The following is a 57,671-nucleotide window of genomic DNA, read 5'->3' on the forward strand; positions in this document are numbered from 1 at the left end:
CCCATCCGGCGCCATCGCGCGCACCGCGCCTTACAGGGCGGCATTGTCCAAGTTTGCCGAACCCTGCGTCCAACCCGTGACGACTGCCCAATTGGTATCTGCCGTCTTAAGCTGTTGCACAGGAGCGGCTATGCGCTGTTTCTACATGCCTATTTCAAACTGGAGAGGACAATGTCAATGCTCAAGGGATTTCATCACCTGACCGCCGGCGTGAGGCACGCGCAGGAGGATGTGGACTTCTACGTCAAGTTGCTCGGGCAGAGCCTCGTGAAGAAGACCGTGCTTCTCGACGGAGAGGATCCCATCTACCACCTTTACTACGGCAACGCGAATGGCGATCCGGGGACCCTGGTGACGTCGTTCCCGTTCCGCCAGCGGGGGGTCATGGCGCGTCAGGGATCGGGCCAGGTGCGGGTCATCAACTACTCGGTCCCCACGGGCTCGCTCGAGTTCTGGCGCAGCCGCTTCGATGCCATGGACGTGCCGTATGACAGCGAGATCGTCGAGCGCTTCGGAGAGCGCCGCCAGCGGTTCCAACATCCGTGCGGCATCGAGTTCGATCTCGTCGAAACGGATCTCGACCCGCGTCCGGCTTGCGTGGCCAGCGATATCCCCGAAGTCCATGCCATCCGTGGCGTGCACAGCATCACGCTGTCGCTGCGGGATGTCGCCGAATCGATCCGCTTCATGAGCGAAGCGATCGGTTTCCGGAACGTAGGCCAGGCGGGACCCTACTACCGCTTCGAGACGTACACCGGCGGCCCGGGCACAATCGTCGAGTTCCTGCATGAGCCGGACCGGCACCAGGGCTCGTCGATCTACGGCGAAGGCACGGTCCACCATGTGGCCTTCGCGGTGGACAACGTGGAACAGCAGGCGATCCTGAAGGAGAAGCTGTTTGCCCTGGGCTACATCGATACGTCCGAATCGGTGCACCGCAACTACTTCCGCTCGATGTACTTCAAGATGCCCGGCGGCGTCATGTTCGAGGCGACGACCACCGACATCGGCTTCGCGATCGATGAAGCGCCCGGCCATTTTGGCGAGGAGTTTCAGCTCCCGCCCTGGCTGGCAGATCGCAAAGACGAACTGCTGGGCCGGCTCGAGCCCATCTCTGCATGACGTTGCCGGGGATCGATATGCGGAAGCCGAAAGTACTGATCGTTTTCTATTCACGGAACAGCTCCACCGAGATGCTGGCCAAGGCGGTCGCCGAGGGGGCCCTCGAGGCTGGCGCCGAACTCCGCATGCGGCGTGTGCGGGAGGTCGTCGGCCCCGACGTCATGCGGCAGGCTCCAGGCTGGCTCGAAAGCGCCACGGAGATGAACGCGATATATGAAGCGCCGACGGAGGCCGATGCCGAGTGGGCCGATGCCATCGTGTTCGGGACGCCAACGCGCTTCGGATCGATCTCGACGGAGCTCAAGGCTTATATCGACGGGCTCGGCGGCCTCTGGTTCCAGGGAAAGCTCAACGGCAAGGTGGGCTCTGTATTTGGCTCCACGTCGTCGCGCCACGGAGGCAACGAAGCCACACTGCTGTCGATCTACACGCCGATGGCGCACCTGGGCCTGATCATCGTGCCGCTGGGCTATGCTGACGCCGTGATGTTCAAGGCCGGCACCCCGTATGGCGCGACCCATGTCTCGCACCGTGATACCGTGAAGCCCGACGACGACCACCTGGCGGTTGCCCGATTCCAGGGCCGCAGGGTGACGACCGTCGCCCGTGCCTTGCACGTCCAGTCGCAGCCCGTGGCAGCCTGAAAGTAAAAGCCTGATGGTAAAAAAGGGCGGAGACTCGCAGTCTCCGCCCGATTCCTGCATCGGCACAGGCCGATGACACGATGGCAACCAGCTCAGGCTGGCGCAGTCTCCACGCAGCTTGCCGTGGCATCGATCTGGCGCGATGGCGGTAGCGAGTCGATCGTGGCGCGGACCGCCTCCTTGCAGAGGGAATGGCGCTTGACCAGTGCATCGACATAGCGGGCAACGTTGGGCAGGTCGTCCCACATCGACGTGAGCCCCAGATACGCCAGCCGCACCAGCTTGACACCCCAAAGCACATCGCCAAGGGCGAACGCGCATCCCGCGAGATACGGGGCTGGTGCGGAACCCGGCGTGCGGTCCAGCGCCTTCAACACGCCTTCGACGTGATGGCGTGCGGTGCGCTGGAATGCGGCATCGCGGCGGACCGCAATGCCGCCTCGTTCCTTCGCGATCTTGGTGCGACAGGCGGCAACAAGTCCTGCGTCCGCGGCATGGTTGGCGATCATGGACTCGAGCGCCGCGATCTTGTGATCGTAGGCCGTTTCCATGACCGTCTTGAGCGCGTCACTCCGCAGCCCGGGCGTTTCCCTGTCCGCGGGCGTGCGGACACACCGCAGGCGGATCGCCGATGAAGCCGCGCGCAGACCAGAGTTCCGGGAACGGGATCTCGTTCATAGTCGGCATGAGCCAGGCAATGCCCTCGGTGCCGAAGTAGGCTGGCCGGGCGCCGAACGTCCGGCGCGTTGCCATCAGGTGCAGGTGCTTCCACGCGGAGAATCCCTCCGCGATATCGGCCAGCGTCTCGCCGAGCTGCTGCAGTTCCCGGTGCTCGTCCGGGTTGGCGTAGACGTCGCGCCAGACGTTCTCGACCGCCTTGTCCGGCGTGTAGGGCACACTGAAATCGCGGTCGAGTACCACCGCCGGCACGGCGAAGCCCTTGCGGCCCAGGTGGGCGAGCACGTCGTCATACAGGCTCGGCTCTGCCAGCGCCTTGCTGAGTTGTTCCCAGCGCCGGGGTTGCGGCAGGAAGTGCTGCAGGTGCTCCCCCTGCTTGATGCCGAGCAGGTAGACCATCTGCCGGTACGTCCAGCCCTGGAGGGCGGTGTCCTTGCCGTACTTCGGGCCAACGCAGGACAGGATGGCCAGCAGGTCGACAGGCGTCATCCACGCGATGGAGCGCCATGTGGCATTGAGCGGCTCGTGGTGGGCGACGACGCGCCGCAGCGTCCGGCAGGCCCCGGTCAGGTCATCGGCACGCAATTGCGCCTGCGCGGCCTGTATTTCCTTGATGATCAGCATCCAGTACAGCTCGGACACCTGCGCCGATACGATCCAGGCGTGCTCGCCGGGATGATCGCTGACCGGGTGCTGCAGCGAGTGGAGCACGTCTGTCTGTAACCAGTCACTGTATGGCGTATGCCCGGCTGGCGTTCCGGCCGGCGCCGGGGATGCGGGCTTGACGGTATCGTTCACTTTGGTCTCCTCGTGGTGGTGGGGTCAGGCAAGTTTTGTGGAACGGCGACGGTCCGCAGCATCGACTCCATCTGCGTCAGGCCTGTCGCGGTGATCTGCCGACTGGCCAGGGCATCGAGCGCGTGGCGCAGGCCGACGGGATGCGGGAAGCTGTCGGATGGCTGGCCGGTCATTACCACAGGCTCTCCAACAGCGCATCCAGCTTCGTGCCGGCATCCTCGCCAAGGTCGCCGACCTCGGAGGGATAGTTCTGCTTGAGCAGGGCCGCCATCTCGGGAAGCTTCGCCCGATCGAAATCGAGGTCGCCGAGCCGGCTCGGCAATTCCAGTGCGTCCACGGCTGCCTCAATGCGGTCAGCGAGGAATGCGGCGGGCGTGCGGCTGCCACGGTCCGTGGAGAAAATCTCAAGCTTTCGGCCATAGGCGTCGGCGCAGGCGCGGATGACGGGCGCCAGCGCAATGCATGATGTCACGCTGTGCGGGACCCCGAACGTCCCGCCGAGGATGTGCCCGATGCGATGGCTCAGGCCGTAGATGACCGAAGCAGGATAGAAGTAACACTGCCACGCGGCGAGCTGAAGCTGCAGCAGGTCGTCGGTCGACACGTGGCCGCCCGCGATGGCCTCGCGCGTTTCGAGCTTGCGCGGCCACTTCTCCAGCACGGCAAGGAAGCGCTCCACGCCCCTGGCGGCCAGGATGGCGTGAGGGTGATCCACGTCGACCCGGCGCATGCCTTCCACCGCATGGTCGATCCCCTTGATGGCCGAACTCAGCAGCAGCATACGTGGGGTGTCGACAATCATCCGGGGATCGATCACCACCAGCCTGGGTGTCGTTTCGCGCACGGCATAACTGCGCTTGAACTTCTGGGGACCGTCCGTTTCCGTCACCCCGAAGTAGTGGGAGAACTCCGAACCCGACAGGGTCGTCGGAATCGCGGCAATGGGCAGGTAGCGGCCTGTCTGCTGGAAATGCTGGTAGGAGACTGCCTTTGCGGCGTCGAGTACAGAGCCGCCGCCGAGGGCGATGATCGATCCCGCATTGGCCTCGATGCATGCACGCAGTCCGTCGCGTACGGCGAAATCGGGCACATGCGGCGGCAGGCCGGTGAAAGTGCCCACGCCGTCGCCGATGGCAGGCTGCAAGTGGTCGCGGTCCAATGCCTCAAGGAATTCCACCGTGAACGTCATCGGACGGCGGATACCGTAGTTCCCCATGGAGGGGGCGACGGTTTTCAGCACGTCGTGTCCCCACACAATCTCTTCCTGCGGCAAGCATTTCAACTGGTTCATTCCACGTCTCCACCATGTTCTCGTATGCGATCGGGGCTCCGATCCCGAGTAGGAAGATAGGCGAATCGGGTTCGCGCGTGCGCGCGGAATTGGAGAACGGAGCGTTCAGGATTTTGGACGCCGGACATGTGCGGATGGGCGACTGTCGTTCGTTGTTTCCGAACGAAGCTTTCAAGTTTCGCCATCTTCACAAGGCAGCGGACGTGTCTATGATCTTTCCACCATAGCGACCCCCACCACGAGAACGGAGACATGAAGATGGAGGCAATCCAGATTACAGAAACGCTGATTCGCGGACGCCACAGCAAGCGCGGCTTCCTTGACCAGTCGGTGCCGATCGAGACTGTCAGGGACATCCTGTCGGTCGCGAAATACGCGCCGAGTTCGAGCAACACGCAGCCCTGGCGCTGCTATGTGCTGACCGGAAAGGCTCGCGAGAAGATTGCGGGAGCCGCGGTCGAGGCGTATCGCGCCGATCCTGAGGGACTGGCGCCCGAATACCCGTTCTTTCCAAAGGAATTGCCGGCGCCATTCTCGTCGCGCTTCAATACATTTCGCGGGATGCTGGGCGATGCGCAGGGCGTGCACAGGAGCGATATCGTCGGGCGCCGGCGCGACGTCGAACGGCAGTTCCGGTTCTTCGATGCGCCAGTGGGACTGATCTTCACCATGGACCGGCGCCTGGAATGGGCCAGCTTCATCTGCTACGGCTGCTTTCTCCAGAACATCATGCTGGCCGCGCGCGCCCGGGGGCTGGACACCTGCCCGCAGCAGATCTGGTCGCTGCAATCGGCGGTCCTTCGTGAAGGCCTCGCCATTCCCGACGAGGAGATGATCGTGGCCGGAATGTCACTCGGCTATGCAGATAACAGTTTTCCGGAAAACAACATGGAGCTTCGCAAGCTGGAACTGGACGAGTTCGTCTCGTTCGTCAATCGCTGACACGGGGAACCGTCCAGGTCGCTCCTTGACCTGGAAAAGCGCGAAGAAGCGATAGCCATCGTTAGCCAGTCTCGGCAAGTTGCGGAGATGTCGAATAGTTATCGTAGGCGCGCTTGACCGGCTGATGCGGATGCCCGGAGCCCTCAGCCGAAAAAGAGAATAAAGAGACGGAGGAGACATGATTAAAGTGCCCGCGAGATTTTTGGCGGTGGTTGCGCTCGCATGCTTGCTCGCCTCGAAGGTCGAGGCAACCGAGAATGGACAGACCAGTTACCCTATGGGCGTCAATACCGTATTGAATGGAATATTGCCACCGCCTGGTGAAACCCAGTTTTACAATTACACGCTCCACTACGATGCCAGAAAGTTCGCTGGCCCGAATGGAGAAAGTCTCCTGCCCGGGTTCCAGTTGAACGCGTTTGTTGACGCCCCGCGTGTCATTCATACATGGGGCACCACACTCGGCCCCTTTACTGTGTCCAGTGGTGTAATCGTCCCAATCGTTCATCTCCGAGCGGACACGCCAGGCGGCAGCGGAAAGCGCAATGGAATTGGAGACATCATCCTTGAGCCGTGGCTGATTGGTTATTCAAATCCATCGCGATCATTCTTCGCCTTCCTGGCCACCGATATTGCAGTGCCGAGCGGGTCCTACTCCGCCAACCGAGTGGCGAACACTGGCCGGAATACATATGCACTGATGCCGCACCTCAGTACGACATGGTTCCCTACGCCCGCAGTTGAAGTCTCTACCACCACGCTCGTAGAGATCAGTTCACCGAATTCAGCGACTCGATATCACTCTGGCGCTGTTGCAGCACTTGAGTATCTTGTTGGCTATTCGCTTAACAGCAAGTTCCAGATCGGACTTCAGGGATATCTGCTGAAGCAGTTTACCGATGACAAAGTCAACGGCACGCCCGTACCAGGGGATGGGTTTCGCGGAAAAGCTGTCGCAGTCGGGCCGCAACTACGATACATGTGGTCGCCGGCGGCCGGCATTGTGTTCAAGTATCAGCGCGAGTTCGACGTGCAAGAATCGGCCGCAAGGCAACAAGTTTTGGGTTGAACTGTGCTTCCCTCTTTGATCGGAAAGCTGCGTCACAGCCTCGGTCCGCAATTGTTTGAGCAACTGTTGCTGGCGGGTGATATTAACCAGTGTAACCAGCAGCGTCCCCGATGTAGCTGTCTGCCCAGCTAAGGGCCACTAACAAAACTCCTCAACGAATCGGGAGGAGATGACAGCGCAGGCGAGCATGAGCAGAGCGAGATGGATATCGAGGCGACGTTCGAAGCGAATGCGCAGCTTGCCGAACCCGGCAAGCTGCGCGTGCGTGCGCAACCCAGCGGCACTAGGTCCGGCCGGAGGCGCCGCAGGTACTCCATCAGCACCAGCGAGTGCTTCTGCTCTTCGAAGAACCAGATCCTTAGGAAGGCCGAAAAGTCAGAATCGTGGCTGTCGCGCCGCTGGAGACGAAAGTCCGTAAGCATGGCTGAGGCCGACACTCGAATGACCGATTGAGCGCGAGTGCCATTGACGCTTCATGGCCGGCAAGCGACGTCCGCGAGCGAAGCACGGCCGCCTGTGCCGATGGCGGGTATGCGGTTTCCGCCAGGCAACGCTCAGTCCGGGTGCGCGCCGACTGGACTCAGTCAGTTCGGTCAGCCCGCCATGGCCGGCAGTTCCATCGGCGCGAAGGCGGGCTCCCTGGGGGGACGAACATAAGGTTCGATAACGTTGTGCTTATCGCGACCGCAGTCGGTCCGCCGTGAGTTTCTTCAGTTCGGCCGTCCTGCTGGTGAGCAGAGTCGCGGCGGAGGAGATGCCGGTGGCTGCTACAAGATGGCGGCGCTCGCTGGCGGGCTGCTTTGCCAGCCAAGCGTGGTCCGCGCAATCAACGAGCAAACGGCGAGCGTGCCTGAGACAACGCCCAGCGACGAAGACGTGTGGGCGTTTGCAGTGAAGCCGGTAACGAACGCAAATGCCGCCATTTCCCACTTCGTGGCAAGTTTCTGGTTGTGTGTCATTGCTCAATGAGTCGTGGCGGGCGTTGCAGCGGGCGTTTGTATGGTGCCGAAAGCTCCGCGAAGCCTTCGGCACGGACTGGAGGTAATTAGTGCTCGATCACCGGTGCATGCACGGGCGCGATGGAATCGTGCGTCGTTGCCGTACGTTGCGCAGCCTTGTGCACCATCGTGTAGGCATAGTCGATTCCCATGCCGTACGCGCCAGAATGTTCCTTGGCCAGGCCGGTCACGGCGTCATACGTGTCGCGGTTCTTCCAGTCGCGCTGCCATTCGAGCATGACCTGCTGCCAGGTCACCGGCACCACGCCGGCCTGGATCATGCGCTGCATGGCGTAGTCGTGAGCCTCCTTGGTCGTGCCGCCCGAGGCATCGGCCACCATGTAGATCTCGTAGTCGCCTTCGAGCATGGCGCTCAGTGCGAAGGTGGTGTTGCAGACTTCGGTCCATAGTCCAGCCACGACGATCTTCTTGCGGCCGTGGGCGGCCAGTGCGTCGCGCACCTTCTGGTCGTCCCACGAGTTCATCGAGGTCCGCTCCAGAGTTTCCTTTCCGGGAAACACGTCAAGCAGCTCGGGGTAGGTGTAGCCGGAGAACGAGTCGCTTTCGACGGTGGTGATCGTGGTCGGCACGTCGAAGGCTCACGGAGTTGCTCGGGCGTCATCTTCGCTAGAGCATCCTGCAGGATCTTCATAAGCAGGTTGCCTTCGATGGTCTCGACCGACGACTTCTTGCTGTAGTTCACGTCGAGCTTGTCGCACACATCGCACAGCACCTCCTTGTACGTTACTCCCTTCCCGCCTCGGAACATTGTGGCGAACGTGTTTCCCCCGAAACACTGCACCTCCGCAGCGATGATCTGCCAATACCGGTTGTGGTCGGGAGCGTATTTCTTGTAGAGATCCGACATCGTGAGCTCGTCCGTCAACCGCGCGCTCCCGTCCTTGTCGTGCGTCAGGCAGCGCACCAAGTCGTTCAGATCGCTAGATTTCAGCTTGCCCAAGAACTCGAGGTCCGGGTCATGTCGATAGGCCATTCGTATTCTCTGCTCCGCAATTTGAATGAAGGTACCGGGGGCGTCCGCCGTCGCCCTCCTGCGTGGGGCCCGCTCCTTCCTGGCAAGGGGCCCTTATATCGGGTTAACGGCCCGCCCTCGAAAACCCTTAAGCGCGCTCCATTCCGAGCTCGTGCCGTCTTCTCTCTCCGACCGCTGTCGGTGCAACGCTCGACAGATTGTGAAAGACCGTTCATGGCCGGCTACTGCCGTTGCGCTCTATCGCCGCGAAAAGCAGGGATGGGATGTTCCAGGAGCGGCCAACCGTGTTGGCTTCGATGGTCTCATCAGCGCCCTTCAGGAACACTGGAGCGTGATTTCCAAGCAGTATCCTGGGATCGACAACATAACGGTGATTGGCATCGATCTAACGAAGCGCCGCAACTAGCAGGCCGCTGAAATACCTCCGGCAGACGTCAGCGCGGCGACTGGCTGAAGCGTTGATCTGAGGACTCCATCCAACCCAACATTTCATGCGCGGCGCTGACACCTTCACCGAGAGTTTGTTCACCATGCGGCGGCTGGATGAATTCGTGCCGAAGGCCCATCCGCTGCGCTCGATCCGCACCATGGCCAATCAGGCGCTGGCAAAGATTGACCGGTTGTTCGCGCAGATGTATGAGGCCGATATCAAGGGCGGTCGGCCCAGCATCGCGCCGGAGAAGTTGCTGCGGGCCATGCTGCTGCAGGTGCTTCACAGCATTCGTTCGGAGCGTCAGCTCATGGAGCAGACGCAGTACAACCTGCTGTTTCGCTGGTTCATTGGCTTGGCCATGGATGATGTGGTCTGGGTGCCCACCGTGTTCAGCAAGAACCGCGAACGGCTTATCAAGCACGATGCGGTGATCGAGTTCTTCAACGAGGTGCTGGCCATCGCGCAGAAGAAGAACTGGCTGTCGGGCGAGCACTTCAGCGTCGACGGCACGCTGATTCAGGCGTGGGCAGGCCACAAGAGCTTCGTGCGCAAGGACGGCGACGACGAGGACGACAGCGGCGGCGCCAACTTCAAGGGCCGCAAGCGCAGCAACGAGACGCATGCGTCCAAGACCGATCCCGATGCCAAGCTGTACCGCAAGGGCAAAGCCGCCAGTGAGCTGCGCTACATGGGCCATACCCTGAGCGACAACCGACACGGACTGGTGGTGAGCGCCATGGTGACTAATGCGGACGGACACGCCGAGCGCGAAGCCGCGAAGGTCATGCTCAACGATGCCAGGCAGGTAACTGAAGACCTAAATGTGGAAGTCACCGTTGGTGCGGACAAAGGCTACGATGCGCAGGAATTCATTCAAGCCTGCCTGGAAATGAAGGTAACGCCCCACGTGGCACAGAACACCTCGGGGCGGCGCTCGGCCGTTCCTGATGCCATTGCTTGCAGCGCCGGTTATGCCGTCTCGCAGCAGAAGCGCAAGCTGATCGAACAAGGCTTTGGCTGGGCCAAGACTGTGGGGCGCATGCGCCAGGTAATGGTGCGCGGACTAAAGAAGGTTGACCAGATGTTTGTGCTGAGCATGGCCGCCTATAACCTCGTGCGCATGCGCTCGCTGGGACAAATCCGTCCGCAGTGGCAGTAATCGCATTAATGAGGCCGGCAATGGGCGCCAAATCGCCGAAAACGTCGATGCAGTGACGCCCAGCTCCCGGATTGTGAAAAAAGCGAACCCATCAGCGCCTCTTTGGGGAAGCTCTGGCTCTTGCGCGATGAGTACTTCAGCAGCCTGCTTCTATGATGAGTCGGAAGGCAAGAATTTTTACGCAAATTGATCCAACTTCTTCCTTAATCTAGCTCGCGCTTACCACAGGCGTCTGTCGCTGTTGTTCACCAGTTTCAAAGTTCCCGGTCATCTTTACGTGAGACTTCGACGTCCCACCAACTTCTATCCGCTGGTATTTGCCCAGCCCAATCCTGCATGCGCGTTGCGCTAAGGCGACCTTGATGCGAGAAGCCCCATCTAGTAGTGTCGGTTGCGTTTGCAACCAGCAGGCTGCACGGGCTTGTCTACTTCGAACTGACTTGCGATATGACGGACAGGAGCAGCTAATGCGAGCGTTGCCGCCATGCCTTCAAACTGCTGCCACCTCGCCGGCTGAACGTTTTAATCCTGTGGTCTTGCTGTTTTTCAGAAGCGCTCCCTCGGGTAGGATTCCATGCGTCAGATAGCGCCACAGAGCGATGACCAGCCGTCGCGCCACCGCGACTATAGCGATGCGCTTGCCCCGCTTGTTCTGGCTATTGCCTTGGGTGCGCTGCACGTACCACTGCGCCATCGCACTGCCGGGCTGATAGCGTAACCAGAGCCACGCCATTTCAATAAGCAGAGAACGCACGCGCCGGTTGCCCTGCTTACTGATCCCCTGGTCGACCCGGCTCTGGCCGCTGTCGTACGGCTGCGGCGCCAAGCCGACACAGGCGCCCACCTGCCGGCGGTTGTCAAAGCTGCGCCAGAACAGCTCGAGCACCAGTCGTGTCGCGCCGACCGGGCCAACCGCCTTGAGCCGTTGCAGGTCGGCAATACGCTTTTGTGCGGGTTCCGGCAATTGCCTGACCAGGTCTTTTTCCAGTGCAGCGAGTTGCTGCTGGGCTAAGGCCAAGCGCTGACACTCCCGGGTCAGCCGCGCATGCAACTGCGCAGGGATTGCCGCGCCGTCGTAGCAGGAGATTTCTCCCTTTGCTAGCCGCTTTGCGATATCGCCTTCGACGTCTTGCCAGCAACCCACTGTTCGCAGCAGCTTGCGTATCCGGTCGCGGTGCTGTAGCGTTTCTTTTTGAAGTTCACCCCGGTCGCGCACCAGGTGCCGCTGGGCTTCGGTTTCAACGGCCGGTACGCGAATCACGTGCATGCGGTCATGTTCGCCGCGCAGCCAGGCGCGCAGGCACAACACCAGCTTGATCGCATCGAGTCGGTCGGTCTTGGCCCGCCGCGCGTGCCGCTCCACCGGGATGCTGGCGGGGTCGCAGATCACTACTTCGTATCCGAGCTTCGATAGCGCCCGCTCGATCCAGAAGCCGTCCTGACCAGCCTCGTACAACACGACGGTGCGCACGCCAGGGCCAATTCCCCATTTCGTCTTGATCTTCTCGATCGCTTGCATCGCTTCGTCCAGGCGGCATGCCGGAACTTTTGCAGCTACAGTCTGGATCGCAGGCTTCTCCCGTTTGCCGTCGTGCAGGGCGATTTTCCAGGTGTTGTTGGACAGCTCCAGGGCCACTGCCAATACATCTTCTGCGGGTATAGAATGATTGATACGGGTCGGTTGCATGACGTGCTCCAAGGTGAATGGGTCGCACCTTTACTTTAGGATCGCTTTGCGTGCGTTACCGACCCGTCTTCATTCATAGGATCTAGGCCTGGGCAGTCCGAACAGCGACACGCCAACGTCCGTCCACCGCAGTCTTCAGGGGACGCCACGTCGGAGCAAAGTGAAACTTCCAGGCATGCCTGATCACGCTACACGCGCAATCGCCAGCGACGATTCGATGGTGATGGGCTACCGCGTGGACGTTGGAACTGCGCCCCAACGTGCCAACAACCTCTTCGCGCGTCGTCACGACTTGCTCGTGGCAGTGGGGACTCCTTGACGACAAATTGGTTCACGGTCCGATGCAGACCGTCGTTGACAAGAGCTATTGGCCGCCTGGCTGCAATGCTGACGAACGCAAGCGGAACTGGAGAGAGTCACTGCTTCGGTCAATGCGTTTCGTGCAGTTTTCGATAGTCAGCCCGAGCGATGGGTTGACGTGCTTTCCTACAACGACCGCCTCTTAGTCCTTCGTGTATACGATGGTGGATGGGACGTACTCTGGCGCAACTACCGCGAGAAGGAGCCACCGAAGCCAATTCTCGTCAGCACTGCGGTGCAACTTGACGTAGAGGATCTGCCCTCGCGCCTGATGACCGAGAGCGACCGTCGGCGCGCGATCCATTTCCGCCAAGATGTGTGGGGGGAAAGGGAAAACCACCAGCGCCATGGAACATGATAAACAGCGGCACGGATGAGCATTCGTCGAGGCCAGTCGGCACAATCAAGACCGCATCCCGCTCCTGGGCGATTCCCAACCGATGCCGGCCCGGCGGCAATGGCCCCCTGACAGGTTCGGCCAGTGAAGGACATACGACCGAACAGCGAGGGGTCGAGTATGGCAAACGTGCGACATAGTGGATTCAGTGATATATTGTATATCAAGGTGGGTTGTCATGACTAGCGAGAGGGACTTTCGGCAGATTGCCCCGCCCACAGCGGCCGCAGCCCAGGCACGCTGAAAGTTGCCTACGAAGTTGCTCCTTCTCGCGCCCTCAAGTGCCATGGAGCCAGCCATTGCCGACGCGGGACAATAAGGAGACGACGCGGGCCGTGCCGCGCTCAGCCGAAAATGACGACTACCATTGTTTATACCCATGCTGCGTGTCTCGATCATCGCCCCGGGCCCCACCATCCGGAGTCGCCTCAACGTCTGAACGTCGTGCTGGAGGCCCTGCGGTCGCCAGAGTTTTCTTCGTTGGAATGGCGCGATGCGCCAATGGGCACAGTCGAGCAGTTGCAATTGATCCATGACCGGGACTTCATCGATGAGGTCGCGCAGAGCGCCCCGCAGCATGGTTATATGCCACTCGATGCGGGCGACACGGTAATGTCGCCAGGCTCGTGGGAAGCCGTGATGCGCTGCGTCGGCGCAGCTTGTGCTGGCGTCGATGTGGTGATGAACGCGCAGGCGCGCAACGTGTTTTGCGCCACGCGCCCGTGTGGTCATCACGCCGAGCCAGCGAGGGCGATGGGTTTTTGCATTTTCAACCAGGCTGCAATCGCGGCGGCTTATGCTCATGATGTACACAAGCTGGAGCGCGTCGCGGTCGTCGATTTCGATGTCCATCATGGCAACGGCACCCAGGCAGCATTCTTCAACCGCCCGGAGTTGTTCTACGCCTCCAGCCACCAGTCGCCGTTCTATCCCGGTACGGGCGCCAGATCCGAGACCGGCGTGAACCACAACATTGTCAATGTCCCGTTGCCCCGTGGTTGTGACTCGGCACTGTTCCGTGCCGGGATCGAATCCGACATGCTGCCGGCAGTACGCCAATTCGACCCCCAACTCATCATCATTTCGGCAGGCTTCGACGCGCATCGCCTGGATCCGCTCGCAGGCATGAACCTCGAGGACAGCGATTTTCGTTGGATTACCAGTGAGCTGATGCATATTGCCGATGCGACGTGCGAAGGGCGCATCGTTTCGATTCTGGAAGGGGGCTATAGCCTGGACGCCTTGGCCACAGGTACGATGGCCCATGTCCGTGCCCTGATGAATATCGATGTCAACTGATCGGGCCCACAGGTTACCGGGACAAGAGCGTGTTATGCACTTTTGGTCACAGCTGATGTCATAGTGCGATGACGAAACGCGAACCGTACCCGACGGAAGTCTCGGACGAGGAATGAAGCTTTGCAGCGCCGTATTTCACTCGGTGATCAAAAAGGGGGATCGACCGGTTCAAACTGGCCCGCAAGCGAACATTTGCCGGGTCTCCGGTTGCCACCCCTAAGTTGACAATCGCCCCAGGACGCCGGCGCGCTGCGAAGGCCGACCGCACCCGCCGACAGAGGAGGCTCCCAGCCTCCTCAGGTTGTAGACCAGATCGGTCACGCGAGCGCGCTGGCCGGACTACACGCGCTGCGTGCAGGCGGTGGCCGATTGCATTCAATCGCCGGAATTCCTCGATCAGTGAGTGATCGGCGGCCAAATTCGGGTAGGCCAATTCGTATGCACGCTGGAGCTCTGGCGGGACCTCTCCCATGTGCATGTAGGTGGCCAGGGTCTCGCCGCCGACCAAGGTGGAATCGAGGAGAACGCGCTTCGACGGACGTGGGCCAATCTTGCGCTGGATTTTCACTTGAAGACTCTTGTAGCGCTGGCCTTGCTCTTTCAGGGCCGACGTCTGCGCTACGATCTCTTTGTCCTTCCCCACATGGCCGGAAAGGTCGCTGATGGCACCGACCGTCCCTTTGACCGCGCCGACCGTGGCGCCGGTGATAGCGTCCCGATTGGTGTACACCTGTCCCGCGACGTAAGCCGTGCCTTTCCCGGCCAGCCTAGCGACCTGCCAGGTCGCCTTCGCGGTGCCGCTGGCGACGTCAGCAATCGTCTCGCGATTCTAGTAGGCAACTTTTGCCGTAGCCACTGTGGCCTTCGCCGTTGCGACTGTTGTGACGGCCGCGGCCTTGCCGGCCAGCTTCGTCGCCCCCCAAAGCAGCCTCCCCGTCGTTCCCCAAAAGCCCATGACCACCCTTCTTATCGTTTTGTTTGTTCATCCGGCCGCCTGCGTGTAGGGACCCGCCATGGACGATAAAGGCTGCGTGCAAGATAGACAACGGGAAGATGTGGCTTTGATCACCCGTCGATGGTGGGGTGGACGCTTGAACGCAGCCTGGCAGCCAGGCGCTTCTTCCGAGCTTCGATGGGGCGAGTAGACGTGCACAACCGCCGTCGTCGAACAGAATCGCGACACGGCGCCGCGTTCGTGGCGGCACCAAACCGTCAAGCCTTCGTAAGTGCGAGCCCTTGAACGGTCATCGCAAGATCCACGACGACGCGAGAGCTCGGAGAGAGCTGCGGGCCAAATCGCGTCGCATCGCTGAGGCGCGCGGATGGATTGCGCTCCCATCGCGGTTACGGACGTCGACCTGGCCATCGTCGCGGCAACCGATCGGTACTCGCGCCCAACCATCTCAGTCGTTCCCGGAATCCTGGCTGACCGGGTCGGCCGATGAAGAGACGATCGCCGCCTCCGTCTTGGATGACCGCTCATGGGCTGCTCAACGGACCTTTGGCAGGCAGAGCCCGGATGCCAGTTCGTCGGCCGACACGGCCATAGGCAATCCGTGGCCGGCCGGCGCAATCTGGCCGCGAACTCGCAGATTAGCGTGGCAGACGTCACGCAAGCGGTCTGCTTGTTGAACCAGTTCGGATGTTACGGCCGTTGCTGCCGAGGTGCGCGGCTTCCTGCCAGTGGGATTCGTAGTTCCCGCCCACGCCGAGGTAATTGCCCGGGCGCGGCACCGGTGCCCGCAATCGGATTTCGCTCAGTGGTAGGCGCGGCGCATTCCCGCATCGGCTTGTGTGCCACACCGTCGCCGAGCCGGAGCACGTCGATCATCCGCAGTTTGCGACCGGGCACGACCTCGGTCATGTCGGCGACGGCATCACCGTGCAGGACGCCGATGCGCGGGGAACCGTCGTACTTGAACGACGCTGCCGCCGAGTTCGCCCGGCAGGTCGGCGTCTAACGCGACCGAGCGCTGACGGTTATCCGACGCCTATTGCGACAGTTCCCGAACCGTCCGCGCGGTCTCATGAATCATCCGCCGGAAGCCGTCCAGCACGGGATCCTCCTGCGCGATGCGGGAAAAGGCCAGCACCACCGGGTCAGCCGGTATGGGCTGGCGCGCCTTGACGATGCGCAGCAGCCCGAACGCGACGTGCCGCCGCGCCACCGCTTCCGGGGCGATCGAAATTAGGCTGGTGCCCGCCACCAGTGCCAGGTTCGACTCGAAGGAACGCGTCTCGATGACCGGGCGGATGCGTGGCAGGCCGTGCTCGTGCCAGAACTCGTCAAAGGCGATGCGCGAGCTGGTTTCCCCGTCGGGCAGCGCCCAGTTCTGGTCCCCGAGGCTCGACAGGGCGACGGTCCGATCGGGAATGCCCGGGTGCCCGGCGGCGCAGATGATCACCGTGCGCTCCTGGTACAGGCGCTCCAGCACGAGATCGTCGTGGTCGCCCGCCCTTTGCGCGGCGCTGCGGACGATGGCGAAATCCAGCTTGCCGGCGGCAAGCTGCTCGAACAGCGCCCGTGAACTGCCTTCGATGACCTGGAACTGGTGCGTCGAGGTCTCCGGGGGGCCGGCTGGGTAGAGCCGCGCGAACAGGCCGGGCAGCAGGGTGTGCATCACACGCGGGATGCAGCCCAGCCGGATCGGCTGGCGGGGAGACTCCGAGGCTGCATCGTGCAGCCGCTGCATCGCGCGCAGCACGAAACGGGCCTGCGACAGCACCGCGATCCCCTTCGGCGTGGGCGAGCTCCCATGGCTCGACCGCTCGAACAGCCGCGCCCCCAGCAACCCTTCCGCTTCCGCCAGCAGGCGTGACAGCACCGGTTGCGGCACGCCCATTTCCCGCGCGGCGCGGTGCACGGAGCGGTGGTCGCCCACGGCGACGAGGGCCTCGATATGGCGCCGCTGGAGGGGCTTGTCGGGGGCGGATGGCATGGCGCGGAGGGTCCGGAAGAGGTGATACCGGGCGAGTATAGCGGTATCCAGAATCTATATCATTTACGGTATCACTTCCGGTGTCTATATTGGCTTCCACCAATCCATGACGGGAGGACAGCCAATGACACGCATTTCCGTAACGCCGCTCGCGTCCAGTCTCGGCGCCGAGGTCAGTGGTATCGACCTGCGCCAGCCGCTCGACCACGACACCCTGGCGGAACTCCAGGAGGCATGGGGCAGGCACCTCGTGCTGCGCTTCCGGGGACAGGCGCTGACGGACCCGGAACTGCTGGCGTTCAGCCGCGTGTTTGGTGAACTCGATCCACCGGGGCCTAACCCGTATGGCAAGCCCTTCCTCAGCGAGTTTCCCGAGATCAACGTCATCTCCAACGTCAAGGTCGACGGTGTGCCCATCGGCAACCTGGGCGACGGCGAGGCGGTCTGGCACTGCGACATGACCTACATCGAGCGCCCCCCGCGTGCCGCGCTGCTGCACGCGCTGGAGGTGCCGCCCGGCGGCGGCGACACGTACTGGTCGAACATGTACCTCGCCTACGAGACCTTGCCCGACCGCGTGAAGGCGCTGATCGATGGCCGCAAGGCGATCCACGACGCGACCTATAACAGCGCCGGCATGATGCGCAAAGGCATGAAGGAAGTGACCGACCCGCGCGAGGCGCCCGGCGCGCACCATCCGCTAGTGATCGTGCATCCCGATACCGGCCGCCCCGCGCTATTCCTCGGCCGGCGCCGTAACAGCTACGTGCTCGGCATGGAACTCGCCGAAAGCAGCGCCCTGCTGGACGCGCTGTGGGAGCACGCCACCCGCCCCGAATTTGCTTTCCGCCAGGAATGGCGCCAGCACGACCTGATCCTCTGGGACAACCGCTGCACGCTGCACCGCCGCGACGCCTTCGATCCATCCGCCACGCGCGTCATGCACCGCACCCAGATCAAGGGCACGGCGGTCCAGGCATTCAATGCGGCCACCGCCGGCATGGCGTTGGAGTCTTGACCATGAACGGCCTGCATCTTCCCATCCGCAATGTCGAGGTGTTCGGCGTGGCCGTGCCGTTGGTCGGCCCCGGCTTCCGCAATGCCTACGTGACCAAGACCGTGCAGAAGAGTGCGGTGGTGCGACTGACCGCCGACGACGGCTCCGTCGGCCTCGGCAACATCGACCCGTCGCCCGGCTATTCGGTGGAGACCATCGAGGAATCGCTGCTGGCGATCCGCGACGACTTCGCGCCGCTGGTGCGCGGCTGCGACGCCGGTAACCCGCACGAGGTAGTCCGCCGCATGGACCAGGGCCGCGCCGGTTACCTCGACGCGAAAGCGGCGATCGAGATGGCCTGCATCGACATGCTGGCGCGCGGGCTCGGCATCCCGGTGCACCAGTACCTCGGCGGCGCCGTGGTCGACACGCTGCGCTTCAACGCCTGGATCGGCATCGTGCCGCCGGACGAGGCGGCCGCCGAGGCGCGCAAGTGGTTCGACCGGGGCTTCCGCTCGGCGAAAGTCAAGGTCGGCGGCGGCATCAAGGCCGACCGCGACCGGCTAATGGCCGTGCGCGAGGCGGTGGGGCCGGACATGGCCCTGCGCGCTGACGCGAACGCCGGCTACAGCGTGGGGGACGCCATTGCGCTGGGGCGCCTGCTGGAGCCGGTCGGCCTGCAGTTGCTGGAGCAGCCGGTGGCTGCCGAGGACCTCGCCGGGATGGCGAAGGTGCGGCAAGCCATTGGCGTGCCGGTGATGGCAGATGAGTCGATCACCGACCATGCCAGCCTGATCGCCGTGATCCGCACCAACTGTGCCGACATCGTCAAGCTCAAGGTAATGAAGCAGGGCGGCTTTCTGACCTGCCGTCGCATGCTTGAAACGGCCAGCGCGGCCGGCATGCGGGTCGTCATCGGCCACGGCTTCGGGCTTGGCGTGAACACGGCGGCTGAGATCATGCTGGCGTGCACCAGTCCAGCCGTGCTCGGTGGGCTTGAATGCGTCGGCCCGCTCAAGACCTCGGACGACATCGTGACCCGCAAGTTCGACTTGGGCAGTGGCTCGATCCCGGTGCCGGACGGCCCCGGGCTCGGCGTGGAACTCGATGAGGCGAAGCTGGATCGCTATCGTTTCGCTTTCTAGCGCGACAGACGCGGGATCGGCGCACCCCTCGGCGCTGGGACCCGCGGAGCAGCGATGGCGGCATCGAATACAAGCAGACAGGCCGAACAAGGCCGCATGAGGAGACGGGCATGTTCATTCGGAAGCTTCCCGCGATCTGCGCGGGCGTCGCACTGATTTCCGCCCCTGCTGTCCCCGCGGCCTGGGCGACGCAGGGGACCGACTGGCCCACCAAGCCGGTCACCATCCTGGCGCCGTTCGCCGCCGGCGGCACGGTCGACCTGGTCGCGCGCGTGCTGGCGGTGAAGCTGCAACGCGAACTGGGCCAGCCCTTCGTCGTCGACAACCGCGGCGGGGCAGGCGGCACCATCGCCACGGCGATGCTCGCGCGCTCCGCCCCCGACGGGTACACGCTGATGGTCCACCACATGGGGCTCGTTTTCAGCGACTCGCTGTACAGCCACCTGCCATACAACACGAAGCGCGACATCCTGCCGGTGGCTTATGTCGGCGCCACGCCCAACGTGCTGGTCGTGACGAAGAGCCTGCCCGTCAGGACCATGAGCGACTTCCTCACGCTGGCGAAGGCGAAGCCCGGCGCGATCAACTACGGCTCGGGTGGCGTCGGCAGCGCGGGCCACCTGCCCATGGCGGTACTCGGCATGATGACCGGCACGACGCTCCAGCACGTGCCCTACAAGGGGTCCGGCCCGGCGCTGACGGAGCTGGTGTCGGGTCAGATCCAGTCGATGCTGCTGACCATTCCGGCCGTGATGCCGTTCATCAACTCGGGCATGGTCCGTCCGATCGCCACCTCGGGGAAAAAGCGTTCCCCGGCCCTGCCGAACCTACCGACGCTGGAAGAGGCTGGCATCAAGAACTTCGAGTACGCGCCTTGGTATGGCTTCTTCGCGCCCGCCGGCACCCCGCCCGCCGTGGTGCAGAAGCTGTACAACGCGGTGGAGAAGGCCCTTCAGGACAAGGAGGTCGTGGCAAAGCTCGCCCACGAGGGAATCGAAGTGGAAGCGATGCCACGCGAGCGGTTCGTCGGCATCGTCGACGCCGACATGGCGCGGTGGAGCAAGACCATCGCGCAGCTCGGCATCAAACAGCAATAGCGGTAATAGCAGTCGCAACAGCCAACAACACATCAGCAATGTCACCAAAGTCAGTCACCGCTGCACTCGGCGCTAAGCCATCGGAAACCGGCGAGGAACGCAGCCACCCCCGGTCCTCGGCCGACCTGTTCGTCACCTTCACGCTGCTGGGCCTGCAGGGGTTCGGGGGGGTGCTGGCCGTGGTTCAGCAGGAACTGGTGGAGCGCAAGCGCTGGCTGACGCGCGAGGAGTTCATCGAGGACTGGGCCGTCGCCCAGGTCATGCCGGGCCCGAACGTGGTCAACCTGGCGCTAATGATCGGCGGTCGGTCTTTCGGGCTGGCCGGCGCGCTGGCCGCGCTCGCGGGCATCCTCACGCTGCCGCTGGTGCTTGTGCTGCTGCTGGAGATGCTGCATGCCCGCTTCGCCGAGCACCCCGGTGTGGCTGGCGCTCTGCGCGGCACGGGTGCTGTGGCCGCGGGCCTGTTCGCCGCCACGGGGCTGCGGCTGATGAGCGCGATCCGCACCAATCCGTTGGGCATCCCGCTTGCCATCGTGCTCGGGTGCTGCTGCTTCGCGGCGGTGGCGCTGCTGCGCTGGCCGCTGGTCTACGTGCTGCTCGGGCTAGGCGGTACGGCCTACGTGCTCACCTACCGGAGGCTGAAGCCATGACCGGCGCGCTGTCGCTTTCCCTGGGATGGGCTGAGTGGCTTGATCTCTTCCTGCACTACGTTTCGCTTTCCCTGCTGTCGATCGGCGGGGCCATCACCACCGCGCCCGATATGTACCGCTACCTCGTGGAGCAGCAGCACTGGCTCAGCGACGGACAGTTCAATACGTCGGTGACCCTCGCCCAGGCCGCGCCCGGGCCCAACGTGCTGTTCATCGCGCTGCTGGGCTGGAACGTCGGCATGAACGCTGGCGGGGTCTCGACCGGGCTCCTTGGCGTCGCGCTGACCATGTCCGGTATCCTGCTGCCCAGCACGACGCTGACCTACCTCGCCGCGCGCTGGGGGCATCGCAACCGCGACCTGCGTGGCGTGCTGGCGTTCCGGCAGGGCATGGCTCCCATCGTCATCGCGCTGCTGATCGCGACGTCGTGGACGCTGACCGCCGTCAACGACGTCGCGGCGCGCGACTGGCCGCTGTGGGTGCTGACGGTGCTGACCGCGCTGATCGTCTGGCGCGTCCGCATTCACATGCTCTGGCTGCTGGCGGGCGGCGCGGTGCTAGGCTGGTACGGGCTGGTCTGACGGTCGCGATTCGAGGGCAATGAAGCCAATTTCAAGGCGTTGCAGACGTTACTGATCGCCAAGCTGCGCGAAGCGACGGCCGAGCGGATCCGACCTCGACTCGCGGCAATGGGACTTGCGGGAAGTCTCAGAAAGGCTGGCTCGAATTCTCAGGCTATGGGTCTGTCGCAACGAGGGCGTGCTGCGCGTAGTCGGTAATGGCTCTGGGGTCAGTGGCACTTCCCACGTAGAAAGCGATGTATGCGGTACACGTAGACAGCTTGGGCCCAGTTCGAGGATGCCTTTAGCCCCACATCTTGAGAAACTTGCGAAGGGTGATTCCGATCGCGTACATCGACTTTCGGTACTGGTGTCGCGGGCCATGTCGTTCGCCGCGCAGCACCTGCGGTCCTGCCGGCGGGCCGATCAGGAAGCGGCCATTCATCCGGCGCCGCCGCCTGTTGTCATCTGAAGGAGTAGGTATGACACCGCGCACCTCGTTCGCGTCCGGCGCTGCCGGCGACGCTCAACTGGTAGAGAAATTGGTTCACGATATCGACGAGCAGCTGGAGCACACCATCGACGCGGGCGAGCGCGCCCTGATGGCGATCGTGCGCCAGTGCCTGACGGCAACGCTCGGGCACCCTGGTTCGCCGGCGGGAGGCGTCGAGGACCGACTCGCCGTGTCATACCTGAAGCCCTCGGAAGTCATTGCACAGGGCCTGGTGGCCATGTCGCAGGCGACGCTGTACCGCGCGGTGGAGGATGCACGCTTTTACTGTGTCACCCCCCGCGGCAAGGCGATCGGCCGCGCATTCCCGGCCTGGCAATTCGCGCCACCAGTGCCGGAGCTGCTGGCTCCGGTCCTGCGCCAGATGACAGACCTGCCGAGCAGCGAAATCCATGCGTTCTGGGTAACACCGGTCGACGCCTTCGATGACCTGACGCCGGCCGAGTTGCTGGCGGGCAGGGCGTTCGAATCGCGTGCGGCGCTCACCGCCGCGCAGCGTGGCCACCTTGCCCAATCCGCCAGCGAGCGGCAGGGCAGGGTGATCGCGCAGCTGGGCGCGCTGCCCTCGCGCAGTACGGACTTGATCAGCTGATGACGACGCCAAATATTGCTGCGCCCGAGCATATTGCTGTAACCCTTCCTCCGACCGATCTCCTGCGCCAGGCACTGGTCGGCGCGGGATTCTCCTGCCCGCCGGCACGCACGTTTTCCGCGCGGTCCGCCATCCCGCCGCGGTCGTTCCGCCGTACGTCCAGCGGACCTACCGGTTCGGCCCGCCCGCCGAGTTTGCTGGAACCGACGGACGTTTTTCTGACTACTGGATGTACGCGGCCCAAGGCCTGACGACTGCCCTGTGGGAGTCCGGCTTCTGCGCCAACGACTTGACGCAGCCCGGCACGTTCTATATCCCGCCAGACGTTGCCGAGAAAGGCTTGATCGCGACATTCACTGCAAACGGACATCCGGATCCTCGATCTCCACGGCACAGCTCTCAGCAAGCTAGGCATCTACGACCATATCCACGGCGACCATGCCTGGTGCCAGTGGTTTGGCCTGCGGATGCTCGAAGTTCTGGCCGGCCTTTCTGGCGATGCGGCCCCGCTCGGATTTCGCTACCCTTCGCGCAAGCACAAAAGCTACTTGGCGCTGGCGGTCCAATCCGGCTCGTTGGAAGTGTGGCGGCGCCACGTCGACGTGCAAGTAACGCGGTTTGCCGAAATGCCGGAGTTTGAAGTCCTGCGCGCTGACGCTAACTACGCGGAGCCGTTTGGCGGCGGGTTTTCGCTGGAGTAACCGCATGGTTGGCAGAGCGGCTGTATGGGGGAGCCAAGTCATCCACGTCGACCCGGATGCCTTCCTTCTCCATGGCCCGAAGCGCCCGCATCATGTCGGCGGCGTTCTGCAGGATTACTGCGGAGGCGATCAGATCGTTATAGCGCAATCGTTTTTGCTGCTCGTCGGGATCGTTTACTGCCAACATATCGCCACCGAACGAGAACCACTTGGCAAAGCCATTGTAGGATTCGATCTTGTTGGTGGTCGCGATGATTTCCTGGCGCAGATCTCGGCTGCCGATCCACTCCAGCAGAAACACGGTGCGCACAACCTTGCCCAGTTCCTGGGCGGCAAAAAGGAGTCGATTCTTGCGACTATCCGACCCCAACCGGCGCAGGAGGAGGGGAGAGGATATCGTCCCGGCCTGAATCTACAACGCGACCTGCATCAGGTCCTGCCAGTAAAGGGCGATCAGATCCCAGTCCAGCGCGCCAGAAAAGAGGCGTTCAATGCCACCATGCGTTGAAGTCGTACACATAGAAGAAGCCTTCATGCTCGCGCAGCGCGAAGGCGCTCAGCGTCAGTGCGGTAGCCGTCGTGGAAAATTGCAGGGCACCCTCTCGGGCTTCGCCGTACTGCCGGCCTCGAATGGTGAACTGGTGCAGATGTTCGTCCGTCCAGCCCACGACCGCCTGGATTACATCGTGTAGCCGCCCCAGTGTGATGTGCTCGGGAATGAGCAAGCGTCGCCAAACCGGCGGGTTCAAGCCGCGCAGCGTAATTCGCAGCTGAAGGAAGGAGGTCGCCGCCCGAGGATCGGATGCCATGCGCGAATTCTAGGTGGCTCATTGGCCTCTCAGCGGTGGTCCGGTCGTTTGCCCCCGTTTTGGTGCGGTCTCCTGGGCTACACGTTTGGGCGGATGTATTCAGCGACGACTGGCCAGGCCCGTATGGCTATGCGACCGTCGAAGAAGAGCATCCGACGCATGGTCGAGAAGATCCGTGCGTTGACGGCCCTTTCGATGACATGGCTCGATACCACGGAGTTGGTGGGCAAGCTGAATCGCACGCTACGCGGCTGGGCGAGCTACTTCAAGGTAGGGAGGGGCGCGCTGGTATCGGGAAACGTTAGCGATCACCCTTCGCCTGCGATAGCACCCACAGCATTGCCCCCACGGCTTCAGCCTGGGATCGCGTGTTTGTCTTCTCGAAAATCGCCCGCAGCTGCGTACGCACGGTGGCGAGCGAAACCCTGGCGCTGGCGGCGTACTCGTCAGGGGTCTTGCCGCAAATCAACGCTTCAGCCACTGCCGCCTCGGCCGTTGACAGCCTGAAAGCCCCCTGCAACTGTCTCGCGGTAACCAGCGGCGCCGTGCCGCGCCGCCTGGCTGTAACAAGGATGGTTGCATCGCCAAACGCCGCGCGCGTGTCCTGGCCGGGAAGGCATGTGATATTGAGAAATACTTCGGGTGGCGCCCCCGATGCGGCCCGCACCGCCAGGCTTTCCCCCTTGCGCGTCTTTCCCACGCGCGCCATGGCCGCCTGCATGCCATCATTCTCGGCTGCTGTGGTCGCCGACAGTCGCCCATGTTCCAGTTTCAGGCAGGTGGTTGCGCGGAGCATCGCTTCAGCAGCCTGGTTGGCAAAGACCAGCCGAAAACTCCTGTCCAGCGCGAACACCGCAAGGCCCAGTTGCTCCATCAGTTCATTGCCAAGCGCGGCGTCGCGATGCAGGATCCTGGCGTCCTGCCAGAGGTTGATGGAGCGCTGCAGGTGCCCGACCAGGCCCGCCGCTGCGGCGCGCTCTTCCAGTGTGTAGGGCGGCCTGTCTTTCGCTCGCAGCAAGCCCAGCAGAATGTCACCACTGCCTGCGCGAGCTAGGCGTACGCCCATCAGATAGCGCAGACCTGACGGAAGCTGGTAGTCCTGAAAAAACTCGCTACGCGCGATGTCCTGTTCGGAGAGGCGATCCTGGCAGCAGACAAATTCGCCGGTGGCAGCGGTTTCGACAAAGCTGCGCCGGGGATCCAATGCGCCGTAGTAGGTATGCCTTTGTTTCCGCTGCAATTTACAGGGGTAGCCGCCCCTAGTATTTATGCGGGTTTCCGGCAGGTGGACATGAGAAATTTCAATGAAATCAAGTGCTTGCTGACTGCCCTCGGCGCCCGACGCTCGCGGGCGGCGGTGGCGGGGAAGGGCGGCGAGCTTCCGAATAGCCGAATGCGGCCCTGAGTCCTCCCGGCTGGAGGAGTACACCGCGGATGTTGCGAGCCCAGAGGTATGAATTTCTGGGTACCGTCCTTTCGAAGCGGGATGGTTATGCCGTACGCCACCGCGCAAGGGAGTCGGATTGGAGCGCCACCGTGGGCATGAGCCGATGCGCATAGCGCGCGATCGGAAACTCGAAAGTCCCTCGCAGATTGATCCCCTCGAGATGGGTGGGCCCGATATGCCGCAGGTCCACAGGGCGCACTGTCTCGGCCCCGACTCGTTCAAGGATGTCCCAACTGCGTTGCATGTGCATCGTATTCCAAGCCATGACTGCATTGGATAGCAAAGTCAAGGCCGATGACACGGCCGCCAGCGACGCGTCATGTCTCGCCAGCTCGAGCGGTATCTTGCCGTGATGGATCGCCCGCTGAACAATGTGCACCGCTTCACCGCGGTTCAACGCGTGCTGCATCTCATGGCGAAATGCGGTATTCGTGAAATAGTCGATCAGGAAGATCGTACGAAACAGCCGTCCGAGATGCACTCCGGCCTCATAGACAAGCTGCCCGCGTGCCGCCACGCCAAAGCACGTGAGTGCCTGAACTGCAGTGCACTGCCCACTTTGCACGGATGCGGCAATCCGTACCAGTTCATCCCAGGCGCGCTCAATGAGGCTCAGTCGAACATCGGCGTCGGTGACGGCAACCAGTTGGCTCGGCACGGCGTGGTGCCTGGGGACATGCAGGCGCCGGTCGCGCAGGTGGGCCAGTCGCGGGCAGAGATCAAAGCCCAACAGCCGTGACAGGCTCATGGCGAAATCTGTAAAGCCGTGCGTATCCACAGCAAGTTGCGCCACGTCTTCCGACCCACCTTGTCGGATCACGCCCTCGATTGCTGCACCGGCTTGCCGCTCATTAAGCAGAATTGGCTGGTCATAGAAAATGCCCCAGCGATCGCGAACGTGAGTGTACATCCCGATCGATGCCGTCCGCCGACGCGGGTCGGCCCGCGCTTGCCAGACAGAGCGTGTCGTTTCCAACGACTTCATGTCTGACGACGCCAGATCGGAGCGTCCCCAATGCTGGGCAATCGGGTGCTGGTGCATGAAGGTCAGCACGGCTTCTGCTGCGTGGCGCAGCTTCCGTTCGTCCGCGATACGATGCATCATCTGCCGGATCGCTGGCGGCGACAGCTCCGGCACCATTCGGGCGAGATCCGCAGCTGACATCGACGTGCCATGCGCGAGTATGGCTGCGTAGACCAATAGCAATTCGCTGCGGGAATGCGGCTCCCTCCCCAGCAAGAGCCAACTGAAGTGCGTGGCACTGTCGATCTCGAGCAGGATCTCAGGAAGCTGGCCGCCGGGGTGCCGCTCGAACAGTGCGCGTCGCAATGTCTCCACCGACGCGGGCGTAGCGCTCGCCACCAAGGGATCGATGTGGATCGCATCGTCAATCTTGAGCTTCCCACACAAGACAGCGTCCCTCAGCTTGACGAGGCCTTCGTCCAGATGCGCGATCACCGGCAACAAAAATGCCTGAGCATCCTGCGGCAACTTGAGATGGCCATAGAAGTGGTTGCGTTTAGCCTTCCAATCGCTGGCGCCGATCAAAAGCGCCGCTTGGCTTCGGAAGGCAAAGCTGTGCGCAAGAAAGACTGAGCCGTTGCGCAGTGCCACCCGTAGAGCGAATAACGTGCCCCACTCGAAGGCGGCCAGCGCCCGCTGACGGTCCTGTCCCTCCATAGCGGGTTGCCAGGCGCGGCCGAGTCGAATCGTGATCTGGTCGGGAAGAGAGTCGGTCTTTATCGCGTAAAGTTCCTGCAGAACGGTCAACGCGTCGATCACTGGGTGTGCCGACTGGGCAGAGAAGGGCAGCAGAACCAACTTGCCGAGCAGGGCTCGGGCCTGGCGGTGCCGTGACAGGAGTTGCATGCGGATCAGGCTGGCACGGCTGGGCGCACGCCGGTTAACAGGCTGCTGAAGTACTCATCGCGCAAGAGCCAGAGCTTCCCCAAAGAGGCGCTGATGGGTTCGCTTTTTTCACAATCCGGGAGCTGGGCGTCACTGCATCGACGTTTTCGGCGATTTGGCGCCCATTGCCGGCCTCATTAATGCGATTACTGCCACTGCGGACGGATTTGTCCCAGCGAGCGCATGCGCACGAGGTTATAGGCGGCCATGCTCAGCACAAACATCTGGTCAACCTTCTTTAGTCCGCGCACCATTACCTGGCGCATGCGCCCCACAGTCTTGGCCCAGCCAAAGCCTTGTTCGATCAGCTTGCGCTTCTGCTGCGAGACGGCATAACCGGCGCTGCAAGCAATGGCATCAGGAACGGCCGAGCGCCGCCCCGAGGTGTTCTGTGCCACGTGGGGCGTTACCTTCATTTCCAGGCAGGCTTGAATGAATTCCTGCGCATCGTAGCCTTTGTCCGCACCAACGGTGACTTCCACATTTAGGTCTTCAGTTACCTGCCTGGCATCGTTGAGCATGACCTTCGCGGCTTCGCGCTCGGCGTGTCCGTCCGCATTAGTCACCATGGCGCTCACCACCAGTCCGTGTCGGTTGTCGCTCAGGGTATGGCCCATGTAGCGCAGCTCACTGGCGGCTTTGCCCTTGCGGTACAGCTTGGCATCGGGATCGGTCTTGGACGCATGCGTCTCGTTGCTGCGCTTGCGGCCCTTGAAGTTGGCGCCGCCGCTGTCGTCCTCGTCGTCGCCGTCCTTGCGCACGAAGCTCTTGTGGCCTGCCCACGCCTGAATCAGCGTGCCGTCGACGCTGAAGTGCTCGCCCGACAGCCAGTTCTTCTTCTGCGCGATGGCCAGCACCTCGTTGAAGAACTCGATCACCGCATCGTGCTTGATAAGCCGTTCGCGGTTCTTGCTGAACACGGTGGGCACCCAGACCACATCATCCATGGCCAAGCCAATGAACCAGCGAAACAGCAGGTTGTACTGCGTCTGCTCCATGAGCTGACGCTCCGAACGAATGCTGTGAAGCACCTGCAGCAGCATGGCCCGCAGCAACTTCTCCGGCGCGATGCTGGGCCGACCGCCCTTGATATCGGCCTCATACATCTGCGCGAACAACCGGTCAATCTTTGCCAGCGCCTGATTGGCCATGGTGCGGATCGAGCGCAGCGGATGGGCCTTCGGCACGAATTCATCCAGCCGCCGCATGGTGAACAAACTCTCGGTGAAGGTGTCAGCGCCGCGCATGAAATGTTGGGTTGGATGGAGTCCTCAGATCAACGCTTCAGCCAGTCGCCGCGCTGACGTCTGCCGGAGGTATTTCAGCGGCCTGTTAAGCGCTGCATCGGCCAACGCCGACAGCTGCTGGCAGAGTGCTTCACGGGTTAGCACCTCATCCGCGGCCAGCGCTTTGACCGCAGTCGCGAACTCTCGCATCTGGGTGTCAGGGTCCGGTCGGCCAGCGTCAATCAGGCGCCGAACGTCGTTGACGGATTTCTGAATCCCGTGTCGCAACATGGTCGCCAATTGGTCCGTGGCGGCGCATAAAGCGTAACGCAGAAAGCAAGCAGCTTCCAAACGGCGGGGTTGCTGCGCGACTCGCTTGCTCACTGATGCCGGACGATTGGCACAGCGCTTGGCGTAGTAGCGTACCAGCGCTTCATTGCACGCCGCCGGCCAGTTTCGGTGAATGCCCATCTTGTAAAGGAGTTCGATCTTGTCGAGCAATTTCCCCATCTGATGGGTCGAGGTTCGCAAAGGGACGGTCCAAAGCCATTGTTGCAGGCTGGCGCGGTCACCATGCGGGTGCGCCAGCGATGTGCCCCAAACGTCCAGGGAGGCAGCCCCATAGGCGCGCACCAGGGCGACGGCAAGCGCCGTTTCCGCCGTCGCGACGGCCTGACTGATCAGTCGTTTTAGTGCCCGGTCATGGGGTATCAGTATTCGATGTTCGTACAGCCAGCGCTTCAGTTCGTGAAACAGCTCGGTGCGGCTCGGCTGACCCGTCAAACGTTCCTTGAGCCAGCGCGTAACATAGCGGCGCTGATGCTCAGCCGTCGGACTGAAGCCGAGGGCTTGATAGGCCAACAATTGGTGGTGTGCCAATGTATCTGTGCGCCCGTCGTAGAGCGCGTTGAGCGTACCCATATCCGGCGGTGTCACACCGACCTGAGCCCCGACATGCGCCCAGAGAAATCTGGGCACTTGCTTGCAGGCGTCCAGCGTGCGTCCCGTCATGCGGATAAAGCCGATGTGTACGGCAACGGCCAGGCGATACCAAGGGCTGCGCCGAGCATCAATCAGCGCCCATGCCTTGGGCGACTAGGTGAAGAACGTGGCAAGCTCGAACTCGCTGAGTTCCCGAGGGATCTGCCGCATCCCGAGGTAGGCCAACCGCCAGTGATCCATCGCGCTCTCCCAAGCGTGAGACGGACTGCGGAGGGTAGCGGCAATGAGAAGGGGTCGCAATGCCCCAGAGCGCGAATGTGCCGTTTAGTGCACCACCAAAAAACAAGCAATAGCAGACAGCAACCTATTGATTTGTCGTGGTATTTCCAGGAAATCGCCCGGAAACCCGCATGAATGCTCGGGGCAGCTATCCCGGTAAATTGCACCGAAATCAAAGGGGCACCTTCTTCCAGAAAGTCACCGCAGGTGGGCTCACCCCACACTTCGCTGCAATCTCTAAATTGGGACGACCGTCAGCCACCATCAATATGAGCTTCGCTCGGCGCGCCAGCGGGTGAGGCAGCGATCGTGAACGGCTCATTGAGGTGAGTTGCTCTCGTTCGCCGGCTGACACTTCCACCTTGATTACCTCTCGTCCCATGCTCGCTCCTCTCAAAGGTAGTGACCATCTGCCCCTTATTATTAATAAAGTTTCTTACGGGACAGAACACTAGACGTGCCTCGGATTACATAAACATCCAATGTCTCGGCCGAGCGCAACGTTATATGTTGTTTCTGTGGACGTTTGATCAATGCGCCGGAATAGCTGACTGAAAATCTCGCATCGCCGCCTCAGAAGATGCCGTTTGGGTGGATGGTATGGTGGGTAGTCGGAAGAGCCGCGGCCCACGCGCACGACACGGTAGTCGATCGGTATCTGACGCATACTGGAAATCACGGCTGCGCGCGATGAAGGCACGGCATATTACAGTACTGCACGACTACGCGCGAATGGCGCTCGATACGATCGCTCATTGGTTGCGGCGATCGACGCTGCCGCGCGTGAAACTCCACTGACTAAAGCGTAGGGGCACATGGGCAGAATAACACTTTCCCGCAGCGTCGGCTCTAGCGTCTCGCGGTATTTTGCGCTAACAAAGCCGCGTGTGACGCAGTTGGCCGTTTTTTGCGCCGTCATCGGCATGTTTCTCTCGACGCCGGGCATGGTACCGTGGGCGGTGTTGATCGCCGGAGCCATCGGCATCTGGCTTGTCGCTGGCGCCGCGTTCGCGATCAACTGCCTAATCGAGCAGAAGATAGACGCGAAGATGCGGCGCACGGCATGGCGCCCTTCTGCGCGCGGAGAGATCACGACGGCGCAGATTCTGCTGTTCTCGGCTGTGCTCGGCGGCTTCGGAATGCTTACGCTCTACGTATTCACGAACGCGCTGACGATGTGGCTCACGTTCGCGACGTTCGTCGGGTATGCCATCGTCTACACGCTGCTGCTGAAGCCGGCCACGCCGCAGAATATCGTGATCGGCGGAGCCTCGGGCGCGATGCCGCCGGCGCTCGGCTGGGCCGCAGTAACGGGACACGTGCCCGGTGATGCGTGGCTTCTCGTGCTCATCATTTTCGTCTGGACGCCGCCGCATTTCTGGTCGCTTGCGCTCTATCGCCGCCAAGACTATGAGAAGGCTGGCCTGCCGATGCTGCCAAACACGCATGGCGAGCAGTTCACGCGGCTGCACATCCTGCTCTATACGATCATTCTTTTCGCGGCGTCGCTGATGCCGTTCATCTCCGAGATGAGCGGCGTTGTGTATATCGCATCGGCTGTGCTGCTCGGTGCGGTCTTTCTCGGCTACGCGTGGAAGATCTACCGGGAATATTCCGATGCGCTCGCGCGCAAGACGTTCCGCTACTCGATTGTCTACCTCTCGCTGCTCTTCGCCGCGCTACTACTCGACCACTACGCGCGCGGGCTGATCGGCGCATGACGCATGATTTGAAGCTGCAGACCGGTTGGGGCGCCAAGGCCTTTCTGGAGAAGCGCAAGCCAATCTTCAAGGTAAACAGGCGTGCCACTTAGAAGCTTTTGCGAAATTGCCCAGAGAGTCTGTTAACTTTTTCGAGCGGGCGTTAACTTCCTGTCTTGTTTTGCCTGACAGGAAGCGACGCCCGGAGAATTGATAGACGACGAACTGTGGTCACTCATCGAACCGTTGTTGCCGGCGCGAGCGCCGCGCAACCGCCGATATGCAGGGCGCAAGCCGACGTCAGACCGAGCGGTGCTGACTGGCATCGTATTCGCGCTGCGCTCTGGCATCGCCTGGAACCTACTGCCGCAAGAGATGGGCTGTGGCTCGGGCACCGCATGCTGGCGGCGTCTGGTTGCGTGGCAGGAGGCTGGCGTCTGGCAACGCATCCACGAGATACTGCTTGCCGAATTGCGCCGGCGCGGCCAACTCGACATGGCGCGCGCCATTGTCGACAGCTCCTCGGTTCGCGCCATGCTGGCGGGAAAAAAACCGGTCCGAACCCAACAGACCGGCGCAAGCTCGGCAGCAAGCATCACCCTATCGTCGACGCGCAAGGCATCCCGCTCGCGGTCATCCTGAACCGGCGCGAACTGCAACGACATCACGCAACTCGATGAGCTGGTCGAGGCGATTCCTCCCATTCGCGGAAGGCGCGGACGCCCACTGCGCAAGTCGAAAATCGTCCAAGGCGACCGGGGATACAGTTCCGAGCCGCACCGACAGCGCTTGCGCAAGCGCGGCATTACGCCCGTGCTTGCTTAAAATCGGCTCGCCTCACGGCAGTGGGCTCGGCAAAACGCGCCGGGTCGTGGAGCGCTCGATTGCTTGGCTCCACTCGTTCAGACGCCTGAAGATTCGATACGAGCGGTATGCCCATGTCCACGAAGCCTTCCTGTCCCTTGCCTGTTCACTGATTTGCTGGAGCAGGCTAAAGCCCTGCATGAACTAATTTCGCAACAGCTTCTTAGGCCGCCACAAGCTCGCCTCGCTTCTCACTGGAGCTGTCGGACTGGTCCGTGAGACGCGTTGGACCCGCGCGACATCCGATGTGCCGCGCAGGTCCGGTTTTCAGCCGCGCTTCCGATAAGGCCGATAGTGCGGCTCCCAGACGCGCGCCTCGACGCGGGCGTCGAGGGTGGCCGCATCGCAAGGCTCCGCGACGCCATCAGCCTGCGCCTGACGGGCGACGGCCTTCGCGACGGCCACTGCGACGCTGCGCAGGTCGGAGACAGGCGGGAGGAGCAGCCCATCCTTGTCCCTGACCGTGGGCGACATGGCGGCCACGGTCTTTCCGGCGACCATGAACATCGCATCGGTGATTCGGCGCGCGCCGGCGGCGAGGACGCCCAGCCCGAGGCCCGGAAAGACGTAGGAATTGTTGGTTTGATTGACCTTCCGTGTCTGGTCGTTCCAGTGAAGCGGCGGGAATGGACTCCCCGTGCCGATGAGCGCGCGGCCCTCGCTCCAGGCCATGAGCTGCTCTGGTGTTGCTTCGCTGCGCGAGGTCGGATTGGACAGCGGGAAGATGACCGGCCGCTCGACATGCCGCGCCATGGTGCGAACGACAAACTCGGTGAAGGCACCGGCCTGCCCCGAAACCCCGATCAGCACCGTCGGATGAGCATTGGATACCACATCGAGCAGGCCGACTGCGTTCTGTGCCTCTCGTTTCCAGCCGGCGACGGCCTCCGGTTTCTGAAGGAACGGCTTCTGCGCCGGCGTGATGTCCGGCATGCCCTCGACGAGCAGTCCGTTGCGGTCGACAAGGAAGAAGTGGCGGCGTGCCTCGGCCTCGTCGGCACCGGCATCGACCATCGCCTGGAGCAGCAGGGAGGCGATGCCGCATCCGGCCGATCCGGCGCCGAGCACGGCGATGCGCTGCGCCGTTAGCGGCACGCCGGTGACATTGACGGCGGCGAGAAGCGAGCTGGCCGCGATGGCGGCGGTGCCTTGGATATCATCGTTGAAGGTGCACAGCCTATCGCGATAGCGCGCGAGGAGGCGGGCGGCGTTGGAGCCGGCGAAGTCCTCCCAATGGAGCAGCACGTCGGGCCAGCGCTCTGTCACGGCCGTGACGAATTCTTCGACGAAGGCATCGTACTCGTCGCCGCCTATGCGCTCATGCCGCCAGCCGACATAGAGCGGATCGTGGAGGCGTTCCTGGTTGTTTGTTCCGACATCGAGCAGGACCGGCAGAGTTTCGTCCGGATGGATGCCTGCACAGGCGGTATAGAGCGCCAGCTTGCCGATCGAGATGCCCATGCCGCCGGCGCCCTGATCGCCGAGCCCCAGGATCCGCTCGCCATCGCTGACGACAATGATGCGCACCCGATCGAAGCGGGCATCCGACAGAATCTCGCGAATACGGTGCATGTTTGGATAGCTGATAAAGACGCCGCGCGGCTTGTGCCAGATTTCGCTGAAGCGCTGGCAGCCTTCGCCAACGGTCGGTGTATAGACCAGTGGCAGGGTCTCTTCTAGATTGCTGGCGATCAGCGCGTAGAACAGCGTCTCGTCGCTGTCCTGCAGCTCGCGCAGGAATGCGTAGCGCTCGAAGTCCGTGGCGAAGGCGCGCAGCACCTTCAGCCGGCGTTCGACCTGCTCTTCGAGCGTGCCGACATGCGGTGGCAGCAATCCGTGCAGACGAAACGCACAGCGTTCCTCTTCGGTAAAAGCCGTTCCTTTGTTGAGCATCGGTGTGTTGATCAGGTCGAATCCTGTGAGGTCAGTTTCGACCGGTGCAACGAGAGTGTGTGATTTGCTCATCGGTTTTCCTTTATAGCCGCGATCAGGCCACCCGATGGCGACCGCGGCCGGGCATCGTCATCGCGTCTGCGATAGATTCAAAGGATCAGATCACGCGGTCGCTACGTAGGGTTTAACCATCTTCGCCGGGTCGACCACGTGGTCGAATTCCGCCTCGCTGACGAAGCCGAGGGAGAGGGCCGCCTCCTTCAGCGTCAGGTCCTGCTCCATCGCGTGGTGAGCGATCTTCGACGCCTTGTCATAGCCGATGACAGGCGCGAGCGCTGTTACCAGCATTAGCGAGCGCTCGACGTACTCCGCGATCCTCTTGCGGTTCGGCTGCGTGCCTTCTACTAGGAACTTGCGGAAGTTGGTGCAGCCGTCGGTTAGCAGGGTCACCGACTGCGTGATGTTCGCGATCATCAGCGGCTTATAGACGTTCATCTCCAGATAGCCGCCGGCGCCGCCGAAGCCAACGGCCACGTCGTTCGCCATGACCTGGATCGCCAGCATCGTCAACGCTTCGGCCTGGGTGGGATTCACCTTGCCAGGCATGATCGATGAGCCTGGCTCATTCTCCGGGATCAGGAGTTCGGCGAAGCCGGCGCGCGGACCGCAGGCCAGGAGCCGGATGTCGTTGCCGATTTTGTAAAGTGAGGCGGCGAGCGTCCGGAGCGTGCCCGATAGCTGAATGAGCGCGTCGTGCGCACCCTGCACTGTGAACTTGTTGGGCGCGCTCACGAACGGCAGGCTGGTGAGCTTAGCGATCTCGGCCGCGGCTGCCTCTGCGAACCCTGGGGCGGCGTTGATGCCGGTGCCGACTGCCGTGCCGCCGAGCGCCAGGCGATAGACACTCTTCAGCGCGTCGTCGAGATGCTCCAGATCCTCTGCGAGCATGCCGGCATAGCCCGACCATTCCTGGCCCAAGGTCAGCGGTGTCGCATCCTGCATGTGGGTGCGGCCGATCTTGACGATGTCCTGCCACTCGGCTGCCTTGGCCGCGATGGCGTCGTGGAGCGCCGTGACGGCCGGGATAAGCCGCTGCTTCACGCCAACCGCCGCCGCGATGTACATCGCCGATGGAAAGCTGTCGTTCGACGATTGCGACATGTTGACGTGATCGTTCGGATGGACCGGTGCCTTGCTGCCGACGGCGATGCCGGCGAGCTGGCAGCAGCGGTTCGAGATCACCTCATTCATGTTCATGTTGAACTGGGTGCCGCTGCCGGTCATCCAGACGTGGAGCGGGAACATGTCGTGATGCTGTCCTGCCAGGATCTCGTCGCAGACCTGAATAATTAGCGTATGTGCCTGGTCGTCGAGACGTCTTCCGGCGTGGTTTGCGTTGGCCGCCGCCTTCTTGAGAAAGGCATAGGCAGTAATCAATTCGCGTGGCATCAATTCACGGCCAATGCTGAAATGCTCGATCGAGCGCTGGGTCTGGGCTCCCCAAAGCTTGTCAGCGGGAACCCTGACTTCCCCGAGGCTGTCGACCTCCGTGCGAAAGTTGTCCATCGTCTCTTGTCCTTCATTTGAGGTGTGGCCATGCCGTGCCATATGAAGCGATCCGGGGCAGGCTACTGGTTCAAGATGCCCAGTGGCGGTCCACCGGCTTAGCCACCAGACACCGACACACGTACTCAGGCGGAACGCAGCAGCGCGAGCACCCGAACGAGGTTCGGGTCGGCAATGTCGCCACCTGGTTCCCTGCGCGCGAGCAGTAAGTCCATCAGGTCGTTGTCACTAAGTTCGAACAGGCGTGTGAGTGCTTCCACATCGGCATCGTTGAGATCTCGTTCATAACGGCAAAAAAAACGTTCGATGATCAGATCGTTTTCCAGCAGGCCACGTCGGGCACGCCAGCGAAGTCGCGCGCGGCGCAGCGGATCGGATTGATGTGAGGTGTCGTTCATGTCAAACCTTACCGCGTACCATGAGTTCCTTGATCTTGCCGATGGCCTTCGTCGGATTGAGGCCCTTCGGGCACACATCGACGCAGTTCATGATGGAATGGCAACGGAACAGGCGGTACGGGTCTTCGAGATTATCGAGACGCTCGCCGGTCGCTTGGTCACGGCTGTCCGCGATAAAGCGATAGGCTTGCAGCAGGCCAGCGGGGCCGACGAACTTGTCCGGGTTCCACCAGAAGCTCGGGCACGAGGTCGAACAGCTCGCGCACAGAATGCACTCGTACAGGCCGTCGAGCTCGTCGCGCTCTTCCGGTGACTGCAGGCGCTCTTTCTCCGGCGGCGGCGTGTCGTTGATCAGGTATGGCTTGATCGAGTGATACTGGTGGAAGAAGTGCGTCATATCGACAATCAGGTCGCGAATGACGGGCAGGCCAGGGAGCGGTCGCAGTACGATTTTTTGCGGAAGATCGTTCATGTTCGTTAAACACGCCAGACCGTTCTTGCCGTTGATGTTCATCGCGTCCGACCCACACACCCCTTCACGGCACGAGCGCCGGAACGCCAGCGTTTCATCGACAGCCTTCAGCTTGACGATCGCGTCGAGCAGCATCCGTTCGTGTGAGTCAATTTCGATCTCATACGTCTGCATGTGTGGCGCTGCGTCCTTATCCGGGTCGTAGCGATAGATCTCGAAGGTACGTGTTGCCATGGTCGTTTTTCCTTTAAGTCCGGGAATGGCGCCTAGAAGGTACGTGGTTTCGGCGGAACCGTTGCAACGGTCAGCGGTTGCATTTGAACCGGCTTGTAGTCGAGGCGATCGCCTTCGCTGTACCACAGCGTGTGACGCAGCCAGTTTTCGTCGTCGCGTTGCTTGTACTCGCTCGGCGCGTGTGCGCCGCGGCTTTCCTTACGCGCTTCGGCCGAAACCATCGTGGCGCGCGCCACCTCGATCATGTTGGCCAGTTCCAGCGCTTCGACGCGCGCGGTGTTGAACACCTTTGACTTGTCCTTCATGTGCACATCATTGACGCGCTCGGCCACTTCCTTGATCTTCCTGACGCCTTCAGTCATCAGCTCCTCAGTGCGAAACACACCAGCATGCTTTTGCATCGTCGAGCGAATGTCGCCTGCGACCGCTTGCGTGTATTCGCCCGACGATGACTTCTCCAGTTTGTTCAGGCGCGACAGCGCGAAATCGGCGGCATCGGCCGGCAGAGGCTTGTGTTCCTTGATTTCCTTCACGTGCTTGATGATGTGGTTGCCGGCTGCGCGGCCGAACACCACAAGGTCGAGCAGCGAGTTCGTGCCGAGGCGGTTCGCGCCATGGACCGATACGCACGAGCATTCGCCGACGGCGTAGAAACCGTTGACCGGATCCTTGTGGCCCTTCGACGTGCCGACCACCTGGCCATGAATGTTGGTCGGGATGCCCCCCATCTGATAGTGAATGGTCGGCACGACCGGAATCGGCCATTTGACGGGATCAACGTTCGCGAAGCGTTGGGCGATTTCGCGGATCGAAGGAAGACGCTTCATGATCGTCTCGGCACCGATGTGCGACAGATCGAGCAGGATGTGATCCTTGTTCGGACCGACGCCCCGGCCTTCGATGATTTCTTGCCCCATCGACCGTGACACGAAGTCGCGCGGCGCCAGATCCTTCAGCGTCGGCGCGTAGCGTTCCATGAAGCGCTCACCGTCCGCGTTGCGCAGAATGCCGCCTTCGCCGCGCACGCCTTCCGTGATCAGCACGCCTGCGCCCGCCACACCCGTAGGGTGAAATTGCCAGAACTCCATGTCTTGCAATGCGATACCCGAACGTGCAGCCATGCCGAGGCCGTCACCGGTGTTGATGAACGCGTTGGTGGAGGCCGCAAAGATCCGGCCAGCACCACCCGTTGCGAACAGCGTCGTCTTGCCTTGGAGGATGTAGACGTCGCCCGTTTCCATCTCCATCGCGGTCACGCCAAGCACATCGCCGTCGGCGTCGCGGATCAGGTCCAGCGCCATCCATTCGACGAAGAATGTGGTCCTCGCCGCGATGTTCTGCTGATACAGCGTATGCAAGAGCGCGTGACCGGTACGGTCAGCCGCCGCGCAAGCGCGTTGCACCGGTTTTTCGCCATAGTTCGCGGTGTGGCCGCCGAACGGGCGCTGATAGATCGTGCCGTCCGCATTGCGGTCAAACGGCATACCGAAGTGTTCCAGTTCATAGACCGCATTCGGCGCTTCACGGCACATGAACTCGATCGCGTCCTGGTCACCGAGCCAGTCAGAGCCCTTGATGGTGTCGTAGAAGTGGTAATGCCAGTTGTCTTCGCTCATGTTGCCGAGCGACGCGCCGATGCCGCCTTGCGCCGCAACCGTGTGCGAACGCGTCGGGAAGACCTTCGACAGCACGCAGACCGACAGACCGGCGCGCGCGAGTTGCAGCGATGCGCGCATCCCAGAGCCGCCTGCGCCGACGATGACCACGTCGAAGCGGCGACGCGGCAGAGCATTCCTGATTGCAGTCATTACACTCTCCAGAGAATCTGCGCAGCGTAGCCGGCACACGCGAGCAGCCAGACGATCGACAGCGTTTGAAGAAGCAGACGGAGACTGACGGGCTTGACGTAGTCCATCCAGATGTCGCGGACGCCGACCCAGGCGTGATAGAACAGCGACAGCAGCGTGACGAAAGTGGCGAGCTTCATCCACTGCGTCGCGAAGATCGACGCCCATCCGTCATATGAAAATTGCTGTGCGCCGAAGAACCACACGAGCAGGATGACCGTGTAGATCGCCATGATGGTGGCCGTGATGCGCTGGGCGAGCCAGTCGCGCAGTCCGTAGTGAGCACCGACGACGAGCCGCTTCGGACCGATTTGATGATGGACTGCCATTTAGAAGGCTCCAAATAGTTTGAGTGCGAAAGCGAGCGTGAGGAGCGATGAGACGATCGCCACGATGGCCGCCGTCCTCTTGCCGTCCTCTTTCGAGACCGCACGGTGCGTGTCCATCAGCAAATACCGGAGGCCGGCGCAGAAGTGCAAGAGGAACGCCCACGTCAATACGAGTACGACAACCTTCACGACGAGGTTTGCAAGGACAGCCTTGAAGACTCCGAAGGTAACTGTGGAAGTCAGACTCCGCTCGAACAGATAGAGCAGGAACGGCAAGAAGACGAACAGCAGGGCACCGCTCAGGCGATGCAGGATCGACACACGGCCCGCCAGTGGCAGGCGGTAGGCAGTCAATATTTGCCCGATACCGATGTTTCGGAATTCCGGCCTCGGTTTCCTTACTGCTTCAGACATGGGGACCTCCAGTTGTAGGCGAACAATTCGCGGCAAAGGGTGTCGAAATCACGACCTGCGTACGGTTACGCCGGTCCATATAAGAGTTGCCACCGCGTGAGCGCGGAAGGGGTAAACATGTCGCTCAGTGGCCACCGTACATATATCGCCGCGACCACGGCAAATTCTTTGCGCTGCGTCCCGCCTTGCGGCACACCACCTGATAGATGGACACATCGTCGTTCTCGAACGCATATGCGCAACCCGCGAGGTACACGCGCCAGATGCGGTACTTCTCGTCGTCGACGAGCTTCCTCGCTTGTTCCGCTTTCGCTTCGAAGTTCGCGACCCAGATGTTGAGCGTGTGAGCATAGTGACGGCGCAGGCTTTCGACGTCGATAGCTTCGAGCCCGCCGCGCTGGATCGATTCGAGCGCGAAGCTGATGTGCGGCAACTCGCCGTCGGGGAAAACGTACTTGTCGATGAACTCGCCGCCGCCGAGCGCCGTTTCGCCGCTGTCGTAATCCGTCGACGTGATGCCGTGATTCATCGCGATGCCGTCATCCGTGAGCAGGTCGCGGATCTTCTGGAAGTACGAGGGCAGATTCTTGCGGCCCACGTGCTCGAACATGCCGACGCTCGTGATGCGGTCGAACTGGCCTCCGACATCGCGATAGTCCTGTAGACGGATCTCGATCTGGCCTTCGAGTCCTTCCGCCTTCACGCGCTGCGTCGCGACATCGAACTGGTTCTGCGACAGCGTCACGCCCACGCACTCTGCGCCGAACTTCTTCGCCGCGCGCAGCACGAGGGCGCCCCAGCCGCAGCCGATATCGAGCAGACGCTGACCCGGTTGCACCTGGATCTTCGTGAGGATGTGATCGATCTTCTTTATCTGCGCGGTGGCGAGGTCTTCGCCGCCGTTCTCGAAGTACGCGCACGAGTACACCAGGTTCTCGTCGAGCCACAGCTTGTAGAACTCGTTCGAGACGTCGTAGTGATATTGGATCGCCTTCTTGTCCGACGTTTTCGAGTGATTGAAATAGCGCCGCACGCGAGCGAGCTTGCTCGCCTTCGTTGCCGTGCTACGCGCAAGCGAATATCCGATGCTGATGATGTCCGACAGCTTGCCTTCGATGTCGATCTTGCCCTTCACATACGCCTCGCCCAGATTGTCGAGGCTCGGTTCGAAAAGGAGGGGCAGCGCGGACGCGCTGTTCACTTTCAGCGTGACCTGCGGCGCGGCGAACCTGCCGAAGTCATGCTGCTGGCCATCCCACAGCACAAGGCGTGCTGGCAGGTTTGCAGTGGTTCTTACATCTGCCACCCATTGCGCGAGTTTCTTTTCCCAGATCATAGTTTGCAGACCTTGTGGCAACTAAACAGAGTTGACAGGCGCGAAGGCGGGCGTGACGCTTTGGCCTATGCGGCGAGGAATTGAAGGACCGCGCACTAACGCTCGTCGAACTGGCGGCGCTTCAGTGTCCTACGTGGCTTTGATGATAGTTAGCGGGGAGACGGTGGGCTATTACATATCACTGGAGCGTGCCGGGCTGTGACACTAAATGTTTATGCTACTCGGGACATGGCTGCGGTGCATTCTGCCGACGATCTTTATTACCTTAATTCTTGGCGGCTGCATGCTTTAGCGGAGTATTCCTGAGCGTGTGCAGGGAACTGATCTTAGCGGGAGCCCATCTACAATAAATCTTGGATTGCGACGCGTGTCTTGGCCGCCTACCCTCGTATGGCTGCCGCGTTAGTGACCATGTGTACGCCGTCCCGATGCAAGGGGATAAAACAGGTGGACGGGAGCAGGTTTCAATCCCGAACAGTACAACGCAGGCTTGAGCGATGCGAGCCAGCTGTACCGGTCTGCCCGTGATCTTCGCGGCCGGAGGCTCAAGAGATTCACTGTCGAGGTCATTACGATGGATGCTGCTGATCCCATCTACGCTCCCTCCAAGGCATTCTTCGGCACGCGCCGGCCAGGCGGTCTGGCTTTCGGCACGATGGCCATACTTCTCCTCAATGGCTGCACGATGGAACTGTTTTCCCCGCAAGGCATTATCGGGCAGCAGGAGAAGTCGCTCATCATCATCGCGCTGGTCTTGATGCTGATGGTGGTTATCCCTGTCATCGTTTTGACGCTGTACTTCGCCTGGCGTTATCGCGACACTAACCTGAAGGCGACCTATGCGCCCAAGTGGTCCCGCTCGACCAGGATCGAAGTGGTGGTCTGGGGCATTCCGTGTGTCATCGTGGCCTCCCTTGGCATTCTCATCTGGAACACCACGCACAAGCTCGATCCTTATCGAGCCATCGAGTCGAACGTTGCACCGGTCGAGGTTGAGGTCGTTGCACTGAACTGGAAGTGGCTGTTCATCTACCCACAGTATGGCGTCGCCTCGCTGAACCAGCTCGCCATTCCGGTCAACACGCCCATCGACTTCAAAGTGACCGCGGAATCGATTATGAATTCTTTCTTCATTCCGCAGCTCGGCAGCCAGGTTTATGCGATGGCCGGAATGCAGACGCGTCTCCATCTCGTTGCAAACGCGCCTGGCGTGTACCTGGGCCAGTCCGCGGCCTACAGCGGGTCGGGTTTCTCCGACATGCACTTCAAAACTGTCGCCACATCGCGTGAGGTGTTCGACAACTGGATTCGGGAGGCGAAGCAGTCTGCGCGACCCCTGGATGAAAAGACGTACCGCATGCTTGAGCGCCCCAGCAGCCGCGACGCGGTGACGCTGTATTCCAGCGTCGCGCCCGCGCTCTTCGCAAACGTCGTGGATAAGTACATGCATGGTGCTGAGCAGATTTGCCGGGCGGACAGTCCGGAGACCGTGCGAGCCCCGCATGCAATGGCTATGGAGCGCTGAGCTATGTTTGGAAAATTGAATCTTTCTGCCATCCCACTCCATGAGCCCATCATCATGGGGACGCTGGCAGTCGTCCTGCTGGCGGGCGCGGCCTTACTCGGGGCCATCACCTACTTCGGAAAATGGAAGTACCTGTGGACCGAGTGGATTACCTCAGTCGACCACAAGAAGATCGGCGTGATGTACATCATCCTGGCGCTGGTGATGCTGGTTCGCGGCTTTTCCGATGCCATCATGATGCGTACGCAGCAGGCAATGGCCTTTGGCGATGCGGCTGGCTACTTGCCGCCACACCACTATGACCAGATATTCACCGCGCACGGCGTGATCATGATCTTCTTCGTGGCCACGCCGTTCATCATTGGCCTGATGAACGTAATCGTGCCGCTGCAGATCGGCGCCCGCGACGTCGCCTATCCCTTTGTCAACTCGTTGAGCTTCTGGTTGTCGGCAGCCGGCGTGGTGCTCGTGATGCTGTCGATGTTCGTGGGGGATTTTGCTGCGACCGGCTGGGTGGCTTACCCCCCGTTATCGGAGCTCGGGTATAGCCCAACGGTCGGCGTTGACTATTACATATGGTCGCTACAGATATCAGGTCTCGGGACGACACTAACTGGCATCAATTTTATCGTCACGATCTTGCGCATGCGAGCGCCAGGCCTGACGCTGATGAAGATGCCGGTTTTCACCTGGACGGCGCTGATCACCAATATCCTGATTGTCGCCATCTTCCCGGTCCTGACCGCGACGCTTGCGCTGCTGGCGGCCGACCGATACCTCGGGATGCATTTCTTCACCAATGAGCTCGGTGGGAATGCAATGATGTACATCAACCTCATCTGGATCTGGGGACACCCAGAGGTCTACGTGTTGATTCTTCCCTGCTTTGGCGCATTCTCGGAGATTATTGCCACGTTCTCGCGCAAGCCGCTGTTCGGCTACCGTTCCATGGTGTACGCCACGTGCTCCATTGGCGTTCTGTCCTTCTGCGTCTGGCTGCACCACTTCTTCACCATGGGATCGGGTGCGAATGTCAATGCCTTCTTCGGCATCATGACGTCCATTATCTCCATCCCGACCGGCGTGAAGCTGTTCAACTGGCTGTTCACGATGTACCGCGGGCGGATCCGTTACCACTCGTCAACGTTGTGGACCATTGGCTTCATGGTCACGTTTGCGATAGGGGGGATGACGGGGGTGTTGCTGGCGGTCCCTGGCGCCGACTTCGTGCTGCATAACAGCCTGTTCCTGATTGCCCACTTCCACAACGTCATCATCGGCGGCGTGCTGTTTGGCTTGCTGGCCGCATTGAACTTCTGGTTCCCGAAGGTGTTCGGCTTCACGCTCAATGAATTCTGGGGCAAGGTCTCCTTCTGGTGCTGGCTGGTGGGTTTCTACCTGGCGTTCATGCCGCTCTATGTGCTCGGCTTCAAGGGCATGACACGCCGGATGAATCATTATGCCAACGTGGACTGGCACCCTTACCTGGTCGTCGCCCTGTGCGGAGCCGTAATTATCGGTGCAGGCATTCTCGCGCTGATTGTGCAACTGGGCGTCAGCGTCCGTGACCGAAAGAAGAACCAGGACCTGACCGGCGATCCTTGGGATGGCCGGAGCCTGGAATGGGCTACGGCTTCGCCTGCGCCGTTCTATAACTTTGCCCATGTACCCAAAATCACTTCGCTGGAGCAGCACTGGGACGATAAGGAAACGGGTCGGGCCTATGTTCGCCCGGCCAGATACGAGGCCATTCACCTGCCGAAGAACACGGCTGCCGGCGTCATCATCGCGGCGTTCGGCCTGGTTTTGTGTTTTGCCCTGGTCTGGCACATGTGGTTCGTTGCGTTCGTTGGTCTTGTCGGTGCAATCGGGACCTTTATTGTGCGTAGCTACAACCGCGATGTGGGCTACTTTGTTCCCGCCGCCGAGGTTGAGCGGCTCGAAAGCGCGCGCTATGCGCAACTCCAGGTGGCAGCATGACGCATCCAATGACTCGTGACGCTCACGTCCTTGGTGAGCACCTCGCCCACGATCGGCACGACGACAGCGCGAAGACGACCCTTGGGTTCTGGATCTACCTGATGGGCGACTGCCTGATGTTTGCGGTGCTCTTTGCCACCTTCGGCGTCCTGGTGGCCAACACGGCTGGCGGGCCCGGTGGTCGGGAACTATTCAGCCTGGCGTTCGTGCTCGGGGAGACAATGTTGCTGCTGTTCAGCAGCTTTACTTTCGGCGTGGCCATGCTGTCGATGCAAGACGGGTGCCAGGACAGCGTAGTGCGCTGGCTTCGCATCACGTTCATCCTTGGCGCTGCATTCATCGGCATGGAGCTGCATGAATTCAGCGAGCTGCTGCACAAGGGGGCGGGGCCTGGGGTGAGCGCATTTCTGTCCTCGTATTTCTCCCTCATCGGCACGCACGGGATTCACGTCACCCTGGGCCTGTTGTGGATGGCGGTCATGATGCATCAGGTCAGTCGCTTCGGACTGGATGGCGTGACCCGTCGCAGGCTGGCCTGCCTGAGCTTGTTCTGGCACTTCCTGGATCTGGTCTGGATCTGCGTGTTTACCTTCGTCTATCTTCGTGAGTTTGTATGAGCAACGATCATTTGCATGCTTTCGGGACCGCGTCGACGTCGCACGGGAGCCTGAAGGGCTATCTGAGTGGCTTCGTGCTATCGCTGGCGCTCACCTTCGCGTCATTTGCCGCCGTGATGTCGGGCCGGTTGCCACAGGGGAAGGCGTTGGTCGTCATTGTGGTGTTGTGCGTCGCTCAGTTGATCGTGCAGCTCGTCTTCTTCCTGCACTTGGGCACATCGCGGGACCAGCGCGAGAACACCGCTATCTTTTTATGTAGTGGCCTGCTTATCGCCATCATCGTCGCCGGTTCACTGTGGGTCATGCACAACGCCAATGGGAACATGATGCCCACAAACATGACTATCGAACGAGCGAAAACGCGCGACTAGGACAACATCCCGTAAATAGGTTTAATAAGTTATCCGGCTGCATGTACGGCTGCAGGATCGTGACGATCACCTGGGCCATCTCTGCTGATGTTGCGTCCCAGAAATAACTTTATATAGGCGCTCGATTTTGGCGAGGATCGAATCGATACAGTCCAGACAAAGGGGCGCTTGTGAACGTTGTAGTGCTCGACGTAGCGCTGGATTTGCAGGACCAGTTGGCGCACGCTTTCAGACGATCCGCGGCGGATAGCCTGCTGCGTGATCAACCCGAACCAGCGCTCGACCTGGTTGATCCAGCTCGAGTACGTCGGCGTGAAGTGCATGTGATAGCGCAGGCGTTTATCCAGCCATGCCTTGACCGTGGGATGCTTGTGAGTCGCGTAGTTGTCCAAGATCATGTGCACATACAGTGCTGCCGGAACGGCCTTATCAATGTGGTTGAGAAACGAGATGAGCTCCTGGTGCCGGTGTCGCGGCTTGCACTGCGCAATGATTTCGCCAGTGGCGGCGTTCAACGCAGCGAACAGCGTCGTAGTGTCGTGACGAATGTAATCATGCGTGACGCTCTCTACGTAGCCAGACCCATTGGTAGTACGGGTTGTGTGCGCTCGAGCGCCTGGCACTGGCTCTTCTCGTCCACGGCCAAGACCAATGCGTTCGTAGGCGGGCTGAGATACAAGCCGACTATGTCGCGTACATTCTCCACGAAGTACGGATCGCTCGACAGCCTGAAGCTCTTGGCGCGATGCGGTTGTACGCCAAATAGGGCGAAGTATCGCGCCACCGAGCTCTTGGAGATGCCTGTGTCCTCGGCCGCGGTGCGCACGCTCCAATGTGTGGAACCACGCGGCTTCTCATGTAGGGCCTTGCTCAGCAATTCGGCCACCGCTTCATCGTCATGGGTATGAGGTCGCCCCGACTCGGCCTGATCGTGCAAGCCGGTCAGTCCATGTGCCACAAATCGCTTCTTCCAGAAAGTCACCGCAGGTGGCGTCACCCCACACTGCGCTGCAATCTCTAAATTGGGATGACCGTCAGCCACCATCAGTATGAGCTTCGCTCGGCGCACCAGCGAGTGAGGCAGCGATCGTGAACGGCTCATTGAGGCGGGTTGCTCTCGTTCACCGGCTGACGCTTCCACCTTGATTCCTGGTCGTCCCATGGTCACTACTCTCAAAGGCAGTGACCATCTGACCCCTTATCTTTAATAATGTTTCTTTCGGGACAGAACACCAGGTCTTTAATGAGGGGCTTTGCTCAACGCTTTCCACACAGCCTTTGTGGCGATTCGAAAGGCACCCAAATCGGCCACATTGTTCTCGCGCAGGCGGATAAAGACGACCAGACCATGCAGATGCGAAACAATCAGCTCTGCACGCAACGCGCACTCAGCGGATGGGAGTGACGGGTTGAGCTTCGCAACGAGGCCCGCGAACAGGTCGATGAGTTCGCTCTGGATCTCGGCCATCAGGTCGTGTACGAAAGGTTTGTGCTCGGCCAGGCTCCAGCAATGAAGGGCAAAGGCACCAGCGTTTATTTGGGGGCCTGTCAGTAGGTCAAATAGTTGGTCGACGATGCGCTCGAGGCGGTCTTCGGGCGATCGAGCATTGTCTTTTGCCAACTCCCGGTACCCGGCGATGTAGCGCCGAGCCAGTTCCTGGATGGCGCTTCTCAAGAGCTGCTCGTGAGTGCCGAAGTAATGCTGAAGCGTTCTCAGCTGAATCCCTGCGTCGTTCGCAATGCGGCGTTGGGTGAATCCGACATAACCTTCGGCCGCAAATACGCTGATCGCCACCTCAAGAATTTCGGGGACGCGTGTCGTGCGATTCCCACGACGTTTGGGCTCAGGAACAGGATTAGCTCCTCGGATTCCGTCAGATGTGAATTTCAGATCTTTCATCGCAGGTCGTTCGATGCGGGATCGCTTCTGGTGGATTTCGGCCTACAGCCCGCCCTCGCAAAAGTATAAGTCAGACGACTTAAAAATAGTAGTTGATTCGCACTATGTAACAGGATACTTACATCCAAACGTCCATGGAGCGTAGTGTATGCCGGTTTCCCCTCTAGCAATTTCTGCTTGTGTATTCGTCATTCGTACACTAATAATTAGTCGTGCGACACATTTGCGTTTGGTCGCTGGCAACGGGTCTCGGTCGACGACGAGGGCAAACCAGCGGTTGAGCGATCCCCGAGGATGGGGCATCAGGAGGCAGAAATGGGTGCGGGCGGACAGTCGTTGCGTTGGCTCATCGACAAATGGTTTGTTCTCGCCACGGGAAACGCTTATCGGCTTACGCGATCCCCGTGGGCTGAGTCGTCTTCATGCCGCTATGTCTGCTTCGAGGTAACTCGCACGGGCGACGCGCTAAAAATCTTCTTCTTCCGCCACGAAGACCGCTCGTGGAGCGTCTTTCCTCCCGCGCCCAAGAGACCGTCGCGCACTTTGGACTAGGCGCGTTTTAAAGGACAACAGCAGGCATTGTTGCCTGGCAAGCGGAATCGATGCCAAGCCACCGCCGGGCGCCGCTTAAGCGCTCGACACGATTTGCCGAAATTGCCCACATCCAGGCGCGGAGGTGACCGATGCACATGCTGAAAATAGCCATCGCCTTGGGGATGCAGGTCACGCTTGTTGGCCGTATTGGCATGCAGGAATACCGGAGCGTGCACGGCTTGTTGCAGGCTTTGCGACGCGTCGCTGAGGCGGTACTGATCACGGTCCCAACCGTTGCCAAACGCCCGGAACTGACCGACTCGGAGGGCAGAACCGGTTCGTCGAACAGCCAAGGATATGAGGTCCAGCGATGATAGGCAGCATCACTCGGTATAACAGTCTGTGCAAGCGGTCGGGGCGATGCGCTGCTCGCGGGGGGCATATCGGGCGGAGAGGAGGAGGGCGCGCAAATCGAACCGGCGCGCACGCTGCGGATTTGCGGAGCACATTTAGTCGGATGAAGACGCGCCGCAACCGGAGGCCTCTCGCGCACAGGGGCGGGAAACTGGAGAAATCCACATGAACGCTCTTCGTCAGGTTTCTTTCGCTTTCTTTCAAGCCATCGATGTCTCGCGCTATGCGCCATCTTCCTGCTTGGCGGGCTGGCTCATTGGCCAGCTCGCTTTCGTGAGGCATAAGAAAGGCCTCAATTTTGAAGGTGTCGTAGGTCGGCCGCTTACGACTCGGACAGGACCAGGATCGACCAGCATTCATGAACCCGATTGAAATCGATGCGATTCACGCACCGTGGCCCCACGAGCGCGACCGAACAGCCCTTGCTCCCGAAGATGATGGCTGCAAGCCTCTCGAGAGTCTCGTCGATGCACCGATGGACTCGGGGACCTTCCTGCGCCTCGCTATTGGCATAGCGTCGGCATTGAGAAAAGTCCACCAAAGCGGGCTCGTGCACAAGGACGTCAAGCCGGCCAACATCCTGGTGCATCCAGACAGTGGTGAAGTTCGGCTCACGGGCTTCGGCCTCTCCTCGCGGCTTGCGCGAGAGCGTCAACGATCCGAGCCGCCCGAGTCCATCGCCGGTACGCTCGCCTATATGGCGCCTGAGCAGACCGGACGGATGAATCGTTCGATCGACTCCCGCAGCGATCTCTACGCATTCGGCGTGACGCTCTACCAGATGCTCACGGGAAGCCTGCCCTTCTCCGCCGACGATCCGATGGAATGGGTGCACTGCCATATCGCGAGAGAGGCGGTGCCACCACATGAGCGCGTGCGCCACCTGGCGCCGGTCCTTTCGGCGATCGTGATGAAGCTGCTCGCCAAGATGGCGGAGGTGCGCTACCAGACCGCGGCAGGTGTTGAAGCGGACCTGCGACGCTGCCTTGCGCAATGGCAAGCCGGGCAACGTATCGACGAATTCCCGCTTGGCGAGCACGACATCCCTGACCAGTTGATGATTCCGGAGAAGCTGTACGGGAGATCGCGCGAGGTCGAGACCTTGCTTGCCGCCTTCGAGCGCATCAACGAAAGCGGAGCGCCTGAGCTGGTGCTGGTCTCGGGATATTCCGGCATCGGCAAATCCGCCGTCGTCAACGAGCTGCACAAGGCGCTGGTACCGTCGCGCGGGCTTTTCGCGGCGGGCAAGTTCGACCAGTACGAACGCGACATTCCATATTCGACGCTAGCGCAAGCCTTTCGGAGTCTGTTACGGCCGCTGCTTGGCAAAAGCGAGGCGGAGCTGGCGCCCTGGCGTGACGCGCTTCACGAGGCGCTGGGATCGAATGCAGGCCTTGTCGTGGATCTCGTTCCGGAAGTGGAGCTCATCATCGGCGCGCCGCCGCCAGTTCCGGAGTTGCCTCTACAAGACGCGCAACGCCGCGTTCAGCTGGTGCTCAGTCGGCTTATCGGCGTATTCGCCCGGCCAGAACATCCGCTGGCGCTCTTCCTCGATGACTTGCAATGGATCGACGCGGCGACGCTCGACCTGCTGGAGGACCTGTTGACCCGGTCCCGTCCGCAGAACCTCATGCTTGTCGGCGCCTATCGGGACAACGAAGTCAATGCCGCGCATCCGCTGACGTGCAAGCTCGATGCCATCAAGGCCGCCGGCGGAGCATTGGCAGAGATCAAGTTAGCGCCGCTTGCCCAGGAGCATCTTGAGCAGTTGATCGCGGGCGCGCTTCGCTGCGAGCCAGAGCGTGCCACTCCGCTCGCGCAACTGGTGCTGGACAAGACCGCCGGCAATCCGTTCTTCGCCAATCAGTTCATTTCTTCGCTCGCCGAAGAAGGAATGCTCGCCTTCGATCACGATGCGGCGCGCTGGTCCTGGGACCTCGCTCGCATCCACACGAAGGGTTATACCGACAATGTGGTTGAGCTCATGGTTGGCAAGCTGAATCGCTTGCCCATCGAAATACAGCAAGCGCTGCAAACGCTTGCGTGCATGGGCAGCGAGGCGAAACTCGTCTTGCTGGAGACAGTATCCCAGCGGCCGAGGGGTGAATTCCAGGAACTGCTCTCGGAAGCAGTTCGGACAGGCCTCATTTCCTGCACGGAGGATTCCTGCAGCATTGTCCACGACCGGATTCGGGAGGCGGCCTACTCCCTGATCCCGGAAGACGCGCGCGGACAGATCCATCTCCGGATCGGCAGGTTGCTCACTGCCTGCTTGTCGCCGGAAAAGCTGCCGGAGATGATCTTCGAGGTCGTCAACCAGCTTAACCGCGGCGCACACCTCATCACGTCACAGGACGAGCGCGAGAAGCTCGCCGAGCTGAACCTGATCGCCGGCAAGCGCGCGCAGGCCTCGTCTGCCTTCGCCTCTGCGCTGACGTATCTCAGCGCAGGCGCAGCGCTGATGCGGGAAGATTCGTGGGAGCGCCAGCAGGAACTTGCCTTCACCCTGGAGCTGCATGGGGCCGACTGCGAGCTATGGACGGGCGCACTGCCGTCCGCGCAGGAACGTCTTGCGGCGCTTGCAACGCGCGCTGTCGACACGGTCCAACTCGCGGCCGTCGCCAGCCGGCGCGTGGATCTATACACGATGCTCGGTGATAGCGACCACGCGGTTGCCGTGGGCCTGGAATACCTCCGGCATGTGGGCATCAACTGGGCAGCGCGTCCCACCCAACAGGAAGCGCATCGCGAGTACGAGCGGATCTGGTCCCAACTCGGAAGGCGCGAGATCGAAGATCTCATCGACCTGCCGCTGATAAAAGATCCAGAGTCTCGCGCTACGCTCGACGTGCTTACCACACTTGGCGCGCCGACGCTATACACCGACGAGAATCTGTACATGCTCACCATGTGCAGGGCGGTCAATCTCAGCCTGGAGCATGGCAACTGCGAAGCCGCACCTGCGAACTACGTCTCGGTCGGGCTTATCGCCAGCAACCGCTTCGGCCATTACGACGCAGGCTATCGACTCGGAAAGATGGCCTGCGATCTGACCGAACGCCGTGGATTGCAGCGCTTGTCAGGAAAGACCTATTCGGTCTTCGCACTGGTCGTACCTTGGACACGACCACTCCGGGAGAGTGTCGACCCGGCTCGACGTGCTTTTCAGATGGCGAACGAGCAAGGCGACCCGACGTTTGCTGCATACGCCTGTCGCAATATCAGTTCCAATCTTCTCGCGTCGGGTGCTCCACTCGATCGGGTTGAGCGTGAAGCCGAACTCGGATTGGAGTTTGCACGCACGGTGCGCTTTGGATTCGCTGCCGACATGATGTCCGCCCCGCTCGCGCTGGTCCGCACGCTCCGTAGCGAAGCCGCGAAATTCGGCGCGCTCGAGGTTGGCCCGTTCACGGAGCGCTCGTTCGAGGCGCGCCTCACCGGTCACCCGGCTCTGGCCTTGCCTGAATGTTTCTACTGGATCCGAAAGCTGCAGGCGAGCTTCTTCGCCGGTGACTATGCATCGGCTGTCGATGCCGCGGAGAAGGCTGAAGAATGCTTTTCGACGTCTGCGTCGCTGTCGGTCATGCTGTTGGAGAGGGCGGAATACCACCTCTATGCCGCGCTCTCCCGGGCTGCCCGCTGCGAGCCCATGGGTCCCGATCCGTATGCGAAGCATCGGGATGCGCTGTCGGCACACGACCGACAACTCCGGGCATGGGCGGAAAACTGCCCTCAGAACTTCGAGGATCGTGCGGTGTTGGTCAGTGCGGAGATTGCGCGCATCGAGGGGCGCCTGCTCGAGGCCATGGATCTGTACGAGCAAGCCATTCGCTCCGCGTGTTCGAATGGCTTCGTTCAAAACGAGGCGCTGTCCTACGAACTGGCTGCCCGCTGCTACACGGCGCGCGGTCTTGAGGAGATTGCGCGTCTCTACCTGGGAAACGCACGGCGTGCCTATCTGCGGTGGGGCGCCCATGGGAAGGTGCGGCAACTCGATCGGCTCCATCCGGGGTTAAGGCAGGACGATCGTACCACGGGCCTCACGGGAACGATCGACGCGCCGGTTGAAGATCTGGATCTCGCCACTGTGATCAAAGTGTCGCAGGCAGTGTCGAGCGAGATCGTCCCGGAGAATCTCATCGAAACGCTGTTGCGTACGGCCATCGAGCACACCGGCGCGGAACGTGGGCTGCTGATTTGCCCTCGCGACAGCGATCTTCTGATCCACGCTGAAGCGAAGACGTGCGGCAGCTCCGTGACGGTCAGCCTGCAAGAGGCGCCCGTTTCCGCGGACACGGTTCCCGAGTCGGTGGTACGTTATGCCGCGCGTACCCGCGAGATCGTGCTTCTCGACGATACTTCAGTCCCGAATCCGTATTCCACCGATCCGTACATCGGTGCGCAGGGTGTCCGGTCGGTACTCTGCCTGCCGTTGATCAAGCAGGGTGTGATCGTTGCGCTGCTGTACTTGGAAAACAGGCTTGCTCCAGGCGAGTTTACGCCCGGCAGGATTTCTGTCCTGAAGGTGCTGGCTTCCCAGGCGGCGATTTCGCTCGAAAACAGCAGTCTGTACCGCGAGCTCCGGAAGCGGGAGGCGGAGATCCGCCGCTTGGTCGACGCCAACATTGTCGGGATCCTGATCTGGGACCGCGAAGGCGGAATTCTCGAGGCCAACGACGCATTTCTCCGTATCGTCGGATATGAGCGTGAGGATCTCGTGTCGGGTCGGTTGCGTTGGACCGACCTGACAGCTCCCGAATCACTCGCCCACGAACGTGAACAAATCTTGCCGCAGTTGGATCTGACCGGCAGCGTGCAACCCTTCGAAAAGGAATATTTTCATAAGGATGGTCACCGCGTTCCCGTGCTCGTCGGGGCGGCCACTTTCGACGACGAACGCAGGCGTGGCGTGGCCTTTGTCGTCGACATGGCCGAGCGTAAGCAAGCGGAGGAAGAACTGCGGCGCAGCCGCCAGTATCTGGCGGAGGCGCAGAAAGTCAGCCACACCGGAAGCTGGGCATGGAGCCCCGCCTCGAAAACCAATCGGTACTGGTCGGAGGAGTGCTATCGCATTCTCGGGTACGACCCGGCGCAGGGGATCCCTTCATTCGACTCCGCCGTGGAACGCTTCCATCCCGAGGACCGGCCCAGAGTCCTGGAAGAGCTGGAGCGATACGTGCGCGACGGCGCGGAGTGCGAACAGGAGTTCCGCCTGCTCTTGCCGGACGGCAATGTACGCTATGTCCGCAGCCTGAGCCATCCCGTGCTGGCAACCTCCGGCGACGTGGCCGAATACATTGGCGCCATCATAGACGTCACGGAGCAGAAGCGCGCCGAGAAGGCGCGCGAGGAACATCTATGGTTCCTCGAGCGCATGGATCGCATTAACCGCGCCATGCAGCGAACGAACGAGGTCGAGGGCATGACGCGCGGCGTGGTCGAGGAGGCGCTGGCGATCTTCGATTGCGACAGGGCCTGGCTGCTGTATCCCTGTGATCCCGAGGCGCCGGCGTGTCGCGCGGTGATGGAGCACACGCATCCTGACTATCCGGGCGCTTTCGCCCTTGACCAGGAGTTGCCGGTGGACGCCCAGGGAGCCGAATTCCTGCGTGACATGCTGCACGCCCCAGGAGCAGTGGTAGATCCAGGCATCACGCCAGAGATTCGCGACCGGTTCAACATCCTGTCGATGATCGCGATCGCGATTCGTCCCAAGGGCGACCGGCCGTTCTTGTTCGGGTTGCACCAGTGCTCGCACTTGCGCGCCTGGACAACCATGGAGCGGCGGCTGTTCGAGGAGATTGGCAGACGCCTGGAAGATGCGTTGACGAGTGCACTCGCGCACCGCAACCTGATCGCGAGCGAAGACGCGCTGCGACATGCGCGGGAAGAGCTCGCGCAGGCGTCGCGGATTGCGACAGTGGCCGAGCTGTCCGCGTCCATCGCCCACGAAATCAATCAACCGCTGCAAGCCGTTGTGGCCAATGGGCAGGCATGCCGGCGTTGGCTCGCTGCAACGCCGCCCGACATCGATAAAGCCCGACTCAGCGCCGAAGCCGTCATCCGCGGCGGCATCGTCACGGCGGACGTGATCAGCCGCGTTCGCGCGCTGTTCAAGCACACGGCGCCTGTAAAGGTCGAGCTTGACATCAATAAGCTGATCCTTCAGGTCTGCACGCTGATGGCTGACGACATTCAAGGAAACGTGATCTCGCTCGAGACTCGGCTCGCGCAGGATGTGCCGATGATCAGAGCCGACGCGGTGCAGATTCAACAGGTGATCGTCAACCTTGTGCGCAACGCCATCGAGGCATTGTCAGCGACGGTGGAATTACCGAAGCCGCTATGGATTCGCTCTCGTCGTGACGGGAACAACGTGGTGGTCGACGTTCAGGATGAAGGCATGGGGCTGGCGAATCTGGAGACAATATTTGAACCATTTGTTACCACGAAGGAGACGGGCATGGGCATGGGTCTGGCGATCTGTCGGTCGATCGTCGAAGCACACGCCGGCCGTATTTTGGTCGTCCGAAATGAGGTCCGTGGCGTGACCTTCAGCTTCAGCCTTCCGAGCGAGGCTTCGGATGCAACATGAAAGCATGTGGACAGCCTTCGACCCGTGCCGCAACGCATATCGAATTCCGCCTGGTAGCCGACTCGTTGCCTCAACTGATGCAGTGGCCGCACTGAAGGTGGTCGAGCAAGCTGACGTAAGAGGGAGAACGTTCTATGGAGCCGGTCAACGAAGTTGTGTGTGTAGTAGACGACGATGCAAGTATCCGGGAAGCGCTAACAAGCCTGCTGCACGCCTATGGCAAAAGCGTGCAGTCGTTCAACTCAGGGCAGGAGTTTCTGGAAGAAGCACCTTGGGACACATTGGCGTGCCTGATCCTCGATATGCGCATGCCGGGCATGAGCGGCCTGGAAGTCCAGGAACATGTCATTAATAACTCTCATGTTTCCATTGTTTTCATCACGGGGAGGAACGATGTGCCTTCCACGGTGCTGGCAATGAAGAGCGGGGCGGTCGATTTTCTGACGAAGCCCGTCAGCGAGGAGGCCTTGCTCCGGGCCGTTGACACCGCAATTGCCACGACGCAAACACAGCGCAGAGAGGCTGCGGAGGCTGCAGCGCTGCGGGCGCTTTACGAGACCCTGACACCAAGAGAGCAAGAGCTTCTACCTCTGCTTGTCGGGGGCATGTTGAACAAGCAGGCAGCTGATGTACTTGGGATCTCTGAGTACACCGTGCAGGTGCACCGTGGTCACATTATGAAGAAAATGAGAGCACCCTCATTTGCCACACTCGTCAGGCAAGCAAGCCGGCTGGAGCTGGAGACCACATCCACATCTAATCGCGGGTTTTGAAGCCAACAAACAGCGGTTTATTGGCCTCACGACACACTCCTGGCTCGTGCGTCGTGAGCGGTCATTGGCTTCAACCATGCACGCCGGCCTGGGTGTCAGGTGAATAGGAGACCGCGCCAAAACGGGGGCGAACTGCCCGAGTCCCGCCGTGAGCTCAATGAGCCACCTAGAATGCGCGGATGGCTTCCGCTCCTCGGCCTTCGAGATCCGTCCTTCAACTCCGAATCACGCTGCGCGGCTTGAGCCCGCCGGTCTGGCGACGTGTGCTCATCCCTGAGCACATCACGCTGGCCCAGCTTCACGAGGTCATCCAGGCAGCGATGGGCTGGACGGACGATCATCTGCACCAGTTCATGATTCGTGGCCAGCGCTACGGCGAATCCCGTGAGGGCGCTCTACAATTTTCCACCGCGGCAACCGCGTTGACGCTGAGCGCATTCGCGTTGCGCGAGCACGAAGCTTTCTTTTACGTGTACGACTCGAGGCGCTCGATGGCGACCTTTACGCTGAATCCTGTGAAGCTCACGCCTGCCCGTTGTCCCACCATTTCAGGGGATGACCTTCTACTCTGCGGCAGGCTGCTCACGCATGCGACGGGCTTCGTCGCGCAGGAACTGCTGGTAATCGTCCAGATCGCCGTCGAAGGGCTCGACGCCGCCCTTGGTGACCAGCCAAAACTCGTCACATACGGCGCGCAGCAGGGCTCGGTCGTGACTGACCAGCATCACTGTGCCTTCGAATTCGTTGAGCGCCATGCCTAGCGCTTCGCGTGTGGCCAGGTCGAGGTGGTTGGTAGGCTCGTCGAGCAGCAGCAGGTTGGGGCGCTGCCACACGATCATGCACAACACGAGCCGCGCCTTTTCGCCGCCGCTCATCGTGCTAACCGCCTGATGGACCATGTCGCCACTGAAGTTGAAGGTGCCGAGGAAGGTGCGAAGCGATTGTTCGGTGCCACTCTGGCCAGGGGCGCGCATGTGCGCCGGCGTGTCCTTGGCAAGGCGGATCATGTGTTCCATCGGCGTGTCGAGCGGGCGCAGCACGTCGAGTTCCTGCTGTGCGAAGTAGCCGATATTCAGCCCTTTGCCTTCGCTGATTTCGCCGGCAATCGGCGCCAGCGCGTGCGCCACCGTCTTCACCAGCGTGGACTTGCCTTGGCCGTTGGCACCGAGAATGCCGATGCGCTGCCCGGCCAGCACGGAACGGTTGATGCCCCGCACGATGACCGTGGGCGGCGTGCCCGGCAGTGCGCCGGTCGGCGCCGGGTAGCCGAAGCTCGCGTCCAGCATCGACAACAGCGGGTTCGGGACGTTGAGCGGCTCCTTGAACTCGAAGTTGAACTCTGCGTCGGCAAGCACCGGTGCGATCTTCTCCATGCGTTCGAGCGCCTTGACCCGGCTCTGCGCCTGCTTCGCCTTCGAGGCCTTGGCCTTGAAACGGTCGATGAATTTCTGCAGGTGGGCGATCTTGTCCGCCTGCTTGGCCATCGCGGCCTGCTGCAATACGAGTTGCTCAGCGCGCATGTCTTCGAATTTGCTGTAGTTGCCGCCATAACGCACGAGCTTGGCGTTGTCGACGTGCATCGTCACCTGCGTCACCGCGTCGAGGAATTCGCGGTCGTGGCTGATCACTACCAGGGTTCCTTGATAGCGCTTGAGCCAGGCTTCCAGCCAGACCAGCGCGTCGAGGTCGAGGTGATTGGTCGGCTCGTCGAGCAGCAGCAGGTCGGATGGGCACATGAGCGCGCGCGCAAGTTGCAGTCGCATGCGCCAACCGCCGGAGAAACTGTTAACCGGCTGGCTAAGCTGCGCAGCACTGAAGCCAAGGCCCAAGATTAGCGCTTGAGCACGTGCGGGGGCATCGTGTGCACCGGCGTCGTGCAGGGCCATGTAGGCGTGCGCCATGCGCATGCCGTCGTCGCTGGCCTCGGCGGCGGCTACTTCGACCTGCGCGGCCAACAGCACGGTGTCACCCTCGACTACGAAGTCGGTCGCGCTCTGCTCGGTCTCCGGCATCTCCTGCGCGACCTGGCCCATCTTCCACGCAGCGGGAATCGAGAACTCGCCACTATCTTCGTGCAGCGTCCCGTTGAGAAGGCCGAAGAAGGACGACTTGCCGGCGCCATTGCGGCCGACAAGACCAATCTTTTCGCCGGGGTTGAAGGTGACGGACGCGCGGTCGAGTACGACATTGACGCCGCGACGCAGCGTGACATTACGGACGGAAATCATAGGGAG

At 61.4% G+C, this 57,671-nt stretch carries 44 protein-coding genes and 9 pseudogenes; 25 read left to right on the plus strand and 28 right to left on the minus strand.

Annotated features, from left to right (window positions below):
* Window positions 1-171: 171 nt before the first annotated feature.
* Both K307_RS02205 and wrbA read left to right on the plus strand, forming a co-directional pair.
* The gene (locus K307_RS02205; protein WP_042876039.1) at window positions 172-1,122 is read left to right on the plus strand and encodes a ring-cleaving dioxygenase; all 951 of its coding nucleotides are present in this window, start codon (window positions 172-174) and stop codon (window positions 1,120-1,122) included.
* 17 nt (window positions 1,123-1,139) lie between these two features.
* On the plus strand, window positions 1,140-1,766 hold the full coding sequence (gene wrbA, locus K307_RS02210) for an NAD(P)H:quinone oxidoreductase (protein ID WP_042881092.1): 627 nt from the start codon (window positions 1,140-1,142) through the stop codon (window positions 1,764-1,766).
* Between the two features lie 92 nt (window positions 1,767-1,858).
* Here wrbA and K307_RS02215 read toward each other — a convergent pair whose 3' ends face one another.
* Genes K307_RS02215 through K307_RS02225 form a run of 4 tightly spaced genes read right to left on the minus strand, consistent with a single transcriptional unit; the run spans window position 1,859 to window position 4,533 of the window.
* Entirely contained in the window at window positions 1,859-2,317 is a 459-nt protein-coding gene (locus tag K307_RS02215) for a hypothetical protein (protein ID WP_051974575.1), read from the minus strand.
* A gap of 16 nt (window positions 2,318-2,333) precedes the next feature.
* On the minus strand, window positions 2,334-3,242 hold the full coding sequence (locus K307_RS02220) for a tryptophan 2,3-dioxygenase (RefSeq protein ID WP_042876041.1): 909 nt from the start codon (window positions 3,240-3,242) through the stop codon (window positions 2,334-2,336).
* A complete protein-coding gene (locus K307_RS47300) occupies window positions 3,239-3,415 on the minus strand; it encodes a hypothetical protein (RefSeq protein ID WP_155301033.1) in 177 nt (58 codons plus the stop codon). Before K307_RS47300 ends, K307_RS02220 begins: the two co-directional genes overlap by 4 nt.
* Window positions 3,415-4,533, minus strand: coding sequence for an iron-containing alcohol dehydrogenase (locus tag K307_RS02225; protein WP_042876043.1), 1,119 nt, complete (start codon window positions 4,531-4,533; stop codon window positions 3,415-3,417). The genes K307_RS47300 and K307_RS02225 overlap by 1 nt, the downstream gene beginning before the upstream one ends.
* 258 nt (window positions 4,534-4,791) lie before the next feature.
* Between K307_RS02225 and K307_RS02230 the strand changes: the two genes are divergently transcribed.
* Together K307_RS02230 and K307_RS45235 are read left to right on the plus strand one after the other, a co-directional pair.
* Complete coding sequence (locus K307_RS02230; RefSeq protein ID WP_042881094.1) at window positions 4,792-5,475, plus strand: nitroreductase; 684 nt, start codon at window positions 4,792-4,794, stop codon at window positions 5,473-5,475.
* A 178-nt stretch (window positions 5,476-5,653) separates the two neighbouring features.
* A complete protein-coding gene (locus K307_RS45235; protein ID WP_230625417.1) occupies window positions 5,654-6,544 on the plus strand; it encodes a SphA family protein in 891 nt (296 codons plus the stop codon).
* A gap of 138 nt (window positions 6,545-6,682) precedes the next feature.
* On the opposite strand, the pseudogene K307_RS45240 reads toward K307_RS45235, so the two are convergent.
* From K307_RS45240 to K307_RS45245, 4 genes and pseudogenes are all read right to left on the minus strand, one after another.
* Window positions 6,683-6,814 (minus strand): annotated as a pseudogene (locus tag K307_RS45240) (IS5/IS1182 family transposase); the annotation flags it as partial.
* 8 nt (window positions 6,815-6,822) lie between these two features.
* Window positions 6,823-6,942 (minus strand): annotated as a pseudogene (locus tag K307_RS48915) (ferritin-like domain-containing protein); the annotation flags it as partial.
* Window positions 6,943-7,589: 647 nt separating this feature from the next.
* Window positions 7,590-8,138: pseudogene (locus tag K307_RS02245) on the minus strand (hydrolase); the annotation flags it as partial.
* Complete coding sequence (locus tag K307_RS45245) at window positions 8,024-8,536, minus strand: DUF3944 domain-containing protein (protein ID WP_268989164.1); 513 nt, start codon at window positions 8,534-8,536, stop codon at window positions 8,024-8,026. The pseudogene K307_RS02245 and the gene K307_RS45245, both read right to left, overlap by 115 nt.
* 199 nt (window positions 8,537-8,735) lie before the next feature.
* On the opposite strand from K307_RS45245, the gene K307_RS47310 reads away from it, so the two are divergent.
* Both K307_RS47310 and K307_RS02250 read left to right on the plus strand, forming a co-directional pair.
* Window positions 8,736-8,942 (plus strand): hypothetical protein, encoded by a 207-nt coding sequence (locus tag K307_RS47310; protein ID WP_155301034.1) that lies wholly within the window; start codon window positions 8,736-8,738, stop codon window positions 8,940-8,942.
* Between the two features lie 85 nt (window positions 8,943-9,027).
* On the plus strand, window positions 9,028-10,128 hold the full coding sequence (locus tag K307_RS02250; RefSeq protein WP_042876049.1) for an IS5 family transposase: 1,101 nt from the start codon (window positions 9,028-9,030) through the stop codon (window positions 10,126-10,128).
* 490 nt (window positions 10,129-10,618) lie between these two features.
* Here K307_RS02250 and K307_RS02255 read toward each other — a convergent pair whose 3' ends face one another.
* Complete coding sequence (locus K307_RS02255) at window positions 10,619-11,815, minus strand: IS110 family transposase (protein WP_051974576.1); 1,197 nt, start codon at window positions 11,813-11,815, stop codon at window positions 10,619-10,621.
* Between the two features lie 1,111 nt (window positions 11,816-12,926).
* On the opposite strand from K307_RS02255, the gene K307_RS02265 reads away from it, so the two are divergent.
* Complete coding sequence (locus K307_RS02265; protein ID WP_042876051.1) at window positions 12,927-13,871, plus strand: histone deacetylase family protein; 945 nt, start codon at window positions 12,927-12,929, stop codon at window positions 13,869-13,871.
* Window positions 13,872-13,929: 58 nt separating this feature from the next.
* On the opposite strand, the gene K307_RS02270 is transcribed toward K307_RS02265, so the two are convergent.
* Both K307_RS02270 and K307_RS02275 read right to left on the minus strand, forming a co-directional pair.
* Complete coding sequence (locus K307_RS02270) at window positions 13,930-14,601, minus strand: hypothetical protein (protein WP_042876053.1); 672 nt, start codon at window positions 14,599-14,601, stop codon at window positions 13,930-13,932.
* Window positions 14,602-15,862: 1,261 nt separating this feature from the next.
* The gene (locus K307_RS02275; protein WP_042876055.1) at window positions 15,863-16,810 is read right to left on the minus strand and encodes a LysR family transcriptional regulator; all 948 of its coding nucleotides are present in this window, start codon (window positions 16,808-16,810) and stop codon (window positions 15,863-15,865) included.
* A 124-nt stretch (window positions 16,811-16,934) separates the two neighbouring features.
* On the opposite strand from K307_RS02275, the gene K307_RS02280 reads away from it, so the two are divergent.
* From K307_RS02280 to K307_RS02310, 7 genes are all read left to right on the plus strand, one after another.
* Entirely contained in the window at window positions 16,935-17,828 is an 894-nt protein-coding gene (locus K307_RS02280) for a TauD/TfdA dioxygenase family protein (RefSeq protein ID WP_155301035.1), read from the plus strand.
* Between the two features lie 2 nt (window positions 17,829-17,830).
* Complete coding sequence (locus K307_RS02285; protein ID WP_042876057.1) at window positions 17,831-18,952, plus strand: mandelate racemase/muconate lactonizing enzyme family protein; 1,122 nt, start codon at window positions 17,831-17,833, stop codon at window positions 18,950-18,952.
* A 110-nt stretch (window positions 18,953-19,062) separates the two neighbouring features.
* On the plus strand, window positions 19,063-20,049 hold the full coding sequence (locus K307_RS02290; protein ID WP_042876058.1) for a Bug family tripartite tricarboxylate transporter substrate binding protein: 987 nt from the start codon (window positions 19,063-19,065) through the stop codon (window positions 20,047-20,049).
* Between the two features lie 38 nt (window positions 20,050-20,087).
* Complete coding sequence (locus K307_RS02295) at window positions 20,088-20,699, plus strand: chromate transporter (protein WP_042876059.1); 612 nt, start codon at window positions 20,088-20,090, stop codon at window positions 20,697-20,699.
* Window positions 20,696-21,280, plus strand: a complete 585-nt coding sequence (locus K307_RS02300) for a chromate transporter (RefSeq protein ID WP_042876061.1) — start codon at window positions 20,696-20,698, stop codon at window positions 21,278-21,280. The genes K307_RS02295 and K307_RS02300 overlap by 4 nt, the downstream gene beginning before the upstream one ends.
* 461 nt (window positions 21,281-21,741) lie before the next feature.
* Window positions 21,742-22,362: a hypothetical protein gene (locus K307_RS02305; RefSeq protein WP_042876062.1), complete on the plus strand. Its 621-nt coding sequence runs from the start codon at window positions 21,742-21,744 to the stop codon at window positions 22,360-22,362.
* A gap of 467 nt (window positions 22,363-22,829) precedes the next feature.
* Window positions 22,830-23,063, plus strand: a complete 234-nt coding sequence (locus K307_RS02310; protein WP_042876063.1) for a hypothetical protein — start codon at window positions 22,830-22,832, stop codon at window positions 23,061-23,063.
* Window positions 23,064-23,141: 78 nt separating this feature from the next.
* Here the strand turns inward: K307_RS02310 and K307_RS45250 are convergent.
* Window positions 23,142-23,556, minus strand: a pseudogene (locus K307_RS45250) (Tn3 family transposase); the annotation flags it as partial.
* Complete coding sequence (locus K307_RS02320) at window positions 23,552-23,872, minus strand: plasmid pRiA4b ORF-3 family protein (protein WP_051974578.1); 321 nt, start codon at window positions 23,870-23,872, stop codon at window positions 23,552-23,554. The pseudogene K307_RS45250 and the gene K307_RS02320, both read right to left, overlap by 5 nt.
* A 159-nt stretch (window positions 23,873-24,031) precedes the next feature.
* On the opposite strand from K307_RS02320, the pseudogene K307_RS50240 reads away from it, so the two are divergent.
* Window positions 24,032-24,136, plus strand: a pseudogene (locus K307_RS50240) (group II intron maturase-specific domain-containing protein); the annotation flags it as partial.
* Window positions 24,137-24,173: 37 nt separating this feature from the next.
* Here K307_RS50240 and K307_RS02325 read toward each other — a convergent pair.
* The 4 genes and pseudogenes from K307_RS02325 to K307_RS44070 all read right to left on the minus strand — a co-directional run bounded on the left by K307_RS02325 (window position 24,174) and on the right by K307_RS44070 (window position 29,531).
* The gene (locus K307_RS02325) at window positions 24,174-25,301 is read right to left on the minus strand and encodes a helix-turn-helix transcriptional regulator (RefSeq protein ID WP_230625418.1); all 1,128 of its coding nucleotides are present in this window, start codon (window positions 25,299-25,301) and stop codon (window positions 24,174-24,176) included.
* Between the two features lie 61 nt (window positions 25,302-25,362).
* Window positions 25,363-27,210 (minus strand): annotated as a pseudogene (locus K307_RS02330) (Tn3 family transposase); the annotation flags it as partial.
* 164 nt (window positions 27,211-27,374) lie between these two features.
* Window positions 27,375-28,475 carry an IS5 family transposase gene (locus K307_RS02335; RefSeq protein WP_042876049.1) on the minus strand — a complete coding sequence of 367 codons (1,101 nt, stop codon included), beginning with the start codon at window positions 28,473-28,475 and terminating at the stop codon, window positions 27,375-27,377.
* Between the two features lie 24 nt (window positions 28,476-28,499).
* A complete protein-coding gene (locus K307_RS44070) occupies window positions 28,500-29,531 on the minus strand; it encodes a DUF4158 domain-containing protein (protein WP_419187134.1) in 1,032 nt (343 codons plus the stop codon).
* A gap of 959 nt (window positions 29,532-30,490) precedes the next feature.
* On the opposite strand from K307_RS44070, the gene cyoE reads away from it, so the two are divergent.
* Together cyoE and K307_RS45260 are read left to right on the plus strand one after the other, a co-directional pair.
* Window positions 30,491-31,396 (plus strand): heme o synthase, encoded by a 906-nt coding sequence (gene cyoE, locus K307_RS02345; RefSeq protein ID WP_042876066.1) that lies wholly within the window; start codon window positions 30,491-30,493, stop codon window positions 31,394-31,396.
* Between the two features lie 189 nt (window positions 31,397-31,585).
* A pseudogene (locus K307_RS45260) lies at window positions 31,586-32,387 on the plus strand (IS5 family transposase).
* A 119-nt stretch (window positions 32,388-32,506) separates the two neighbouring features.
* Here K307_RS45260 and K307_RS02355 read toward each other — a convergent pair.
* The 8 genes from K307_RS02355 to K307_RS02390 form a co-directional block, all read right to left on the minus strand.
* Window positions 32,507-34,204, minus strand: coding sequence for an NAD-dependent malic enzyme (locus K307_RS02355; RefSeq protein ID WP_042876070.1), 1,698 nt, complete (start codon window positions 34,202-34,204; stop codon window positions 32,507-32,509).
* Between the two features lie 90 nt (window positions 34,205-34,294).
* Window positions 34,295-35,698, minus strand: coding sequence for a class II fumarate hydratase (gene fumC / locus K307_RS02360; RefSeq protein WP_042876072.1), 1,404 nt, complete (start codon window positions 35,696-35,698; stop codon window positions 34,295-34,297).
* A gap of 125 nt (window positions 35,699-35,823) precedes the next feature.
* Window positions 35,824-36,096, minus strand: coding sequence for a succinate dehydrogenase assembly factor 2 (locus K307_RS02365; RefSeq protein WP_042876073.1), 273 nt, complete (start codon window positions 36,094-36,096; stop codon window positions 35,824-35,826).
* A gap of 1 nt (window position 36,097) precedes the next feature.
* A complete protein-coding gene (locus K307_RS02370) occupies window positions 36,098-36,802 on the minus strand; it encodes a succinate dehydrogenase iron-sulfur subunit (protein ID WP_042876075.1) in 705 nt (234 codons plus the stop codon).
* Between the two features lie 32 nt (window positions 36,803-36,834).
* Window positions 36,835-38,610, minus strand: coding sequence for a succinate dehydrogenase flavoprotein subunit (sdhA, locus tag K307_RS02375; RefSeq protein WP_042876077.1), 1,776 nt, complete (start codon window positions 38,608-38,610; stop codon window positions 36,835-36,837).
* On the minus strand, window positions 38,610-38,978 hold the full coding sequence (gene sdhD / locus K307_RS02380; protein ID WP_042876079.1) for a succinate dehydrogenase, hydrophobic membrane anchor protein: 369 nt from the start codon (window positions 38,976-38,978) through the stop codon (window positions 38,610-38,612). The genes sdhA and sdhD overlap by 1 nt, the downstream gene beginning before the upstream one ends.
* Window positions 38,979-39,392 carry a succinate dehydrogenase, cytochrome b556 subunit gene (gene sdhC / locus K307_RS02385; RefSeq protein WP_042876081.1) on the minus strand — a complete coding sequence of 138 codons (414 nt, stop codon included), beginning with the start codon at window positions 39,390-39,392 and terminating at the stop codon, window positions 38,979-38,981.
* A 124-nt stretch (window positions 39,393-39,516) separates the two neighbouring features.
* Complete coding sequence (locus K307_RS02390) at window positions 39,517-40,728, minus strand: SAM-dependent methyltransferase (protein WP_042876082.1); 1,212 nt, start codon at window positions 40,726-40,728, stop codon at window positions 39,517-39,519.
* A 574-nt stretch (window positions 40,729-41,302) separates the two neighbouring features.
* Here K307_RS02390 and cyoA point away from each other — a divergent pair.
* From cyoA to cyoD, 4 genes are read left to right on the plus strand one after another with little or no spacing between them, the layout of a single operon-like run.
* Window positions 41,303-42,253: a ubiquinol oxidase subunit II gene (cyoA, locus tag K307_RS02395; RefSeq protein WP_080745093.1), complete on the plus strand. Its 951-nt coding sequence runs from the start codon at window positions 41,303-41,305 to the stop codon at window positions 42,251-42,253.
* Window positions 42,254-42,256: 3 nt separating this feature from the next.
* A complete protein-coding gene (gene cyoB / locus K307_RS02400; protein WP_042876084.1) occupies window positions 42,257-44,233 on the plus strand; it encodes a cytochrome o ubiquinol oxidase subunit I in 1,977 nt (658 codons plus the stop codon).
* On the plus strand, window positions 44,230-44,850 hold the full coding sequence (gene cyoC, locus K307_RS02405) for a cytochrome o ubiquinol oxidase subunit III (RefSeq protein ID WP_051974579.1): 621 nt from the start codon (window positions 44,230-44,232) through the stop codon (window positions 44,848-44,850). Before cyoB ends, cyoC begins: the two co-directional genes overlap by 4 nt.
* Complete coding sequence (gene cyoD, locus K307_RS02410; RefSeq protein WP_042876086.1) at window positions 44,847-45,221, plus strand: cytochrome o ubiquinol oxidase subunit IV; 375 nt, start codon at window positions 44,847-44,849, stop codon at window positions 45,219-45,221. The genes cyoC and cyoD overlap by 4 nt, the downstream gene beginning before the upstream one ends.
* 66 nt (window positions 45,222-45,287) lie before the next feature.
* Here the strand turns inward: cyoD and K307_RS02415 are convergent.
* Window positions 45,288-46,389 (minus strand): annotated as a pseudogene (locus K307_RS02415) (IS630 family transposase).
* 72 nt (window positions 46,390-46,461) lie between these two features.
* The gene (locus K307_RS02420) at window positions 46,462-47,121 is read right to left on the minus strand and encodes a TetR/AcrR family transcriptional regulator (protein WP_042876087.1); all 660 of its coding nucleotides are present in this window, start codon (window positions 47,119-47,121) and stop codon (window positions 46,462-46,464) included.
* Between the two features lie 683 nt (window positions 47,122-47,804).
* Between K307_RS02420 and K307_RS02425 the strand changes: the two genes are divergently transcribed.
* The 4 genes and pseudogenes from K307_RS02425 to K307_RS47320 all read left to right on the plus strand — a co-directional run.
* Entirely contained in the window at window positions 47,805-48,029 is a 225-nt protein-coding gene (locus K307_RS02425; RefSeq protein WP_042876088.1) for a hypothetical protein, read from the plus strand.
* A gap of 398 nt (window positions 48,030-48,427) precedes the next feature.
* The gene (locus K307_RS02430) at window positions 48,428-54,664 is read left to right on the plus strand and encodes a trifunctional serine/threonine-protein kinase/ATP-binding protein/sensor histidine kinase (protein WP_042876090.1); all 6,237 of its coding nucleotides are present in this window, start codon (window positions 48,428-48,430) and stop codon (window positions 54,662-54,664) included.
* 134 nt (window positions 54,665-54,798) lie between these two features.
* Entirely contained in the window at window positions 54,799-55,437 is a 639-nt protein-coding gene (locus tag K307_RS02435) for a response regulator transcription factor (RefSeq protein WP_042876091.1), read from the plus strand.
* A 179-nt stretch (window positions 55,438-55,616) separates the two neighbouring features.
* Window positions 55,617-55,856, plus strand: a pseudogene (locus K307_RS47320) (plasmid pRiA4b ORF-3 family protein); the annotation flags it as partial.
* Between the two features lie 144 nt (window positions 55,857-56,000).
* Here K307_RS47320 and K307_RS02440 read toward each other — a convergent pair.
* Complete coding sequence (locus K307_RS02440; protein ID WP_042876093.1) at window positions 56,001-57,665, minus strand: ABC-F family ATP-binding cassette domain-containing protein; 1,665 nt, start codon at window positions 57,663-57,665, stop codon at window positions 56,001-56,003.
* Window positions 57,666-57,671: the final 6 nt, after the last annotated feature.

The sequence above is a fragment of the Cupriavidus necator A5-1 genome (assembly GCF_000744095.1).
Lineage (GTDB): Bacteria > Pseudomonadota > Gammaproteobacteria > Burkholderiales > Burkholderiaceae > Cupriavidus > Cupriavidus necator_A.

Excerpts from the sequence above, each read along its gene's own strand:
- K307_RS02250 (WP_042876049.1), top strand. The coding sequence starts at position 9,028 with ATGCGCGGCGCTGACACCTTCACCGAGAGTTTGTTCACCATGCGGCGG.
- cyoA (WP_080745093.1), top strand. The coding sequence starts at position 41,303 with ATGGATGCTGCTGATCCCATCTACGCTCCCTCCAAGGCATTCTTCGGC.
- sdhC (WP_042876081.1), bottom strand. The coding sequence starts at position 39,392 with ATGTCTGAAGCAGTAAGGAAACCGAGGCCGGAATTCCGAAACATCGGT.
- K307_RS02205 (WP_042876039.1), top strand. The coding sequence starts at position 172 with ATGTCAATGCTCAAGGGATTTCATCACCTGACCGCCGGCGTGAGGCAC.
- cyoD (WP_042876086.1), top strand. The coding sequence starts at position 44,847 with ATGAGCAACGATCATTTGCATGCTTTCGGGACCGCGTCGACGTCGCAC.
- K307_RS02435 (WP_042876091.1), top strand. The coding sequence starts at position 54,799 with ATGGAGCCGGTCAACGAAGTTGTGTGTGTAGTAGACGACGATGCAAGT.
- K307_RS02255 (WP_051974576.1), bottom strand. The coding sequence starts at position 11,815 with ATGCAACCGACCCGTATCAATCATTCTATACCCGCAGAAGATGTATTG.
- K307_RS02285 (WP_042876057.1), top strand. The coding sequence starts at position 17,831 with ATGAACGGCCTGCATCTTCCCATCCGCAATGTCGAGGTGTTCGGCGTG.
- K307_RS02225 (WP_042876043.1), bottom strand. The coding sequence starts at position 4,533 with ATGAACCAGTTGAAATGCTTGCCGCAGGAAGAGATTGTGTGGGGACAC.
- K307_RS02355 (WP_042876070.1), bottom strand. The coding sequence starts at position 34,204 with ATGAGCAAATCACACACTCTCGTTGCACCGGTCGAAACTGACCTCACA.
- K307_RS02265 (WP_042876051.1), top strand. The coding sequence starts at position 12,927 with ATGACGACTACCATTGTTTATACCCATGCTGCGTGTCTCGATCATCGC.
- K307_RS02230 (WP_042881094.1), top strand. The coding sequence starts at position 4,792 with ATGGAGGCAATCCAGATTACAGAAACGCTGATTCGCGGACGCCACAGC.
- sdhD (WP_042876079.1), bottom strand. The coding sequence starts at position 38,978 with ATGGCAGTCCATCATCAAATCGGTCCGAAGCGGCTCGTCGTCGGTGCT.
- cyoB (WP_042876084.1), top strand. The coding sequence starts at position 42,257 with ATGTTTGGAAAATTGAATCTTTCTGCCATCCCACTCCATGAGCCCATC.
- K307_RS47300 (WP_155301033.1), bottom strand. The coding sequence starts at position 3,415 with ATGACCGGCCAGCCATCCGACAGCTTCCCGCATCCCGTCGGCCTGCGC.
- fumC (WP_042876072.1), bottom strand. The coding sequence starts at position 35,698 with ATGGACAACTTTCGCACGGAGGTCGACAGCCTCGGGGAAGTCAGGGTT.
- wrbA (WP_042881092.1), top strand. The coding sequence starts at position 1,140 with ATGCGGAAGCCGAAAGTACTGATCGTTTTCTATTCACGGAACAGCTCC.
- K307_RS45235 (WP_230625417.1), top strand. The coding sequence starts at position 5,654 with ATGATTAAAGTGCCCGCGAGATTTTTGGCGGTGGTTGCGCTCGCATGC.
- K307_RS02365 (WP_042876073.1), bottom strand. The coding sequence starts at position 36,096 with ATGAACGACACCTCACATCAATCCGATCCGCTGCGCCGCGCGCGACTT.
- K307_RS02420 (WP_042876087.1), bottom strand. The coding sequence starts at position 47,121 with ATGAAAGATCTGAAATTCACATCTGACGGAATCCGAGGAGCTAATCCT.
- K307_RS02390 (WP_042876082.1), bottom strand. The coding sequence starts at position 40,728 with ATGATCTGGGAAAAGAAACTCGCGCAATGGGTGGCAGATGTAAGAACC.
- K307_RS02305 (WP_042876062.1), top strand. The coding sequence starts at position 21,742 with ATGACACCGCGCACCTCGTTCGCGTCCGGCGCTGCCGGCGACGCTCAA.
- cyoC (WP_051974579.1), top strand. The coding sequence starts at position 44,230 with ATGACGCATCCAATGACTCGTGACGCTCACGTCCTTGGTGAGCACCTC.
- cyoE (WP_042876066.1), top strand. The coding sequence starts at position 30,491 with ATGGGCAGAATAACACTTTCCCGCAGCGTCGGCTCTAGCGTCTCGCGG.
- K307_RS02430 (WP_042876090.1), top strand. The coding sequence starts at position 48,428 with ATGAACCCGATTGAAATCGATGCGATTCACGCACCGTGGCCCCACGAG.
- K307_RS02370 (WP_042876075.1), bottom strand. The coding sequence starts at position 36,802 with ATGGCAACACGTACCTTCGAGATCTATCGCTACGACCCGGATAAGGAC.
- K307_RS02335 (WP_042876049.1), bottom strand. The coding sequence starts at position 28,475 with ATGCGCGGCGCTGACACCTTCACCGAGAGTTTGTTCACCATGCGGCGG.
- K307_RS02275 (WP_042876055.1), bottom strand. The coding sequence starts at position 16,810 with ATGCCATCCGCCCCCGACAAGCCCCTCCAGCGGCGCCATATCGAGGCC.
- K307_RS02440 (WP_042876093.1), bottom strand. The coding sequence starts at position 57,665 with ATGATTTCCGTCCGTAATGTCACGCTGCGTCGCGGCGTCAATGTCGTA.
- K307_RS02300 (WP_042876061.1), top strand. The coding sequence starts at position 20,696 with ATGACCGGCGCGCTGTCGCTTTCCCTGGGATGGGCTGAGTGGCTTGAT.
- K307_RS02295 (WP_042876059.1), top strand. The coding sequence starts at position 20,088 with ATGTCACCAAAGTCAGTCACCGCTGCACTCGGCGCTAAGCCATCGGAA.
- K307_RS02280 (WP_155301035.1), top strand. The coding sequence starts at position 16,935 with ATGACACGCATTTCCGTAACGCCGCTCGCGTCCAGTCTCGGCGCCGAG.
- K307_RS02425 (WP_042876088.1), top strand. The coding sequence starts at position 47,805 with ATGCACATGCTGAAAATAGCCATCGCCTTGGGGATGCAGGTCACGCTT.
- K307_RS45245 (WP_268989164.1), bottom strand. The coding sequence starts at position 8,536 with ATGGCCTATCGACATGACCCGGACCTCGAGTTCTTGGGCAAGCTGAAA.
- K307_RS02290 (WP_042876058.1), top strand. The coding sequence starts at position 19,063 with ATGTTCATTCGGAAGCTTCCCGCGATCTGCGCGGGCGTCGCACTGATT.
- K307_RS02310 (WP_042876063.1), top strand. The coding sequence starts at position 22,830 with ATGCTCGAAGTTCTGGCCGGCCTTTCTGGCGATGCGGCCCCGCTCGGA.
- K307_RS02215 (WP_051974575.1), bottom strand. The coding sequence starts at position 2,317 with ATGGAAACGGCCTACGATCACAAGATCGCGGCGCTCGAGTCCATGATC.
- K307_RS02320 (WP_051974578.1), bottom strand. The coding sequence starts at position 23,872 with ATGGCATCCGATCCTCGGGCGGCGACCTCCTTCCTTCAGCTGCGAATT.
- sdhA (WP_042876077.1), bottom strand. The coding sequence starts at position 38,610 with ATGACTGCAATCAGGAATGCTCTGCCGCGTCGCCGCTTCGACGTGGTC.